44 protein-coding genes are annotated in these 49,431 nt (G+C 36.4%); 21 read left to right on the top strand and 23 right to left on the bottom strand.

Annotated features, from left to right (window positions below; genetic code table 11):
- A partial coding sequence (locus ACJAT0_RS04150; protein WP_415180647.1) for a VPS10 domain-containing protein occupies nt 1-1,391 on the top strand: 1,391 nt, incomplete at its 5' end.
- Between the two features lie 408 nt (nt 1,392-1,799).
- On the opposite strand, the gene ACJAT0_RS04145 is transcribed toward ACJAT0_RS04150, so the two are convergent.
- Entirely contained in the window at nt 1,800-2,048 is a 249-nt protein-coding gene (locus ACJAT0_RS04145) for a VF530 family DNA-binding protein (protein ID WP_374004642.1), read from the bottom strand.
- An 842-nt stretch (nt 2,049-2,890) separates the two neighbouring features.
- A complete protein-coding gene (locus ACJAT0_RS04140) occupies nt 2,891-3,421 on the bottom strand; it encodes a SixA phosphatase family protein (RefSeq protein ID WP_415180646.1) in 531 nt (176 codons plus the stop codon).
- Nucleotides 3,422-3,547: 126 nt separating this feature from the next.
- On the opposite strand from ACJAT0_RS04140, the gene ACJAT0_RS04135 reads away from it, so the two are divergent.
- The 3 genes from ACJAT0_RS04135 (at nt 3,548) to ACJAT0_RS04125 (ending at nt 5,911) form a co-directional block, all read left to right on the top strand.
- Nucleotides 3,548-4,762, top strand: coding sequence for an alpha/beta fold hydrolase (locus ACJAT0_RS04135; protein ID WP_374004641.1), 1,215 nt, complete (start codon nt 3,548-3,550; stop codon nt 4,760-4,762).
- 147 nt (nt 4,763-4,909) lie between these two features.
- Entirely contained in the window at nt 4,910-5,164 is a 255-nt protein-coding gene (locus ACJAT0_RS04130; RefSeq protein ID WP_415180645.1) for a hypothetical protein, read from the top strand.
- Between the two features lie 135 nt (nt 5,165-5,299).
- Entirely contained in the window at nt 5,300-5,911 is a 612-nt protein-coding gene (locus ACJAT0_RS04125; protein WP_415180644.1) for a superoxide dismutase family protein, read from the top strand.
- Between the two features lie 148 nt (nt 5,912-6,059).
- On the opposite strand, the gene ACJAT0_RS04120 is transcribed toward ACJAT0_RS04125, so the two are convergent.
- From ACJAT0_RS04120 to ACJAT0_RS04105, 4 genes are read right to left on the bottom strand one after another with little or no spacing between them, the layout of a single operon-like run.
- The gene (locus ACJAT0_RS04120; RefSeq protein WP_415180643.1) at nt 6,060-6,830 is read right to left on the bottom strand and encodes a LytR/AlgR family response regulator transcription factor; all 771 of its coding nucleotides are present in this window, start codon (nt 6,828-6,830) and stop codon (nt 6,060-6,062) included.
- A 1-nt stretch (nt 6,831) separates the two neighbouring features.
- Nucleotides 6,832-7,119: a 2TM domain-containing protein gene (locus tag ACJAT0_RS04115; protein WP_415180642.1), complete on the bottom strand. Its 288-nt coding sequence runs from the start codon at nt 7,117-7,119 to the stop codon at nt 6,832-6,834.
- 3 nt (nt 7,120-7,122) lie between these two features.
- Nucleotides 7,123-7,419 (bottom strand): 2TM domain-containing protein, encoded by a 297-nt coding sequence (locus ACJAT0_RS04110; RefSeq protein WP_415180641.1) that lies wholly within the window; start codon nt 7,417-7,419, stop codon nt 7,123-7,125.
- A 1-nt stretch (nt 7,420) separates the two neighbouring features.
- Complete coding sequence (locus ACJAT0_RS04105) at nt 7,421-8,755, bottom strand: histidine kinase (protein WP_415180640.1); 1,335 nt, start codon at nt 8,753-8,755, stop codon at nt 7,421-7,423.
- Nucleotides 8,756-8,937: 182 nt separating this feature from the next.
- Between ACJAT0_RS04105 and ACJAT0_RS04100 the strand changes: the two genes are divergently transcribed.
- Both ACJAT0_RS04100 and ACJAT0_RS04095 read left to right on the top strand, forming a co-directional pair.
- Complete coding sequence (locus tag ACJAT0_RS04100) at nt 8,938-9,699, top strand: zinc-dependent peptidase (RefSeq protein ID WP_415180639.1); 762 nt, start codon at nt 8,938-8,940, stop codon at nt 9,697-9,699.
- Nucleotides 9,700-9,795: 96 nt separating this feature from the next.
- The gene (locus ACJAT0_RS04095; RefSeq protein ID WP_415180638.1) at nt 9,796-10,569 is read left to right on the top strand and encodes a S1/P1 nuclease; all 774 of its coding nucleotides are present in this window, start codon (nt 9,796-9,798) and stop codon (nt 10,567-10,569) included.
- Between the two features lie 569 nt (nt 10,570-11,138).
- On the opposite strand, the gene ACJAT0_RS04090 is transcribed toward ACJAT0_RS04095, so the two are convergent.
- Together ACJAT0_RS04090 and ACJAT0_RS04085 are read right to left on the bottom strand one after the other, a co-directional pair.
- Complete coding sequence (locus tag ACJAT0_RS04090; protein ID WP_415180649.1) at nt 11,139-12,182, bottom strand: flavin-containing monooxygenase; 1,044 nt, start codon at nt 12,180-12,182, stop codon at nt 11,139-11,141.
- Nucleotides 12,183-12,484: 302 nt separating this feature from the next.
- Nucleotides 12,485-13,225: a DUF6503 family protein gene (locus ACJAT0_RS04085; protein ID WP_415180637.1), complete on the bottom strand. Its 741-nt coding sequence runs from the start codon at nt 13,223-13,225 to the stop codon at nt 12,485-12,487.
- Nucleotides 13,226-13,442: 217 nt separating this feature from the next.
- On the opposite strand from ACJAT0_RS04085, the gene smpB reads away from it, so the two are divergent.
- The gene (smpB, locus tag ACJAT0_RS04080; RefSeq protein ID WP_374004567.1) at nt 13,443-13,907 is read left to right on the top strand and encodes an SsrA-binding protein SmpB; all 465 of its coding nucleotides are present in this window, start codon (nt 13,443-13,445) and stop codon (nt 13,905-13,907) included.
- Nucleotides 13,908-14,762: 855 nt separating this feature from the next.
- On the opposite strand, the gene ACJAT0_RS04075 is transcribed toward smpB, so the two are convergent.
- Complete coding sequence (locus ACJAT0_RS04075; protein ID WP_415180636.1) at nt 14,763-14,972, bottom strand: hypothetical protein; 210 nt, start codon at nt 14,970-14,972, stop codon at nt 14,763-14,765.
- 63 nt (nt 14,973-15,035) lie between these two features.
- Here ACJAT0_RS04075 and ACJAT0_RS04070 point away from each other — a divergent pair, with 63 nt between their 5' ends.
- Nucleotides 15,036-15,752 (top strand): hypothetical protein, encoded by a 717-nt coding sequence (locus tag ACJAT0_RS04070; RefSeq protein WP_415180635.1) that lies wholly within the window; start codon nt 15,036-15,038, stop codon nt 15,750-15,752.
- Between the two features lie 312 nt (nt 15,753-16,064).
- On the opposite strand, the gene ACJAT0_RS04065 is transcribed toward ACJAT0_RS04070, so the two are convergent.
- The 3 genes from ACJAT0_RS04065 to ACJAT0_RS04055 are packed head-to-tail and all read right to left on the bottom strand — an operon-like array spanning nt 16,065 to nt 17,145.
- Nucleotides 16,065-16,265, bottom strand: a complete 201-nt coding sequence (locus ACJAT0_RS04065) for a helix-turn-helix transcriptional regulator (protein WP_374004564.1) — start codon at nt 16,263-16,265, stop codon at nt 16,065-16,067.
- Nucleotides 16,265-16,699, bottom strand: a complete 435-nt coding sequence (locus ACJAT0_RS04060) for a hypothetical protein (RefSeq protein WP_415180634.1) — start codon at nt 16,697-16,699, stop codon at nt 16,265-16,267. The genes ACJAT0_RS04065 and ACJAT0_RS04060 overlap by 1 nt, the downstream gene beginning before the upstream one ends.
- Nucleotides 16,699-17,145, bottom strand: coding sequence for a hypothetical protein (locus ACJAT0_RS04055; protein WP_415180633.1), 447 nt, complete (start codon nt 17,143-17,145; stop codon nt 16,699-16,701). Before ACJAT0_RS04055 ends, ACJAT0_RS04060 begins: the two co-directional genes overlap by 1 nt.
- 423 nt (nt 17,146-17,568) lie before the next feature.
- On the opposite strand from ACJAT0_RS04055, the gene uvrA reads away from it, so the two are divergent.
- Nucleotides 17,569-20,400 (top strand): excinuclease ABC subunit UvrA, encoded by a 2,832-nt coding sequence (gene uvrA / locus ACJAT0_RS04050; protein ID WP_415180632.1) that lies wholly within the window; start codon nt 17,569-17,571, stop codon nt 20,398-20,400.
- 787 nt (nt 20,401-21,187) lie between these two features.
- On the opposite strand, the gene yidC is transcribed toward uvrA, so the two are convergent.
- The 4 genes from yidC to glyA form a co-directional block, all read right to left on the bottom strand.
- Complete coding sequence (gene yidC / locus ACJAT0_RS04045) at nt 21,188-23,002, bottom strand: membrane protein insertase YidC (protein WP_415180648.1); 1,815 nt, start codon at nt 23,000-23,002, stop codon at nt 21,188-21,190.
- Nucleotides 23,003-23,120: 118 nt separating this feature from the next.
- Nucleotides 23,121-24,743, bottom strand: coding sequence for a CTP synthase (locus ACJAT0_RS04040; RefSeq protein WP_374003468.1), 1,623 nt, complete (start codon nt 24,741-24,743; stop codon nt 23,121-23,123).
- Nucleotides 24,744-25,081: 338 nt separating this feature from the next.
- Entirely contained in the window at nt 25,082-27,811 is a 2,730-nt protein-coding gene (locus tag ACJAT0_RS04035) for a reprolysin-like metallopeptidase (protein ID WP_415180631.1), read from the bottom strand.
- A gap of 407 nt (nt 27,812-28,218) precedes the next feature.
- Nucleotides 28,219-29,526, bottom strand: coding sequence for a serine hydroxymethyltransferase (glyA, locus tag ACJAT0_RS04030; RefSeq protein WP_415180630.1), 1,308 nt, complete (start codon nt 29,524-29,526; stop codon nt 28,219-28,221).
- A 98-nt stretch (nt 29,527-29,624) separates the two neighbouring features.
- Between glyA and fahA the strand changes: the two genes are divergently transcribed.
- The 7 genes from fahA to ACJAT0_RS03995 all read left to right on the top strand — a co-directional run bounded on the left by fahA (nt 29,625) and on the right by ACJAT0_RS03995 (nt 38,395).
- The gene (gene fahA, locus ACJAT0_RS04025) at nt 29,625-30,914 is read left to right on the top strand and encodes a fumarylacetoacetase (protein ID WP_415180629.1); all 1,290 of its coding nucleotides are present in this window, start codon (nt 29,625-29,627) and stop codon (nt 30,912-30,914) included.
- Nucleotides 30,915-32,099, top strand: coding sequence for a hypothetical protein (locus tag ACJAT0_RS04020; RefSeq protein ID WP_415180628.1), 1,185 nt, complete (start codon nt 30,915-30,917; stop codon nt 32,097-32,099). It begins immediately after the preceding gene.
- Between the two features lie 151 nt (nt 32,100-32,250).
- Nucleotides 32,251-33,849: a bacillithiol biosynthesis cysteine-adding enzyme BshC gene (gene bshC / locus ACJAT0_RS04015; RefSeq protein WP_415180627.1), complete on the top strand. Its 1,599-nt coding sequence runs from the start codon at nt 32,251-32,253 to the stop codon at nt 33,847-33,849.
- Nucleotides 33,850-33,958: 109 nt separating this feature from the next.
- Nucleotides 33,959-35,491: a glutamine-hydrolyzing GMP synthase gene (gene guaA, locus ACJAT0_RS04010; RefSeq protein WP_415180626.1), complete on the top strand. Its 1,533-nt coding sequence runs from the start codon at nt 33,959-33,961 to the stop codon at nt 35,489-35,491.
- Nucleotides 35,492-35,498: 7 nt separating this feature from the next.
- Nucleotides 35,499-37,451, top strand: a complete 1,953-nt coding sequence (locus tag ACJAT0_RS04005) for a LysM peptidoglycan-binding domain-containing protein (protein ID WP_415180625.1) — start codon at nt 35,499-35,501, stop codon at nt 37,449-37,451.
- Nucleotides 37,451-37,852 (top strand): OsmC family protein, encoded by a 402-nt coding sequence (locus ACJAT0_RS04000; RefSeq protein ID WP_415180624.1) that lies wholly within the window; start codon nt 37,451-37,453, stop codon nt 37,850-37,852. Before ACJAT0_RS04005 ends, ACJAT0_RS04000 begins: the two co-directional genes overlap by 1 nt.
- Nucleotides 37,853-38,395, top strand: a complete 543-nt coding sequence (locus tag ACJAT0_RS03995; protein WP_415180623.1) for a DUF922 domain-containing protein — start codon at nt 37,853-37,855, stop codon at nt 38,393-38,395.
- Nucleotides 38,396-40,200: 1,805 nt separating this feature from the next.
- On the opposite strand, the gene trhA is transcribed toward ACJAT0_RS03995, so the two are convergent.
- The 4 genes from trhA to mnmA form a co-directional block, all read right to left on the bottom strand.
- Nucleotides 40,201-40,833: a PAQR family membrane homeostasis protein TrhA gene (gene trhA / locus ACJAT0_RS03990; RefSeq protein ID WP_415180622.1), complete on the bottom strand. Its 633-nt coding sequence runs from the start codon at nt 40,831-40,833 to the stop codon at nt 40,201-40,203.
- Nucleotides 40,826-41,782 (bottom strand): NAD(P)H-dependent flavin oxidoreductase, encoded by a 957-nt coding sequence (locus ACJAT0_RS03985; RefSeq protein ID WP_415180621.1) that lies wholly within the window; start codon nt 41,780-41,782, stop codon nt 40,826-40,828. Before ACJAT0_RS03985 ends, trhA begins: the two co-directional genes overlap by 8 nt.
- 519 nt (nt 41,783-42,301) lie before the next feature.
- Nucleotides 42,302-43,882, bottom strand: a complete 1,581-nt coding sequence (locus ACJAT0_RS03980) for a S8 family serine peptidase (RefSeq protein ID WP_415180620.1) — start codon at nt 43,880-43,882, stop codon at nt 42,302-42,304.
- 152 nt (nt 43,883-44,034) lie between these two features.
- Complete coding sequence (gene mnmA, locus ACJAT0_RS03975; RefSeq protein ID WP_415180619.1) at nt 44,035-45,231, bottom strand: tRNA 2-thiouridine(34) synthase MnmA; 1,197 nt, start codon at nt 45,229-45,231, stop codon at nt 44,035-44,037.
- 164 nt (nt 45,232-45,395) lie between these two features.
- On the opposite strand from mnmA, the gene ACJAT0_RS03970 reads away from it, so the two are divergent.
- Both ACJAT0_RS03970 and ACJAT0_RS03965 read left to right on the top strand, forming a co-directional pair.
- Nucleotides 45,396-46,370 (top strand): fasciclin domain-containing protein, encoded by a 975-nt coding sequence (locus ACJAT0_RS03970; protein WP_415180618.1) that lies wholly within the window; start codon nt 45,396-45,398, stop codon nt 46,368-46,370.
- Nucleotides 46,371-46,649: 279 nt separating this feature from the next.
- Complete coding sequence (locus ACJAT0_RS03965; protein WP_415180617.1) at nt 46,650-46,787, top strand: hypothetical protein; 138 nt, start codon at nt 46,650-46,652, stop codon at nt 46,785-46,787.
- Between the two features lie 82 nt (nt 46,788-46,869).
- On the opposite strand, the gene ACJAT0_RS03960 is transcribed toward ACJAT0_RS03965, so the two are convergent.
- Nucleotides 46,870-47,052: a hypothetical protein gene (locus ACJAT0_RS03960; protein ID WP_415180616.1), complete on the bottom strand. Its 183-nt coding sequence runs from the start codon at nt 47,050-47,052 to the stop codon at nt 46,870-46,872.
- 28 nt (nt 47,053-47,080) lie between these two features.
- Here ACJAT0_RS03960 and ACJAT0_RS03955 point away from each other — a divergent pair, with 28 nt between their 5' ends.
- The 3 genes from ACJAT0_RS03955 to ACJAT0_RS03945 all read left to right on the top strand — a co-directional run bounded on the left by ACJAT0_RS03955 (nt 47,081) and on the right by ACJAT0_RS03945 (nt 48,335).
- Nucleotides 47,081-47,275, top strand: coding sequence for a hypothetical protein (locus ACJAT0_RS03955; protein WP_415180615.1), 195 nt, complete (start codon nt 47,081-47,083; stop codon nt 47,273-47,275).
- 107 nt (nt 47,276-47,382) lie between these two features.
- Nucleotides 47,383-47,850 carry a transcription elongation factor gene (locus ACJAT0_RS03950; RefSeq protein ID WP_374003486.1) on the top strand — a complete coding sequence of 156 codons (468 nt, stop codon included), beginning with the start codon at nt 47,383-47,385 and terminating at the stop codon, nt 47,848-47,850.
- A 44-nt stretch (nt 47,851-47,894) separates the two neighbouring features.
- Nucleotides 47,895-48,335: a hypothetical protein gene (locus ACJAT0_RS03945; RefSeq protein ID WP_415180614.1), complete on the top strand. Its 441-nt coding sequence runs from the start codon at nt 47,895-47,897 to the stop codon at nt 48,333-48,335.
- Between the two features lie 62 nt (nt 48,336-48,397).
- On the opposite strand, the gene ACJAT0_RS03940 is transcribed toward ACJAT0_RS03945, so the two are convergent.
- Both ACJAT0_RS03940 and ACJAT0_RS03935 read right to left on the bottom strand, forming a co-directional pair.
- Nucleotides 48,398-48,763 carry a hypothetical protein gene (locus tag ACJAT0_RS03940; RefSeq protein ID WP_374003488.1) on the bottom strand — a complete coding sequence of 122 codons (366 nt, stop codon included), beginning with the start codon at nt 48,761-48,763 and terminating at the stop codon, nt 48,398-48,400.
- Nucleotides 48,764-48,886: 123 nt separating this feature from the next.
- On the bottom strand, nt 48,887-49,363 hold the full coding sequence (locus ACJAT0_RS03935) for a hypothetical protein (protein WP_415180613.1): 477 nt from the start codon (nt 49,361-49,363) through the stop codon (nt 48,887-48,889).
- Nucleotides 49,364-49,431: the final 68 nt, after the last annotated feature.

Here is a 49,431-nt window from a genome sequence, read left to right as displayed (position 1 = left end):
ATGTTACTAAAAACGGCGGTAGTAGCTGGGATGACATTTCTAAAGGTTTAAAAGGATTGCCCAAAGGCAGTTGGATTACTCAAATAAAGGCTTCTCAAACGAAGAAAGGTCATGCCCTACTCGTTGCAAACGATTACCGCAGGTTCAATTTTGAGCCTTATGCTTACCGCACTACTGACTATGGGAAAAACTGGACACGTATTGTCGATCAGGACGACGTGATCAGTTATGTACTTTGTATAATCGAACATCCAGAAGAGAACAATTTGGTCTTTTTAGGTACTGATGACGGTCTTTATGTAAGCATTGACGCTGGTGATAACTGGACCAAATACACCAACGGTTTCCCTACGGTTTCTGTAAAGGATTTAGTCATCCATCCACGTGAGGACGATTTGATTATTGGAACTTTCGGTAGAGCTGCTTGGGTATTGGATGATTTAGAACCTTTTACCGCTTTCGCGAAAGCGAGACCAGAACAACCTATTGCATTATACGAGCCCCCTACCGCCTACTTTGCCAGCTACCAGCAGCCTACAGGAAGTAGATTTGGAGCTGATGCCATGTTTCATGGAGAAAATCGCAGCAGTCCAATAGGACAATTCAAATACTTCTTTGACAAAGATTTGAAAGCCAAAACCGACACCATCAAGTCAGATTCTCTATTTTTAAAAATATATAAAGGCGACCAATTGATCAGAACCTTGAATCGTAAAATACCTAAAGAAAAAGGTGTTTACAACTGGTCGTGGAGGCTAGACGAAAAAGGAATGCCGTCACCATCGCGCAAAATCAACAATTCTAAAAGAGAGCCTAGTGGTAAAGATGTACTGCCTGGAAGCTATAAAGCGGTATTGTGTTATGGAGAAATAACCAGTGAACAAATGATTGAAGTAAAAGAAGATCCACGTATAGATGAATACACAATGGCCCATCGCAAAGAAATGCGTGCAGCGCAAGATCAGTTGCAGTCTTTAATGAGCGATGTGGAGGCAGTAACTTCTCAACTTTCAAAAAATAAAAAAGTAGCTGATAGCTTTAAAAAGTTACTCACAAGTCAAAACAAAAAAGCTTTTAAAGAACAAATAAAAGCCACTGATTCTATAGTAAAACAACTGGAGAAACTTCAGAATAAATACTTCGGAACACCAGATAAACGTCAGGGAATTACTCGCAATCCTGAAATGACCGTCATGAATCGCATGTATGGTGCTGCAAGCTATATAGGGAGTCGTCAAGGGGCACAAACCGCCACAGAAACACAATTGTACAACCAAGCAAAAGCTCTTGCGTTAGCGGTGAATACAGAGGCTAAGAACTTTCTAAACAAAGAATGGAACGCTTTTGTGAAGGAGATGAAACTGGTGACAGTGGATATGTTTAAGGAGTAGTCTTTGAGTTCGTGAGCTATCAGTTTTGAGCTTTGATCGCACACTTTGATTATGACAATTTGTTTTGTTTTCCCGCGCTCGACGCGGGATACACATAGGCGATTGAATATATATATATGCTTCTAAAAAAAACTGTATGTGACGTACATGTTTAGATTCTTCTTTATCAGAGTTTATAAAAAAGTCAATCCGATAGATTTAGATAAATTTTGAATCCTCGTATTTTTCAAGCACCGTATAGACTAAGTGTCTCAGGCAGAGAAACAAAGTATTATCTAACAGATACTATGAATTACAAAATAAATTTATCAAAAAAATCAAAAGTCATTCAGCATCTTTAGGACGTAATACTCAAAAAATCATCCACTCAAAGCTTAATCCCGATAAGCATCGGGACAAAGCTCACAACTACTCCTCAAAAGTAAATAAATACAAATCCTCTACTTTCTTCCTAGCCCAATCTGTTTTACGTAAAAACTTCAAACTGGATTTGATACCTGGATTGGAGTTAAAAGAATTGATTCTGATGCGATCGCCCAGTTCATCCCAGCCGTAGTGATCGACCAGTTTTTCTAGCATGTAAGATAGTTTCACACCGTGCAACGGGTTGTTTTCTTGCTTCTTGATTTCTTTTTCTTTAATCTCTACCACGATCATCTCGTGATCAGACAGCTGCGCATCCACCGCAAATAATTCTACTTGAGTGGTATTTCCTTTTAAGAAAGATTTACTCAACGTAACATGGTGAGTGGTATTTTCAAAATCAGCAGTGAGGACTGCCATATTTTGATCCTTAAAGAACTCTTGGAACTCATTAACGGTTTTTTCATCAGGTACTAAAGTACCTGTAAAAGAAGTATTCAAATCACCTGCATAACATATCGCGCCTTCTATTCTCACAAGATCCTCTTTTTGCTCTACAAAATCAGATTCAAAAAGCTCCTTTTTTGCACCTACTATTGTTCCATACACATTTAAGTTGCCTAATGGCGTTTCTATCATTTGACAAACGCTGGTGTAATTGTCAAAGGTTTTTACTTTGTTTTTAATAGGATACTTGGTGTAAATACTCACTCTAGTTTCTCCTTCTTTATAGGTGATACCGTCATGTCGCAAAGGTATTCCTGTGGTAGAAATTCTTTTGTACGTGCCTCCTATAAAAAATTTTAGCTTGGTGTTGGTAAGAATCACAATATCGGCATCATGATCCATGATCAATTGCTTGCGAGAGTTGTTGATGTCGCTATCCAGATCTCCTTCTAGATGATGTAGATTCCAGCTTAATATTTTCATTCTGTGATAAGGATTGATTGTTAGTACTCAGCATTAAAAAAAAGATTTAACACCATAAATTATTATTATTAAAATGGAAGGTCTTATAAAAATTAGCAACTAGTTGCAGTCCCATATTTATGCAACAGAGGGTTCTTTGATCTTTTCACCAAGATATAGAAGTTTTAAATCAACCTTATTTTCATCCCTGTCGAACACCCATTAACTTACTCCACAAAATCTGTAGACTCCTTAACAACGTTGGAATTCCCATCTTTGTCTACTCGTGCAATAAAAAAGTGATCGTAATCTGTTTCTTTAAGGTCGTTATAGATAGAATCTGTCTGCAGTGCATTGGCATAAGCATTAATGGTATTGCTATGACCGTATAAAGCAACCGTTTTACCTCTATACGTTTCTAGGAGCGATATTCCGTCTACCGTTTTCACATCATAGATTTCTACTCCTAATTTTTTTGCTTTTGCGAGGGGTGCTGCTGTGGCCTTAGTTCTCTTATAATTAGAAGAGATCACATGATCTACGTCTTTTAAAAAGAAATAATTCACCCAATTCACCGCTCTTTTCACTCCTTTTTCTGTCAGTTCTGGATCGCTACCCTGATCTGCAGCTTTCTCTGCATGACGTATAAAATAAAAGGTAGTCAGTTGTTCTTTTTGTTTTTCTTCAGGCGTTTTATCTGAGTCATTGTTCATGCAAGAAACCAGTGATAGTGCAAGTAGGAAAATTAAGTTTTTCATTTTGAATAGGTCTATTCGTGTAAAAGTATAGAAACTTATAAGAAAGTCTCTACATATTTACCATAATAAGTGAACGCAATACGGCACTGTGATAAAAAGACGTTATTTTTAAAGAAAATCAACGAGATGAATTTTGAGAAAATCCGATTTGAAAATGCAAATGGATATGAATTAAGCGGCAGGCTAGAATTGCCAGTAAATCGGGCACCTCATAATTATGCCATTTTTGCACATTGTTTTACCTGCGGCAAGAATTTCAGCGCCACCAAGAACATATCACGCGCGCTTACTACAGCTGGCTATGGTGTTTTAAGGTTTGATTTTACAGGTTTGGGAGATTCTGACGGTGATTTTGCAGACACTAATTTTTCTGGCAATGTGGAAGATTTATTGGCTGCGGTGGACTATCTGAAAACAAACTACAAAGCGCCTTCTTTATTAATAGGTCATAGTTTAGGAGGTGCTGCTGCTATTTTTGCTTCCGCGAAAGCGAGCTCTATAAAAGCCATCGCCACCATAGGAGCACCTAGTGACACAAAACATGTGCGACACCTATTTGGAGATCAACTCACAGCCATTACCGAAAACGGACAAGCAACTGTTGAACTAAGCGGTAGGTCCTTCCACATCAAAGAACAATTCTTAAAAGATCTCAACGAGCAACAAGTAACCAAAACTTTAAAAGAACTGAGAAAACCTATTCTCATTGCCCATTCTCCACAAGATCAAACCGTAGGAATTGCACATGCCGAAAAATTGTATCATGCTGCCTTACATCCTAAAAGTTTTGTAAGCCTCGATGGAGCAGATCATCTTCTAATGAAAAAAAAGGACTCTGAGTACATAGGTCAATTGATTGCCAGCTGGGCTTCGAGATATGTAGAACAAGATGAGGATAACAAGTTAAAAACTACGAATCAAGTGGCGGCAAGTTTGGATCATGAAGAAGGCTTTGCGACTCAAATAGTAACAGGAAAACATCACTTCACAGCAGATGAGCCAGAAAGTGCTGGTGGTACCAATTATGGACCAACTCCGTATGATTTGCTTTCTAGTGGTCTGGCAGCGTGTACGGTAATGACTGTACAAATGTATGCCAAACGGAAAAAATGGAACATAAAAAATATCGAATGTCATGTAAATTATGATCAACAGCATGCTACAGACGGTAAGAATTGTGAAGAAGACGCGGCAAAAATAGATACGTTTACTAGAGAAATAAAAGTTACAGGAGATCTGGACGATAAACAAATCAACAGAATCCTACAAATAGCAAATAAATGTCCTGTCCATAAAACATTACATTCCGAAACACAGGTAATCACAAAATTAATAACGTAATGGCCTTTGAATTGGACACTTCCATGGGTTCAAACGGTTTTATGGGAATCCTCCTCCTTCCGGAAGATATAGCAGGTTAACTTACACAAGACAAAATCAAAAGAGTCGTTGCCCAAATGAGTTCTCGCAAAAACCAGCTCACATCATATGCTGGAATCACAAAAAGAAATGACTCTTTTGATATTTTCTAAAGCTAACCAACAGATATTAGACCTATCTCAAGGTGAATCTTTGAAGGTGATCCTGCAAAAAGGTACGAGCAAATATCAAACACCTATGACTGAGGAACTAAAAGCAGTTCTTTTAAGTGATTGCGAAGCCTATAAAATTTTTGAAAAGCTACTGCCAAAAAAGCAAAAGAATATTATATTTATAACGCAAAAGACTCCCAAAGAAAGATAGACCTCTTATTAAACGCTATGGAAAACCTAAAAATGGGAAACCACAATCCAATGAAATTTGAGAAACTCTTGTGATACAGTCTTCTTATAAATTCTTATTTTTAACATAAAGTAAGAAATCCAAAATAACCAAATAATGAAAAAATTAGCAATCGGAATAATGGCATTTGCCTTAACAATGAGCGTCACTTCTTGTAAAGAGGGAAAAGAAACTGAAAAGCCAACTGATGAGAAAGAAAAATCTTATGAAGAAGGAATGGATCAGGACAGCCATGATCATGACGAAACTACCTTAATGGTAGATAAAAAAGTAATCGTGACTATGTCTGCAAAAAGCGGTAGTGAGGTAAGCGGTGAAATAACTTTTGTTCAAGGAAAGGAAGAGGTGAAAATGTACGTAGAATTAAATGGGTTAAAAGAAGGTGCCCATGCGATACACATTCACCAAAACGGAGACTGTAGTTCTGACGATGGTAAAAGCGCTGGCGGCCATTGGGATCCTACTATGGAAGACCATGGGAAATGGGGAGAAAACATGCACCACTCTGGTGATATAGGAAACTTAGAAGTAGCAGCCGATGGTAAAGCAAAACTAGAATTCTCTACCGATAAGTGGTGTATCGGATGTGATGATGAGAAGAGAAATATTTTAGGTAAAGGAGTTATCGTACATGCCAGTGCAGACGATTTTAAATCTCAACCTAGCGGAGCAGCTGGAGCTCGGGAAGCTTGTGGAGTAATTGAGTAATTTAAGCACCTTATAAGAGTTGGAACATTAGATGCTGAATGGTGTCTCGTTGTTGTAAAACTTAAATTGGTCTGATGATATAAAGTCTGCAAGATTATTTCTTGCAGACTTTTATTATGTCAATTTTTGTCTTTTATGAGTAAACAGACTACTTCTCCAGCCAAGCTCTAAACTCCTTAACTCTTTCTCTACTTACGATTAAATCAAATTCTTTAAAAGAATTAATTTTAATCTGTATTCTTGAATTTGTATAAGAAATCATGTCGTCAATCGCCTTTATATGAATGATCGCTTGTCTAGAAATACGGAAAAACTGTTTTGGATCCAATTCCTCTAATAAGGACTCTAATTTTGTATCGATCAAATAATTCCTCCCATTTTCAATACTTAAATAGGTTCCCTTATTCTCTGAATAGAATAACTGCACATCATCTGTATGAAATAATTTAAGGTGCTCCCCTACTCTAGCCGTGTATCGTTTTTTATAATTACGCTCGATGGGATTTCCCAGTAGTTTTGCGATCTCTTCAAAATTAATAATTGCAGCTTTGTTGCTGTTCTGGCTTTGGCGAAAGCGCAATCTAAATTGATCAACTGCTGCCATCAATTCTTCTTCATCAATAGGCTTCAACAAATAGTCTATACTATTGAGTTTAAAAGCCTGCAATGCATATTCATCATAAGCAGTGGTAAAAATAATGGCACTTTTGATCTCCACTTGATCAAAAATCTCAAAAGAAAGACCGTCACTCAATTGAATATCTAAAAATATCAAATCTGGCGCTGGATTATTGAGTAAATACTCTACAGACTCGTGTACTGAATGTAACATAAGATCTGGTGTAATATTCAACACCTCTAACATGCGATTAAGTCGTCTAGCGCTGGGCTTTTCGTCTTCTATTATAATGGTTTTCATCCTAGTCTTGTTCTTTTAAAAATTCTTGAACCTTCGGTTTCTCGGAGTCTCTGCTCAAAAAAGGGTTCCAATGGTGTATCTTTTTAGCAAAAACAAACCACCCTATTCCCCAACCCAAAACACTTATGATTAGTAGCGGTTTTAAATTTCCAAAGTAGGTCAACAGAGCCATAAAAATAAAAAAATAAACTACAATAAACAAAAAAAAATGGTTGTAGAAACTAATGATCTTCTTTACTTTTTGCTTGGCAATTTCAAAAGATTTATTTTTTCTATTTATAATTTCCATAATCTAATTTGTGTTTTTTTCTTTCTTTATTAATTCTTGAATCTTGCGCTCTTCCCAATCTTTTCCAGTAAACGGATTTGCACCAAAAGTCCCTAAAGCATGACTTACAAGACCTATTCCCCAACCACCTAGCGTAAATAAAAACCATGCTGTTTCCCATTCATTTTGATAATAATTGAGTGATGCGATACCTATATTTACAACGATGTAAATTAAAACATGGCTGTAAAAATCTCTTATATCTTCTACACGAGCTTTTGCCCTTGTGTAGCGTTCTTGATATGTTTCTTCTGTTTCCATGTTAAAAGCTTTTATCATTCATAAATTCACTGATCTTGCGTTCTTCCCAACCTTTCCCTAGAAAAGCACTTTTTTCAAAAGTGTGTAAATATTTAAAAAGAAGTCCTATACCCATCCCTATTGCTGGAAAAATAGCCCAAGGGAAGTCTGACGTGAAATAGTTAATCGCAGCTAGAAATATTACAATTCCAAACGTCTTTACTACATCATCATAAAAACCTTTAATGCTTTTTACACGTTGTTTTGCTTTGACCAACTTGGTATCTTCAACCGTTACCATGTCGTTGTTATTTGAGGTTACTATTTCTGGTGTATTAGTTAAAATGGGTATGTGTACTTTGAAGTGTGTTTTATTTTCAGCAATACTCATTTTTCGGTCTGTAAGCAATTGATAACGAGATGCGATATTTTGAAGGCCTACTCCAGTACTGCTCTGTGCTACTTGTTTTTTTTGCAAGTTATTTTCTATGATCAGTTGATTTCCTTCCTCATAAATACGCAATTTCAAAGGTTTGCTATCGCTTACTATGTTATGTTTAACGGCATTTTCAAGCAACAACTGTAGTGATAATGGCACTACTTGAGCATCTGGAATATGGCTCTTTTCTGGAATATCTATTTGAATACTGTCCTCAAATCTTGTTTTGAGCAACCCAACATAAGCGCGAGCAAAACTGAGTTCTTCATCCACAGAAACAAGTTCCTTATTACGTTGTTCTAATACATATCTGTATACTTTAGAAAGTGACGTGGTAAATTTTGTAGCTGCTTTGGGATTCTCTTCTATAAGAGAAACGAGGACATTTAAACTATTGAACAAAAAATGTGGATCCAGCTGGTTTTTCAACGCATCAAATTGTGCTGTGGCTGACCTTGCAATTACTTTTTGGTCGTTTACTTTTTTTGCCTGAGATAATTTGAAAAAATAGACCGCATGATAAATAAGTGTTATTACAAGAGTTAAGACAAGACCAAACACATACCAGCCCAAGCTTTGATTACTGATATACCCTTTCCAAGTAACCTTATAAATAACTACTGATGTAAATAAATTGAGTAAAAAAAGTGAAATCATAGTGATTATAACACCACCTAAAGCTCCCCAAATCACACGTTTTAAAGTGTGCTCCTGCCAGGAGTACTTTTTAGTCATAAATTCAAACCACGCTTGATTGCTGACACTTAATACCACAGCAAACAATAGATTGATGCCAAATGTTTCTAATTCTTGTTCCCATGTCAAGAAAGAACCTCTACTATAGGCATTTATCAGATTGACCCCTATAGAGATCGCAATACTCGCTAATATGAATTTTATAAAACTCTTAAAAGTCATGTTTCCTATTTTACGGACTAAAAATACTTCATTCTTTTAGAATACCATAAATATGCTAAAAGGAAGGGGCTCGGAAAAACTAAAACTACTCAATTGTAGCATAGGACATCTGAGTTGTACTTTTGTAAAAAAATACGGTTGATCATAAAATTACATCTACTTTATTTCCACAAAAAACTTTAATGATTTATTTGATCATTCCGCTTATTGCGGCTTGCATTCTCTACTTTCTACTCTTTCACAATTCCAGACCACACCCTATTACGGACCAAGCGTCTTGGCATGAACCGCTTCTTAAACAGGTGTCGTTTTACCAAAAATTAAATGAGAAAGAACAGCAAATATTCCGTCAGAGAATGGCGGCTTTTCTTGAAGAAACCTATGTGGATTCCGTGGGTTTTGAACTAGAAGAATTGGACGAGATTCTTGTTGCAGCCAGCGCTGTTATTCCTGTTTTTAAATTCAAAGAGTGGCGTTATAATAACCTCACTGGTGTTGTAATTTATCCCGATAACTTTAATGAAAATTTAGGGTATAAAAATAAAGATCCCAACCGCATGATAGGTGGACTGGAAGGCACAGGACGTTTTGAAAAACAAATGATTCTTTCTAGAAAGGCTTTACACCACGGAATTAAAAACGATACGGATCAACTTAATAGAGGGATTCACGAATTTGTGCATCTCTTAGACAAAATAGATGGAGCGGTGGATGGACTTCCAGATGCTTTATTAGATAACTCTTGTATCATTCCATGGCTCCATGTAATGCCTCAAGAAATGGAAGCCATCCGTCGGGATGAGTCCGACATAAGATCCTATGCAGCAACAAATCAAGCCGAATTCTTTGCAGTGAGCTCAGAATATTTTTTCTCCAGACCTCAATTAATGAGGAGAAAACATCCAGAAATATACAAAATGCTGAACCTGTGTTTTAATCCCTAGAAGAAGAAAAAACTTAAATCATAAAAGCTCTAGATTTTTAACACCTGCGTAACCTAAAAATGGGAGTTGCCACTTACCTTCGTTTAAAAAATACCGATGCGCAACTTCTTATTACTTCTACTTATTATCTGTTCTTCATTTAATGCTCATGCAGGCGATTGGGGAAAAACAGGTCACCGCACTACAGGTGCAATTGCTGAACAATACCTTACTAAAAAAGCTAGAAAAGCTATTGCAATATTACTTGATGGAGAATCATTAGCCTTCGTTTCAACTTTTGCAGACGATATTAAAAGTGACACACTTTATAGAATGTATGGACCTAAGCATTATGTAAATATTCCCTTTGAAACTGATTATGAAAACCATCCTAAAAGTGAACGTGGTGATATTATTGAAGCCATCGACACTTGTATAGCAACCTTGAAATCAAAAACTGCCACTAAAGAAGAAAAGGCTTTTCAATTGCGCCTGCTGATACATTTTATAGGAGACCTTCACCAGCCTATGCACACAGGATTAAGTGACGATAAAGGTGGTAACGACTTTCAAGTACAATGGTTTAGAGACGGAACTAACTTACACCGCGTCTGGGACAGCCAAATGATAGAGAGCTATGGCATGTCGTATTCAGAACTGGCAACTAATATGCCAGAGCTCACTAAGAAAGAGCGCAAAACTATGGGAAGCGGTACGCATAGAGACTGGCTAGCAGACAGCCGTGTGCTCGTAAAAGATATTTATGCCAATACGAAGGAAGATGAAAAATTAAGCTACCGCTACATGTATCAATATTTTGATACGTTACGTGGTCAGTTACAAAAAGGTGGCGTGAGACTTGCTGCTTTATTGAATGAAGTTCTGGGATAAAAGATATTATTTGTATCGCTTTTGTGAAAATAAAAATAAAAAAAGCTCTAGAATTATTCTAGAGCTTTTTACTTCTTTTTACACGCCATGTCACATTTTTTACAAAGTTACCAGACGTGGTACAACAATTCATGTTTGCATTTTGTGCTTTTTCTGATGGTTTGTAAAGCTTACCAATAGTTCTATCTCCTATTTCTTCCAATCCCGATAGAGCGATCGGAAGAAAGAGCGCCTCAACAAACATCGAAATAACTCTAGCAAATCCTTGATAAATTTGGGACTCCAACAAGGTTCCCTAAATCAAGTAGTATGTCTGTAGAAATACCAGATACATATGGAACAAGATGAAGATTTGTAAAATCACTGAGAATGATGATAAAGATCCCATATACAGAAAGAACAAGATTGAGATTCAATAGATCGTTGAGGAAAAACAAGTCGATCCCTGATAAATTTGTGCAAGCTTTTCCCCAAGGTTAGCGATTTTAGGCCCAAATCTTCTAGGATACTGAGATTCTGTAAGGGCAGACTTTGTCAAATAAATTTTGAGAGAATTCTAAAGATTACTTTTAACTCACGGCACACATTCTATCTACCAAATAACTAGCGTCTTTCGAAACGCCACCTAAAGTTGCAGACCCACGAGTGTGCATCCATGGCAAACCTATAAAATAGAGGCCTTGTATATTACTTAAACCTCTATAGTTTTTAGGATAACTATCTGCATCGAGTTCTAATCCTTCTATCCATTTAAAATTAGGACGGTAGCCTGTGGCCCAAACCACATTTTTAATCGCAGACGTTTTTTGATTTTCAAAAATAATCTCATTATTTAACGCATCATTTGTTCTCCCCACAGAGATCACATTGTTTCTAGAAAGAATCTCTTTAACATCAGTTCCTATGACTGGTTGTTTAAAAGAGTTTATTTTCTTCCCTAACCAACTGTACTTGTTAAAGCTCAAAAAACCGGTCAATGTAAACCACCACCATATGGTTTTACCTAAAAATATTTGCGGCATAGACTTCACCGCAGTATCGCCAGAAAAATAAACCGTTCTAGAGCCATCTTTAGAAATTTCATTTAAAATTTGGTAGCCAGAGTCTCCACCACCTACCACTAGTGCGTCACCATTTTCTAATTGATGTGTACCTTTATAGAAGTTGCTATGCATTTGAAGAATCTCCTCTGAAATCTTAGTATGACAAGGCGGCGTATAAGGAGTATGGAATGGTCCAGTAGCGACGATAACATTTTCAGCCTCCATAACACCATCTGTATGCGTTACTTGAAAGCCCACATCTTTTTTACATACGGATGTCACTAATGTGTTCAGCTTTACAGGAATTTCTAATTCTTCTACGTATGATTTAAAATAGTTTGCGACCTCAAATTTAGTTGGATAATGTCCTTTGGGAGCATTAAATTTTAAACCAGGTAAATGATTGTATTGAGTTGGTGTAAAGAGCTTTAAAGAATCCCAGCGATTTAACCAGGAGGCACCTATTTCTTTTCCCCCATCAATAACTATAAACTTTTTACCCTTCCTTTTTAAGTGATAAGCCATAGATAACCCTGCCTGTGCACCACCAATTACAACATAATCCAACATCTCTTTTTTCATTAGAATCCATTACAGATAAGGCTTCAAAAGTAATCAAACTTAAGCTGATTTAAAAAAAGGCGTAAACCATGTAATTCCAGCTTTTATCAGAATGGCTAGAGCTGATTAATACTGTTTAGCAGTCAGTACCTAAAAACAAAAAGCTGCTTCAGATAAGATAAACTTACTATTGTATTTAAGAAATACATTCCTAGATTGCCTAACGCACTTCCAGACGCCTATCCAAAAAAAAGAGAAACGTTCTTTCTTCCACGGGTTTTACAGGAGGTGTAAAGCACTAATATAAAGCGCTACTTTTTTTCAAAAATAGCTCGCTTTGAATCTACATCACTCAATTTCAAAAGCTTTCCCTCCTCAAATAGATCATCCATTTTAGAGAGATCTGGATCCCCCTTTTTCGATTTATAATTATTGTAATCTTGTAAAATCACCCCGTTGAAGTTTCTACGGTTCTCACTTTCGCGAAAGCGGTAACCACATTCTTCTTCACAATAGGAATAAGCTAAATAATCGATCCTGCTGTCTTTTACGTTTATCCAATACACAAAAACATCCTCATGATCCTCACCGCCGCCTTCTTCCTTAAAAGTGACTTCAATTTCATGATACGCTTTTCCTTTGACGGTATCTTGAGAAAGATAGCGCAAATCAATAGCATCACCATCTAGACTATAAGGCAACTGGGCAAAATAGATCACAGAATTTAAACTGGCCTTGTAGCGAGTTGCCATAGAGTCTGCTAATTGTAATTTAATCCCATTACTGAACCGATAAAAACCGTCGTTGTCTAAGCGGTCAACAATCGTGTCTGTTCCTATCATTAAATGACGCTCATAAGTATAGGTTCCTTTATCGCGTTCTACAGAATAATTGATGCCTCTAAAATCAAATGATAAAATCCCTTGCGCAGCGACATCAGTACCATGGGCTTTCATTGCCTTATTCATGATAGAACGAGCGTCTGGCTCTTTAGAAACACAGGAAACTAAAATAATAGTACTAATTAATAGGAGTAAAACATTCTTTCTCATTTCACAAAGATATAAGAGAAACGGCCATCGATTCAATTATATTTGCTACTTATACCTATTGTAGTTTAAAATAATCGATTACCTCCGATTCTGTCTTCTTTTTATTTTACTATAACCTGTAACCTCAGCCATTGCTGTGCTTATATTTTCTCTCTCCTTAAAAGAAAATATAAGACCTATTTATTATCAATCATTATAAAGTACATTTGGCATTATTATGGATTTTAAAAACAAAATAGAAATCAAGAATCGCAAAGCTCGCTTTGAATATGAGATTCTCGATACATATACCGCCGGAATTGTCCTTGCAGGAACGGAGATAAAGGCAATTCGTTTAGGCAAAGCGAGCATCGCTGAAGGTTTTTGCGAGTTTAAGAACAATGAGCTGTTTATCATTAACATGACCGTACAGATCTATTCACATGCTACCTATTTTAACCATGCACCAAAAGCAGAGCGAAAATTACTCCTCAATCGCAAAGAACTTAGAAAGCTAGAAAAAGCGGTTATGAATTCTGGAAATACCATTATTCCGCTAAAATTATTCATCAACAACAAAGGTTTTGCAAAAGTAAATATAGCTCTTGCAAAAGGTAAAAAGCTATTTGATAAACGGGAGACCATGAAGGATCGTGATAATAAAAAGAGACTGGACCAGATTAAAAAGGAACACCGTACGTAATTTTAGCAGGTGGTAGGTACAACCTTTAGTACTTCGGTTTATTTTCGCTTGCGGCTGACCATTAACTAGTTGTCCTCTGCACATAACAGAGTCGGCAAGCTTCACACGAGCAAACTTTACGCAGCTCCTACCTTTGAATACTTGAATTAGATATCTAAATCATTGACACAGGTTCCAAACGCCCTTTGATGCCTTGTGGTAAAATGATATTAATTTGTAACAAAACACTCTAACTATCACACTCAAATAAGTCCTGCTTTCCCTACCACTTAAACAATCCTGTCCTATGTTTAATAAATTGCGATGCGACTAAAGACTGCACCATGAATTCTCAACGTACAGATTAAAGAAGTGCCAAAGAACCTGCCACATTAGGATTAGACTAAATTTTTGCTATGCAGTAATTCACACAGATTTTAACTTACCGATACCACTAGTCTGTCACTTATCCTCTACTTGTTAAATTTATTAGGATAAGAGTTACTGCATCCTCGCATCTCGAACGCAGTTCCTGATCAACCTGCCCAATGCCTCCCTTCTTCACTTCCCACTACCATTAAACTGTTGGTTTTAAATCGCATAAAGCACATTTAACGCGGTCAAGCAGCCATACCTACGTGTGATATATTGCTGTAAATCTATTTTAAGCTGATCTTCTAATTCTGAAGAGCTATTGATTTTCTATTCCATAACCCTTAATCAATCGCGCAATAGGACTGTTTTATGCCAGAATGTGTTGATAGGTATTTCTTTATCTGATAGATTAGGATCTGCTGGTCTGAGGATCATGCTTCCATTTTTATATCTATCAGATAAAGTAACTACTTTAGTAACATCACTAAACCCCTCTAGAATCTAACGTAGTGACTTTTCCACATCATAAAAACTCACCGCCTCCACGTCATCTTCACAAGCTTCGATAAGCTTAAATTCTAAATCTAATTCAATGGTCTCTAGTCCCTCTTTTTGAAATATCCCCCAATACATTTTTGCACTCACATTAGTTACTACCCCAAAACCATACTCCGCATGATTAATTCTCGATCCTATTCCTAATAATTCCATATATCTGTTTGTGTAAGTTCTTCTAAGTTTATCTTTACCATAAATTGATAAATTTCAACGACTTTGAAAAAAATATTTCGCTTTTTATTTAAAGGTATTTTAGGATTTTTAGGGCTCCTTCTTATAGCCTTTGTAGTTTTAAAGCTCTTTTATAACGAAGATATTCCTCAAGGAACATCAGGAAAACCTGCAGATGAATTGGCTTCAAAGATATTAGACGCTATACATCATAAGGAATTTACAGAGGCTAATGAAATCCATTGGACCTTTAGAGGTGTAAATCACTATGAATGGAAGCTAGAACAAAATATAGTAAATGTCTATTGGGATAATTACCGCGTTTCTTACCAGACAGAATATCCCCAAACCAGTTTTGCTTTTAAAGAAGGTAAACAAATAGAAGGAGAGGAAAAACAAAATGCCATAGACTATGCTGCAGTAAACTTTAATAACGATAGTTTTTGGGTAGTGGCTCCGCATAAAATTATGGATATAGGCACCACCCGACAATTAATTAATGAAGACGGAAAAGAAAAACTTCTAGTAACCTATAATTCTGGCGGCAGCACACCCGGCGATTCTTACCTCTGGGAAGTGAATGAGATGCACCAACCTATTGCGTTTAAAATGTGGGTGAGTATTATTCCATTAGATGGAATTGAAGCAACATGGAGCAATTGGAAAATGACCGATGGAGGTTTTATGCTTCCTCAAAATCGCAGCTTTTTCGGACTAGAAATACCTGTTACAAATTTGAAGGTGCTGCCCAGCGCGAATTAAAATGAGCTTGACATAATTTGATTTATGGTTTGTTTAAATAAAGCAGACCATTAAATCGTAACGTGTATTGCGATTTTAATTGACACTAAAATACGAGATGCATAGACACAAAATATACTCAAAGCATTTAGGTTTTCGGAGAATTTAGCGGATTTTTTCTTTCTTTTGTTAAGGCATACATTTTCAAGCATAGCTTATGTTACGGCTTGTAAATTTTAACGCAGAGAAAAGGAAAAAGAAAGAACAGAAAATTTGGAAACCTAGGTGTTTTGGGGATATAAGGGCTCCTTGCGGTGCTAATTGGTCTATAACCTAATCTCCTTCTTCTAATTCAAAGATATGTTCAACTGGAGTTTTAAAATGCTGTGCAATTTTTAAAGCCAGCACGGTAGAAGGAACATACCTGTTTTTTTCTATAGAATTAATGGTCTGTCGGGATACACCTATCACCTCAGACAGATCTGCTTGCGTCATTTTATGAATAGCACGCTGAACATGAACGGTATTTTTCATTATAGATCTCGTTTAAAACGCCAGTAGTTGATCAAATAAACCATTTGAAAAATGAATACTGAAAAAACACCAAAATCCATAAAATAGGTGACCATCTTTACATTCAATAAGCTGGCAGCAAAATAGTTCAAAAAAGGAAGAACTATTACTAAAGTCATTCCATGCATAAATGCAAAAGCCATCGCTTTGTGACGGATATTAAGTAAGCGCTCATCAGGGAATTTTTCTTTACTTAAAATAATTAGTAAAAACCCAAGTAGAACTAAATTACCCCTTATACCTACTAAAACTTCTCCCTTAAAAATGCTTTGGTAACCTTGAGTAAAGAATAGTGTCACACCTAATAAAACAGGGATGATCCCCACCCATTTCATATAATGTGGTAGTAGAAGAAAATCACCTTTTCTGACCTTTTCTAATTGTTTATCGTTCATTATAATTGTCTTTTAAAAATCTGAAAATACATCAAATAATAAAATAAGAAAGAAGACATGATAAAAAAGATACTTTGATCTTGTTCCCACTCTAAAGGCAATCTATGCGCTATAGCATCTAAGGCTATGGCTGCAAGAGGCATAAACAATATCATAACCGTTCCCAATACAAAAGCAAAAGCTCGATATCGCAATTTAAGAATACGCTCGTCTTCATTTTTCTCTTTAGCAATTACAAAAAGAAATAAACCTATTAATATCACATGCATCAAGAGTTGTTTGTAAAACTCTCCCTGTGGTAAATCAACTATTTTAACTGCCAAAAGAATCCCTGCTGCTGCCATAGCAATTATAACTCCAATCCATTTGAACGTATAAGGTATAAGTGGAAAAACGCCACCCTTCTTTTCATATTCACATAAATTATTTAAAAAATCGATCTTCATAACGTAAAGTATTTTTATTATAATGACAAATATACTTTACTTTTAGGAAAGTAAAGTAGTTTTTAATCATTAAATTCTAATTCAGGGTTAATTTCACATAGGACGTTGATAGATGGCTGCCCTAATAAAAGTTTTCACACCTTTGTAAACAGCCTTTGTCCAACAACATTATGCAATTCTCAAGCTATTCTAGTCAGATCTAGAAGGAGAAAAACGTTTTTAATCTGTATCGTTAGCATCGAGAAACACATCGATTACCGTCTTGCTTTGAGGCGCTATACAGGGTGTAAATAAGTTTAAAATCAACCTTATGTGTTTGCTATACTGCTACGATCAAATACCCCAAGTCTCCACAGCATTTTAAGCAAGCTTTAATTCTATTTCTAAGGCTTTAGAAGTAACTTTGCGATCTTGTAAAAAGCTATGGCATATTCTGACGAACTTATTGAAGTAAAGGGCGCTCGCGTTCATAATTTAAAGAACATTGATGTAAATATTCCGCGTGAGAAACTGGTTGTAATTACTGGTCTTTCAGGTTCTGGAAAATCTTCACTTGCTTTTGATACTATATATGCCGAGGGACAACGCCGCTATATAGAAACCTTCAGCGCTTATGCGAGACAGTTTCTAGGCGGTATGGAACGTCCTGATGTAGACAAAATAGACGGCCTTTCTCCTGTGATTGCCATAGAACAAAAAACTACCAGCAAGAGTCCGCGTAGTACAGTAGGAACCATCACCGAGATCTATGATTTCTTAAGGTTGCTTTATGCTCGTGCCAGCGATGCCTATTCCTACAACACGGGTAAGAAAATGGTAAGTTATAGCGATGAGCAAATACGTGATTTGATCATTGAAGAATACAAGGGTCAGCGCATCAACATTTTGGCACCAGTTATAAGAGGTAGAAAAGGGCATTACCGGGAGCTTTTTGAACAAATTGCCAAACAAGGTTTTGTCAAGGTACGTTGTGATAACGTGATTGTCGATATCATGAAAGGCATGAAACTGGATCGTTATAAAGTACATGATATTGAAATAGTAATCGATAGAATACAGGTAGGCGATACAGAAGAAGACGTCAAAAGACTGGATGAGTCTATAAAAACGGCGATGTACCACGGTAATGACATCACGATGATTGTGCCACAGGGTGAAAAAGAGGGTCGCTTTTTTTCCCGTACGTTGATGTGTCCAGAAACAGGAATCTCGTATCCAGAACCAGAACCTAACAACTTTTCCTTTAACAGCCCTAAAGGTGCCTGTCCTAAATGCAATGGATTAGGTGCTTTGTATCAGGTAAACGAGCACAAGATCATTCCAGATCGCAGTCTTTCTATTTCTAAAGGTGGACTGGCTCCTTATCCAGACAACAAGAAAAATTGGATTTATAAACAACTAGAGCTCATTGCTCAAAAGTTTGATTTTAAATTGACAGATCCATTAGAAAAGGTTCCCACTGCGGCCATCGAAATGATTCTTTACGGCGGTAAGGAAAGTCTGGAAGTAGACAGCAAGGACTTAGGGGTGAAACGCAGCTATAAAATCGATTTTGAAGGACTGGCTAACTTTATCGAACAAACCTACAAGAACAACGATAGCACTAGTTTGCAACGTTGGGCTAAAGAATTTATGGATAACGTCATCTGTCCAGATTGTGAAGGATCGAGATTGCGCAAAGAATCTATGTATTTCCGAGTGAATGAGAAGAATATTGCCGAATTAGCAAACATGGATATCGTGCAGCTGGTAGAATGGTTTGATCATTTAAATGTGACGCTTTCGCGAAAGCAACAACAAATAGCCACGGAGCTATTAAAAGAAATTAGAGAACGATTACAATTTTTACTGGACGTAGGATTGGACTATTTATCGATTAACAGAAGCGCCAAATCACTTTCTGGTGGGGAAGCACAACGCATACGACTCGCCACGCAAATAGGATCGCAGTTAGTTGGGGTATTGTACATCCTTGACGAACCCAGTATCGGATTACACCAACGAGACAACGAAAAATTGATCAACTCGCTTATTTCTTTGAGAGACACTGGTAATTCTGTCATTGTTGTGGAACATGATAAGGATATGATCGAGCGTGCAGATCACGTGATTGATATCGGGCCTAGAGCAGGAAAATTTGGTGGAGAAATCATCAGTGAAGGAACACCTCAAGAAATTTTAAAACACGACACCCTTACTGCTCAATATTTGAACGGTAAAAGAGAAATAGCGGTTCCTAAAAAACGTCGCAAAGGAAACGGAATGAAAATCTCCCTGAAGGGTTGTACGGGAAACAACCTAAAAGAGGTATCTATAGATCTTCCTTTAGGACAAATGATAGGCGTTACTGGAGTTTCTGGAAGTGGTAAGTCTACTTTGATCAACGAGACACTCTACCCTATTATGAACGCGCACTTCTTTAATGGTGTAAAAATACCCATGCCTTATAAAAGTATCAAAGGACTAGATAACTGTGATAAAGTAATAGATATCAATCAAAGTCCGATAGGTAGAACGCCGCGATCTAATCCTGCGACTTACACCAAGACCTTTGACGAAGTACGGGCCTTATTTGCCAAAACCCCAGAATCATTGATACGCGGCTATAAAGCAGGACGTTTTAGCTTTAATGTAACTGGTGGCCGTTGTGAAACCTGCAAGGGAGGCGGACTTAAAGTCATAGAAATGAGTTTCCTTCCTGATGTGTACGTGACTTGTGAGACTTGCCAAGGAAAACGATTCAATCGAGAAACACTAGAAATACGGTACAAAGGGAAATCTATTAGCGATGTACTCAATATGACCATCAATGAAGCTACCTCATTCTTTGAAGCTATACCTAAGATTTTCCGAAAAGTAGAAATGATCAAAGAAGTTGGTCTAGGTTATATTACTCTGGGGCAACAATCTACCACGCTTTCTGGTGGAGAAGCCCAACGCATCAAACTAGCTACGGAGCTTTCTAAAAAAGATACGGGTAACACCTTCTATATACTAGATGAGCCTACTACAGGACTTCATTTTGAAGACGTTAGAGTTCTTATGGATGTATTGAATAAACTCGTGGATAAAGGGAATACAGTTCTAGTTATAGAGCACAACATGGACGTTATAAAAATAGCTGACTACATCATAGACGTTGGTCCAGAGGGTGGACGTGGAGGCGGAACTATAGTTGCCAAAGGAACACCTGAACAGGTAGCTAGGCATAAGACCAGTCATACAGCGCGTTTTTTGAAAAAGGAATTGTCTTAGTTTTTAAAATAAAAATATTATGTGCTTCTCAGGTAAGTTTAAAACTGAGTAGGTTTTCATTTTACGACTCATTTTTTTTATGAACATAAGCAATAACTGAAGTTTCCAACCTTATAGAATGAGATCAACATGCCAAGTAGACCAAGCCACATTCTGGTCTCCTTACATCTTATCAAAGCTGCTGATTTTTGAGATTCCAATTATTTGTAATGGCATTATCCATATATGACAGAGAAGTTTATATTTAATTATGTAATCTATTCGTTCTAGTCTTTAATACCAGATTAATTTTTGAATATCGTACTAATAAATGAAATTGTCTTTTAGTGTATAGAGTAGAAAAGTCATCTCATAGCAAGTGCTAGAAGAGGTCTTTTTAGCGATTAAAAACGGAAAACAAAGGATTTATATGCGTCATTTGGAAGCTAAAATGGTATGCGATAGAACCTGCATTTTTCACCCTTTCCTGTCCCATAAATTTGCCTTTACAAGTTATCAGTTACACAGAAAAGAACCTTAAAAATTGGAAGCACAAAGACTCCTAACCTAAGGAATCTGCAGCTACCGATTTTTTTTGAGAAAGCAAGGCAAATGAATAAAGGCTCCTCTCCTAGGAATACATTAGGACAGATTTGCCTCGTCGCATTAACCATAAGGCAGTCAGGAGTAGTTGAAACAGTGTTGGAATAACATAAAAGAACCTGCTATATCCTAAGACTATTCCAAATAGAGAAAAATCCTCAAACGCCAGACGTTTGAGGATTTTGTAATTATAAATAATATTAATCTATTTGATTTTCTTTTTCTCTTCTTGCTGCACTTGTGCTTGCTCCATAATTTGAGACATTTTGCTTGCAAAACGACCTTTCTTCTTCTTAGGTTTTGCTTTTGCTTTCTCGATTTTTGCAAGAACTTTATCTTTATCAATAATCACATATTTAATGACCAACATAATACCTATTGTAATTAAGTTAGAGACAAAATAGTACAGTGATAATCCACTCGCATAATTATTAAAGAATACCAACATAAATACGGGAGACAAGTACATGATGAATTTCATATTAGGCATACCTGGCTGCTGCGCGGCCTGCATATTCTGACCCGTTGTCATTTTCATATAGAAGAATATGGAAATAGAGGCTAAAATAGGAAACAAACTAACGTGATCTCCATAGAAAGGAATTTTATATGGTAAACTGAAAACCTCATCGTAACTGGATAAATCATCTGCCCAAAGGAAACTTTTTTGCCGCAATTCAAATGCGGTTGGGAAAAATTTAAATAGGGCAAAGAACACCGGCATTTGTAACAATGCCGGCAAACAACCACTGAGTGGGCTAGCGCCTGCCTCATTTTGAATCTTCATGGTTTCCTGCTGCTTTTTCACCGCATTATCCTTATACTTTTCTGAAATTTTATTGATTTCTGGCTTCAATATTTTCATCTTTGCCTGAGTCAAATAACTCTTATACAATACAGGTGATAACACCAATCGCACACAAACAGTCAATAAAATAATCGCTATTCCATAAGGAATACCTAATCCTTTAATAGGATCGGTTAAAAAAGAAAACAAAGGACGTATCGCCCACTCATTAACAAATCCAAATATCCCCCATCCTAAATCTACCACCTCATCAAGATTTCGGTCATAACCTTCTAGAATATCATAATCTGTAGGACCAAAATACCAGTCCATATTATATGCCAACTCTCCACCGTTGTAGTCCAGCAGTACTTTAGAAGTAAACTTTTTAGTAAGTACATCCTGCTCACCATTTGCTGAAAAATTGTTGAATGACTCTATCAAACCACTTTTAAAAGGCGTATCTGTTAAAAGGATGGAAGAGAAAAAATGTTGCTTGTAGGCTATGTAGGTAATTTTCTCTGCTTCTTCTTCCGCGTTTTCTCCTTGACCGGTATAGTCGTCGCTACCACCATCATACTCAAACTTTACTTCTGTATAACGATTTTCATTATCCATGCCTTTGGAACGGCGGTATCCTTGAAGTTCCCAATTCAAGGCCACTTCTTCAGAAGTATTTGCCGCTTGAGCTAGACCCTGAGAACGAATATTGAAGTCCATCATGTAATCGTCTGGCTGCAGCTCGTAACGAAATTCAATAAAACCACCATTCCCTAAATCTGTCTTTAGACTTAACACTTGGTTGCCTGCATTTTGAGATGTTGTAGGGGTAAAAATCATGTCTTTAGTATGTACTTTACGCCCATCCTTAGTCATGAATTCTAGGTCAAATTGATGGTCACCGCCTTTTACCAAGTAAACTGGTAATGAATCATACGTTTTGAAACTTTTTAACAAGGCTTCATTTATCAATGCTCCTCTAGTATTAATTTTAAAAGCCACCAACTTATTGCTAAATAAAAGGACTTCACCTTGAGATGCAACAGGTGTGTTTGAGAGGGCCTCTTTCACAGATATTACAGGAGATAAAATTTCATCAGCAACTTCTGTGCCTTCTGTACTTTGCTCGACTACTCTATTTTCTTCTTGATTTCTTATAAGCATAAACCCGACAATCCCTAAAATTAGGGCAAATCCTAGCATACTTTTCCAATCCGTCTTTTTCTCTTCCATACTTCTGCCCACTGGGGCGATTAATTTACTTAGTACTAATTCTATATTGTTTTAAATCTGGTAGCGCAACAAGTGCTGTGTAATCTTCTTTTCTCCAAAAGATAGAAGAAATCACCTCTTATGTCGTATTCTTTTTCAATTTATAGGCAGCTGCTGCTTTTACAAAAGAGGTAAATAATGGATGTGGTGTGGCCACGGTACTTTTATATTCTGGATGGTATTGAACCCCTATAAACCAAGGATGATCTTCTACTTCAATAGTTTCTACCAAATTGGATTCCGGATTAATTCCAGTCGTTTTTAAACCAGATCCTTCTAATTGTTCCCTGTATTCATTGTTATATTCATAACGATGTCTGTGACGCTCGCTAATCTTATTACTACCGTAAATCTCTTTGATCTTTCCACCCACTAATTCACAATCCCAAGCACCGAGGCGCATAGTTCCTCCCATATTCATAAGGTTCTTTTGATCTTCCATTAAAGAAATCACGGGATTCAACGTCTTCTGATCCATTTCTATGGAGTTAGAGTCTGCAATACCTAAAACGTTACGAGAATATTCAATTACTGCCATTTGCATTCCTAAACAGATACCAAAAAACGGTAATTTATTCTCTCTAGCGTAGCGCACTGCCTCTATTTTCCCTTCTATCCCGCGTTCTCCAAAACCTGGTGCAACAAGAACCGCATCAAGATGAGATAATTTTTTCTTTACATTTTCAATCTCTAAATATTCACTGTGTATAGATTCAATCTTTACTTTAACTTCATTTGCAGCTCCTGAGTGAATAAAGGCTTCGAGTATGGATTTGTAAGAGTCCTGCAACTCGACATATTTCCCTATTAACCCAATGGTTACAGTACTTTTAGGATTTTTATGTCTTTGTACAAATTCATTCCAGGTCCTTAAATCTGGTTGATCTTTTGTATCAATTTTAAGGTTTTTAATAACCACACGATCTAATCCTTCTAACAGCATTTTGTTGGGAACATCGTAGATAGTTTCTACATCAATAGATTGAATAACTGCTTCTTGCTTAACATTGCAAAAACGCGCCAGCTTTGTGCGTATCTCATCAGAGAGTTCGTACTCTGTACGGCACACCAATATATCTGCCTGCACGCCACTTTCCATAAGCGTTTTTACGCTATGCTGTGTAGGCTTGGTCTTCAGCTCCCCCGCAGCTCTTAAATAAGGGATTAAAGTTAAATGAATCACCAGAGAATTGTATTCTCCTAATTCCCACTGAAGCTGTCTCACACTTTCTATATAAGGTAAGGATTCAATATCACCTACTGTTCCACCTATCTCTGTAATCACAACATCATAATCCCCAGATTTACCAAGGATCTGAATTCTTTCTTTGATCTCGTCGGTAATATGAGGTATTACTTGTACTGTTTTACCCAAAAACTCACCACGTCTTTCCTTCTGAATAACACTCTGATAGATTCTTCCTGTAGTCACATTATTAGCTTGAGAAGTATTTACGTTCAAAAAACGCTCGTAATGTCCTAAATCTAAATCGGTCTCTGCACCATCTTCTGTTACATAGCATTCTCCATGCTCGTAAGGATTGAGTGTCCCTGGATCAACATTTATGTAAGGATCTAGTTTTTGGATAGTTACTCTTAAGCCTCTGGCTTGAAGTAACTTTGCAAGGGAAGCTGCGATAATTCCTTTCCCTAAGGAAGAGGTAACTCCACCAGTTACAAATATGTACTTTGCATGTGCCATAGTTCTGTTTTAAGTGTTTTAAAAACAGATGCAAAAGTAGGTATTTTGCATAAGAGAAACGATAGTTTTCTAATCGAAAAAAGAAATGAACGTTTGTGAACCCAATCAATGTTCGTTTTCTAGGACTTTAGAAATATATTTTTTCTTAATAATGGCGAAAATTTAATCCCAATCACGTCTTGATGGGCAAAATTTAATTGAAAGAAAAGGAAAAAGAAAGATTAAAAATTCCAAAAGTTATATGTTTTGGATATAAAAAAGCCAGTAACGAACTACTGGCTTTTAAAACTTTATAAATCGCTACTTTAACTACCCATCAATATTCCAATTTAATAGCATTATTTAACAATTATCTTTTGAGTAATCATTCGATTTCCGTCAACTATGCGAACTAAGTATACCCCTTGAGAGACAGCGTTTAAATTAATATTTTGATTGAACACTGAAGAGACTTCAAAAGAATTTGTATAAACAGATCTACCACCGAGATCAAAAACGCTTATGGCTACTTTATCACTAACGGCATTGTCAAACACGATGTTAAAATTACCGTTATTAGGATTTGGATAAATAGAAAGGTTATCTATTTCAAATGAATCATTACTTAAAGGAGTTATTACATTTACACAAACTTCCATATACCAACTATTTATCACTCCTGAATCTAGAGCTGCGTTATCTGAAACACTTAAAGTCCAATTGCCATTTGCTGGCAAATTTTCAAAAACTGAAAAAGTAGATGAAGGATTAAAATTACCAACTGTAGGCTGCCTACACAATACGGTCCCAGCTCCATCCTCAAAGCTTGCATCTAGATCATTCTGATTGGCACATAACCTATTCCAAGCTAGTGCAAAGTTATTAGATGATGGATCTGAAATACCTATAATCATATCCTGGATATAATTATGTGATATATCTACGCCTAGTTTAATACTTGCGATATTTTCAGTTAATGGCACATTAATAGAAGAGGTTATACCAGCGCTATTGTTATCTGGAATATTAAGTGCCAATACCCCGGACTGGTAGGTGTTACATACTGTTTGGATATTTGCGTTTATATTAAAAACCATACTGTTGACCGCATAAAATATATTTCCAGACCCTTCTACCATTAATCTACAGTTAGGAGATACTATCCCAGCCGGAACAGTTAAAGCATAATTACCAGTATTGGGTACATTTGAAGCTAATATCGCGTCAAAGTTAAGCCCACCATCTGTGGATAATAAAATATTCACATTACTGGAGTTGACAGAATTACCATCTGTTCCTGCAACATCCCAGATGATATTTTCTATCGTATTAGGTAACCATACCGTTCCAGTATTGCTTTGAGATGTAACTCGAAATGGACCCGCATTTTCATTTACTTGAACGATCATCTGGTCAAAATTGGTTTGTCCGCCTCTAGGGTCATTATCTCGCACGGTTAGCCTGAAACTTTGAGAACGACTTACAGAAGAAAGTTTTTCCCAAGGTGTAGAGTTCCCACCACTGTTAAGAACGTCCTCTAATCTAGGAATGTATCTGACCTTACTTGAAGTTCCTTCAAAAGACCTTACCATCGGTCCAGAAGCATTATTTTCTTGTGGAAACCCAGTTATAGTACTCAGATCGTATTGCTCCCAAGTATAGGTATGAGTTGATGTCCCATCTGGATCTGTTGAATTACCTCTTAATCGATAAGGGGTATTTCTAGGTATGGTATAATTTGAATCTGCTATTGCTACTGGTGCAGTATTACCAGTGGTGACTTGCTGTGCACATGTGCTCACTCCTGCCGAAATATTATTGAATATATCAACAAGACTTCCTACATGAAAATAGGAATCACTATTATTCTGTATGTTTTGCGGTGGACAAATCCCTGCATAAGCCATAATAGTTGAGCCGCTACCGGGTTCAAAGGCATTGTTTGCAGATCTATTACCACCAGCACAGTTTGAGGCATCTCCATTGAAAGTGTGTGGTGCACCAAATTGGTGACCTAGTTCATGTGCCACAAAGTCAATATCAAAAGGATCCCCTACGGGTGCCGCTCTTCCCGTTACTCCTTGCGCTTTTCTACTAGAACAGGGTGAAGATAAAGATGCTAAACCACCACCTCCTGTAGAAAAAATATGCCCTATATCATAACTACCAAAACCTATTGTCCCATCTATAAAAGATTGATTCTCTCCTAAAATTAATCCAGGATTAGTATTTGAAAAATTGTCAGTACCTATAGAAATGAGCAAATCGCTATTTGCTACAAAGATCATGGTAATACCTAAATCACGTTCATAGATAAAATTATTTCTAGTTATGGTAATGATCATAGCAGCCATGACAGCCATTTTCTTATCGGCATCTGAAGCAGTTGCCGCAACGCCAGCTCTATTCCAATGAAAGTCTGAATATTCTACCGTAGTAGAAACAGCCAGTCTAAAATTTCTTAAAACACCATCATTGGCATTTTTCAATTCCGTAAATGATACGGGACCTATAAATCGTTGATCTAACTCCAGAACGTCTTCTAAATGACACTCCCATCGTTCACCATAATCTATAAGATCATCTTTCTTATACACGATCACTGATGAGTTATCCAGTGTATAAGAATCAACAAACTGCATTCCTAATTTTGAGGAAAACATCATTCCGTGAAATCCTTGAGACGTGAGAGAAAACCTAATTTGATTTGTAGGATCGCTGACGCTCTGACCTACATAGGATCTAAAATCAGAATATGTAGCTTGTAATTCAGTAGCCATTACACTAGCTTCTTTTACTCTAAAAAACTCGATACCATTAGAAGTTGGGTATTCTATAATTGTGGTAGATAATCCAGAAATTAAGCCTCTTTGAGGTGCATTTGTCAATTGACTTTTCAATAAATTGAGATCAACTCTGTAAAACGAAGCTATGGATGCTTCCGTTTTTCTAGACCATAATGGATCACTTTGTAACTGGGATGCAGCTATCGATGTCCATGAAGATTTGTTTTTCTGTGCTATTAATGGTGTTACTGTACTTAAACTAAATAGAAGCACAGCGATCCATAACCGATAATTATGATACATGTTTTAAAATTTTCTGACGTAATGATAAGATAAAAAGGTGATAACTCTATGTTATTCTTTAAAGAACCTATTTGACCTTAAAATTTTTATATACGTTAAAATTATGCGTCAATAATTTACATATTACGCTTTCGCGAAAGCGTGTTGCGTAAAACGCCTCAACATAATTGCTATAAATGTAATAAATTTTACAACGCCTTTTTGTAGATATGTATATAACCACACGAGGAAAGTAACATACTAATGTTTGGGCATTTATGAAATTAAAGCTGTGCCGTTTATACCAACTTGATTTTAAGGCATTTTTTTAAGCAATTGCTTTTGTTTATATACTAGAATTTATTGAAAAACCAAAATTGGGTAAAACGAGAAAACTTTTAAAGTGATCTCGCTTTTAAAATATTTAATCAGACAGTGACGTGCTCTTCGTTCATTTTTTTGCTTACCTGAAACAACGGATAACCTTTTGTTAGTTGAACAACTTCTTTAGTCAATACTTCTAGATTTGATTGATCCCTGTTATTAATGCATCTATCGATGATATCTACTATCTTGATCATGTGATGCTCTTTAAACCCTCTTGTCGTAATAGCTGCCGTGCCTATTCTAATACCACTAGTAACAAAAGGAGATTCTGTATCAAAAGGGACCATGTTTTTGTTTACGGTAACTTGTATTTCACCCAACAGCTCTTCAGCTTCTTTTCCCGTAATATTTTTATTCCTAAGGTCTATGAGCATCATGTGATTATCAGTTCCACCTGAAATAATATGATAATCTCTCTTTACCAGTTCCTCTGCCATTACTTGTGCGTTCTTTTTAACTTGCACTATATAATGTAAAAAATCGTCAGATAGAGCTTCCTTAAATGCAATCGCCTTAGCGGCAATTATGTGTTCTAGTGGTCCTCCTTGATTACCAGGAAACACCCCACTGTTTAACAAGCTTGACATCTTTTTTAGCTTGCCATTTTTTAATTTTTGTCCAAAAGGGTTATCAAAATCCTTGCCCATGATAATTAATCCTCCTCTAGGTCCTCTAAGTGTTTTGTGAGTAGTGGTGGTACAGACATGTGCATGAGGTATCGCGTCCATCAATATACCTTTAGATATGAGACCTGATGGATGTGCAATGTCTGCCAATAAGATAGCATTCACCTTATCTGCAATTTCTCGAAATCTTTTGTAGTCTATTTCACGGCTGTAAGCCGATGCTCCTGCGATAATTAATTTAGGTTGCTCTCTTAAAGCAATTTCTTCAATATTATCATAATTCAAACGACCCGTTTCTTTTTCAACACCGTAAAACGAATTTTTATAAATTTTTCCAGAAAAATTGACTGGTGACCCATGAGTTAAATGACCTCCATGGGATAAATCAAATCCCAATATTTTATCTCCAGGATTTAAACAGGCATGATATACAGCTGTATTGGCTTGACTTCCGGAGTGAGGTTGCACATTTACATACTCGGCATTAAATAGCTCTTTACCTCTTTCAATAGCTATGTTCTCAATTTGATCAACAATTTCACAGCCTCCATAGTATCTTTTTCCTGGATAACCTTCTGCATATTTGTTAGTAAGGATAGAGCCAGCAGCTGCCAAAACATCATCACTTACATAATTTTCACTAGCAATTAATTCTATGCCTTGTGTTTGACGAATCCTCTCTTTTTCAATTAGATCGAATATTTCTTGGTCTGTGTGAGTCATGGATTAGAGTTTAGATCACAAAAGTAAGCTACACATGCCAGCATCCAATTCTTATATGATATATTTGGCTATATTTTTTAACAAGAAATCAATTAGAGATGCCCAATAAAACAAATGACCCCAAAAGAAGCTCATGGATAGGATACAATAATGATACTCATTTCCCTATTCAAAACATACCCTTCGGTGTTTTCTTAACCAGAGATAATGTGATTACGATCGGTACAAGGATAGGTGATTACGCCATTGATTTAGGGGCACTTCAAGAAATGGGTTACTTCAGCATGGTGCCATTAACCGATGATATGTTCATGCAAAATACCTTAAATGATTTTATCTCTGATGGCAACAAAACCTGGCGACTGGTTAGAAACAGAATAGGAGACATTTTCAATAAAAGTAATCCAGAATTAAGAGATCATAAAGAACATAGAGACAGAATTATTTTTGCAATGGACGAGGTAGAAATGCAATTACCTGTTTTAATAGGTGACTATACTGACTTTTATAGCAGTAAGGAACATGCTACAAACGTGGGAACCATGTTCAGAGATCCAGATAATGCACTTCTCCCAAACTGGTTGCATATGCCCGTAGCGTATCACGGTAGGTCCAGTTCTATTATACCATCTCATATACCTATTCATAGGCCACAAGGACAAACCTTACCAGCAGGTGCAGATCAGCCTGTTTTTGGACCGTCCAAACTTGTCGATTTTGAGTTAGAAATGGCCTTTATAACAACGGATGCCAATAATTTAGGCCATCCTATCCCCGTAGATGAAGCAGAAAAATACATTTTTGGTATGGTCATGCTGAATGACTGGAGTGCAAGAGATATACAGAAATGGGAATATGTACCACTAGGTCCTTTTTTAGCCAAGAGTTTTGCAAGCTCAATATCACCTTGGATAGTAACCTTAGAAGCCTTAGAGCCGTTTAGAACAGAAAGTCCAAAAAGAGAAAAGCCAGTACTCGATTATCTAGACTCAAAAAAGAATAGCAGTTTTGACATCCATCTAGAGGTGGATATTACACCACAACAAGGGAGGCCTACTACCGTGTGTAAATCAAATTTTAAACATCTTTACTGGAATATCTCTCAGCAGCTGGCACACCACACAGTTAACGGTTGCCCAGTTAATAGCGGAGATTTAATGGGCAGTGGCACAATTTCTGGTCCTACGCCAGATTCTTATGGTTCTATGTTAGAATTAAGTTGGAGAGGTGAAAAGCCCGTAAAGCTTAATGATGGTTCAGAGCGTAAGTTTATTGAAGATTATGATACCGTAACAATGAGAGGATATTGTCATAAAGGAGAGATAAGAATAGGCTTTGGTGAGGTTTCTAATAAAATTTTACCGTATTATAAACCTAAGACCAAATAAATGAAACAGTTATCAATTGCTCTGTTCGCTTTTATTTTATTTACCTCTTGTGGAAGTATTAAAAAAACAGAAACTGCAATCAATCAAGGTTCATATGATCAAGCCATTAATATTTCAGTAGAGGAGTTAGTAGACGGCAAGAACTCTAAACGAAACCAAGAGTATATTCCTCTTTTGGAACAGGCTTATAAAAAAGCAGTAGCACAAGATCAAGTAGCATTGAAAAGATGGCAATTAGATCCCAACCCTTCCGTCTTAGAATCTATTTATGAGTGTTATTTAAGGATGGATAGACGTCAAAATAAAATACGTCCATTGTTGCCGCTTAAATTGCAAAAAGAAAATCGAGAAGCAAGTTTTACGTTCCAAGATTATAATGCGAAAATCATAGATTCAAGAACTACTCTGAGTGATTACTTGCTCAGTACTTCAACGGCAATGCTGGCAACAGCCAACACTTTGGAGTCTAGAAATGTGTATGACGATTTAAAATACTTAGATAAAATAAACCCTAATTTTAAGGATACTCGTGTTTTACTGCAAAAAGCCTTAGAAAAAGGTACCCATTATATTCTTGTTGACCTAGATAATCAATCGGAAAAGGTTTTACCTAAAAGACTCGAAGAAGAATTACTTAAATTTTCTACCTATGGAATCAACGTTCCATGGACACAGTTTCATAATAAAAAAATCTACAGCCTGGTTTACGACTATGATCTAAATATAATAATCGATGGAATATTTATTTCTCCAGAACAAGTTGCTCAAAAAGAATTAATCAAAGAAAAACAAATCAAGGACGGTTTTATCTATGAATACGATTCAAATAACAACGTAAAAAAAGATAGCTTAGGAAATGATATTAAGACAGATAAATTAGTAACTATAAAAGCAAATGTAATTCAAAACACACAATTAAAAGAAGCTAATATTAGTGCAGTAGTACAATTAACCGATAACAGAACACTTCAAATAGGAGATCGCTTTCCTGTGAGTAGTAATTATGTATTTTCCTATATTTACGGTGCAGTTTATGGAGATAAAAGGGCTCTTGATGATTCCTATTTAGAGACAATAAATCCCCAAGCGGTTATTTTCCCATCTAATGAGCAAATGATTTATGATACAGGAGAAGACCTTAAAACCAAGATAAAACAGATTTTAAATAATTTGAACTACCAATAGACGAAGCGTCTTGCTTTCCACGTTATCATAAATGGAAGCTTTTCTGGAATAGCTCTGGGCCAAAGCGGAACCCATACCACCATATACCTTACTTAAAACATTAGGATATACTTTACAATTCAACTCCTATCTTTAATCAGATCATAAATCAATGAGTTCGAACCATCAACCTTATCAGCACATCAGGTATTTTACTGAATTAATGTCAAACTACCTTGATGAAAAAGATCATTTGAAATCAATGTACCATAGGTTCCCTAGATTGGAGAATTTTGAGGCACAGATTTTAGAGAAACAATTAGAATGGAAAGACAGTCCCATTAAAAGAACCGTATTAACTGATGTACTTCAAAGACAGTATGAAAATATTGCCGATAATGAAACCAGTTTAAAAAATATAAATTTACTTAAAGACCAAAACACATTTACGGTAACAACCGGGCACCAGCTCAATTTATTTACCGGTCCCTTGTACTTTTTATATAAAATTATTTCTACCATTAATTTATGTAGAAAACTTCAGCAGACTTATCCTGATTACAATTTTGTTCCCATTTATTGGATGGCAACAGAAGATCATGACTTTGAAGAAATACAATATTTTAATTATGGAAATAAGAAAGTAGTTTATAATCGAGATTCTAGCGGTGGCGTTGGTAGACTATCCACTAAAGGTCTCGAAGAAGTTTTAAACGTTTTTAGAGGTCTTTTAGGAAAACATGATCATGCTGTAAAGGTCATTGAGCTTTTTGAAAAAGGATATTTAAAAAACGCAAATCTGGCTGATGCTACAAGAGTAATCGCTCATGAACTATTTAAAAATGATGGCCTAGTTATTCTAGATGCAGATGACAAGCAATTAAAGTCCCTAGCTATTCCTTATTTTAAAGAGGAATTAGTTTTACAGAGCAGTTTTAACGCGGTTAGTAGAACACTAGAGTCCTGGCCAGCGAGATACAAGGTACAGGTGAACCCTAGAGAGATCAATTTATTTTACCTCACAGATGCCTACCGCAAACGCATTATAGAAAAGGATGGCGTCTATCACATAGATCAGGAAGAAACTTCTTTTACCCCAGAAGAAATCTGTCAAGAGCTGGAAAATCATCCAGAGCGTTTCTCGCCCAATGTGATCATGAGACCTCTTTATCAAGAAGTCATTTTACCTAATCTTTGCTACATAGGTGGCGGCGGCGAGATGGCGTATTGGTTAGAATTAAAAGACTATTTTGACTCTCAAAAAGTAACTTTCCCGATGCTTCTACTGCGCAATTCGGCATTGTTAGTTACTTCAAAACAGTTAGAAAAAGTAGAAAAGCTACAATTGTCTATTTGGGATTTCTTTAAAAAAGACCATGAACTCACCAGTTTACTCACCTATAAAATAAGTGAGATAAAAATTGATTTTTCTGATGAAAAAGAACATTTGAAAAAACAATTTGAAAATCTTTATGAGATTGCTCAAAAAACAGACCCTTCTTTTGAAAACGCGGTTAATGCTCAAGAACACAAACAAATTAAAGGACTAGCACATCTTGAAAAAAGACTTTTAAAAGCACAAAAACGCAAGTTAGAAGATCATTTAGAGAGAGTATTAAAATTAAAAAAAGAGCTTTTCCCTAACGATAGCCTACAAGAAAGACACCTCAACTTTTCTTATTTCTATCAGGAATATGGCTCTGAATTTATAGACAAGATTAAAGAAAATATCGATCCATTGGATTTAAGATTTACAATTGTTACGCTTTAAAAAAAAGTGCTTTTCGATACAGTTCATGATTTAAATTTTTATTTGAAAACACGTTAACAAAAGTGTTTTATATATCTATTCTTTAGTTTTTAAAAAAGTAAATTTGTCCATGCAACATGACAAGATATTAATATTAGATTTTGGATCACAATACACGCAATTAATCGCGCGCAGAGTAAGAGAATTAAACATCTATTCTGAAATCCATCCCTTCAATAAAGTTCCAGCTAACTTAGATTCTTATAAAGCAATAATTCTTTCAGGAAGTCCTATGTCAGTTCGCTCTGAGAAAGCTTTTCATATAGACTTAAAAGGAATAAGAGGTAAAACGCCGCTTTTAGGTGTTTGTTACGGTGCCCAATATCTAGCTCATTTTGACGGTGGAGAAGTAGGAGCTTCCAGCACAAGAGAATATGGACGTGCACATCTTTCCTTTGTTAAGGAAGATCCTTTCTTAGAAGGTATACAAAGAGGAAGTCAAGTGTGGATGAGTCACAGTGATACCATCAAGAAATTACCTACACATGGGAAACTTCTTGCCAGCACACATGATGTTGAAAATGCGGCTTATAAAATAGAGGGTGAAAAAACTTATGCCATCCAGTTCCATCCAGAAGTGTATCACACTAAAGACGGAAAAAAATTATTAGAAAATTTTCTTGTCAAGATTGCAAAAGTAACGGCAGACTGGACTCCAGACAGTTTTGTAGAAGAAAGCGTAGATACTCTAAAAAACCAAATAGGTAGTGACCGTGTAGTTTTAGGTCTTTCTGGCGGCGTAGATTCTTCTGTTGCGGCTATGTTATTACACAAAGCAATCGGTAAAAACTTGTATTGCATATTTGTAAATAACGGCCTATTGCGTAAAGATGAATATACTCAAGTACTCCAACAGTATGAAGGTATGGGTCTAAATGTAAAAGGAGTTGATGCTTCGGCACGGTTTATGGATGCCCTCGCTGGAGAAAGCGATCCAGAATTGAAACGTAAAGCAATAGGTCGTGTATTCATTGAAGTATTTGATGATGAGGCACATGAGGTTAAAAATGTAACTTGGCTCGCCCAAGGGACTATTTATCCTGATGTTATAGAAAGTGTAAGTGCGACTGGTGGTCCTAGCGCAACTATTAAATCACACCATAATGTAGGTGGTTTACCAGATTTCATGAAGCTCAAAATTGTAGAGCCTCTCAAAGCATTATTCAAAGATGAAGTACGTAGAGTAGGAAAGTCTATGGGAATGGCTGCCGAGCTATTAGGAAGGCACCCTTTTCCTGGTCCTGGGCTTGCGATACGTATACTAGGAGATATTACTCCAGAAAAAGTGAGTATGCTACAAGAAGTAGACGCTGTATTTATCAATAACCTAAAAAAATGGGACTTATACGATAAGGTATGGCAAGCGGGTGCGATTTTGTTACCTGTAAATAGTGTAGGAGTAATGGGAGATGAACGTACATACGAAAAATGTGTCGCCCTAAGAGCTGTAGAAAGTACCGATGGAATGACAGCAGACTGGGTAAATTTACCTTATGAATTCTTGCAGGCAACAAGTAATGAGATAATAAACAAAGTAAAAGGCGTTAATAGAGTGGTATATGACATCAGTTCAAAACCACCAGCAACAATAGAATGGGAATAATAACAGTATGAAAAATATATTATTTATAGTTTGTATGTGTTTCGCTTTCGCGAAAGCAGAAGCCACATTCATACAAAATTACAAACAACACATAGTAGAACAAGGAGAAACTATTTATACTCTTTCAAATAAGTATAAAGTCACTTCTCAACAATTGTTAGAACTCAATCCAGATTTAAAATCAGGGTTGAAATATGGTCAGGTACTTTTGATACCGGCACAAAGTGAAGTTCTTACGCAGCGTAGGATAAAGAAATATAATAAACATCGAGTACGCCGAAAAGAAACACTTTACAGCCTTTCTAAAAAGTATGCCATTACAGAGCTTGACATAAAGGAAGCCAATAAAGAATTGTATTCTAATCCATTGAAAAAAGGAGACCGAATTAAAATTCCTGTTTTTGAAGAACTTATAACAGCTGTTAAAGAAGTCGAAACTAAAGAATCTCTCCCAGTCCTTAGTAAATTACCGAATGGTACATACTTGGTTCAACCTTCTGAGGGAATGTATCGCATAGCCCTAAAATATGGTATTAAAACCGATTCTCTTCAAAAACTCAATCCAAATGTAAAGGATTTAAAACCTGGAATGATATTGAATGTTCCAAAAAAAATAAACACGGTTAAACCAAATGATGTAGTAAGTGCGCCGATAGATAATAATCAGTTTATAGAATATGTAATTCCTAAAAAGATGGGCATGTATTCTCTTAAAAAAATAGCTCGTATGAGCGAAGATTCCTTGCTGTCAATGAATCCAGAATTAAAGAACGGACTCAAAAAGGGAATGACAATCGTGATTCCTAATCCGAATTATAGGGAGCTAATAGCAGTAAAAACAAAGATCTCTGTCACCGCAAATTTAGTAGATAGTTTGAGGAACTTTAAAAGACAACGTCTTGCAATTATGCTCCCTTTTTCATTGCAAAAAATAGACGAGATCAACATCGATAAGGATAACTTAAAATCGGATAAAACCATGCGTATTGCTTTGGACTTTTACAGTGGTTTAAAGATTGCTATCGATAGTGCAAATACAATAGGGATTCCTGTAGATTATGACATTTTTGACACTCAAAAGAGCCTCCAAACTACTAAAAGTATTCTCGATGCAACCGACTTTTCAGATTACAATGTAGTTATAGGTCCATTAGTGTCTAATAATGTTGTCGAGACCGCTAAAAAACTAAAAGGTAGTAACGTTCCTGTTATTTCACCGCTGACTAATACAAATGTAAGATTATACCGCAACTTGTTCCAAGCGAGACCTGATGACGCTATTCTTAAAACTCAACTCAAAGAGTATCTAGTTGCCTATGCCGCTGGTAAACATGTGATCCTTATAACTGATAATGACAACTTAGAACTTAAAAACGAGTTTGCCACGCTCTTACCTAAGGCAACTATTTTGATTCCTGATGATAAGAAAAATTACATTACCAACATTGAATGCATAAATTTATTAAAGTCAGATATTGAAAATGTAGTAATACTGGCGACAAATAATGAGGGTCTCATTAAAGTCGCAGTTTCAAGCTATTCTGCTAAGGTGACGACGCATAGGATAACTATGTTTGGATTAGAGAATTATGAAAAGATGGAATTATCTAATACGAAGCTAGCGAGACTTAATTATATATTTCCACGCATGTTTAAAGAAAGTGACCATAAAAACTCTTTTATAGACACCTATTATTCTATTCATAACATAACTCCTAATGCATTTGCGACCAGAGGATTTGATGTTACTCTGGATATAATTCTAAGACAAGCTAGCGCATCTGATTTATATGAAAGTGCCATGAAAAATGGGCAGACAGTAATGACAGAAAATAAATTTGATTATTCGAAAGAATTTCTATCCGGATTTTATAATGATGCTGTATATATTTTACAGTATCAAAAAGATTTGACCATTAAAGAGCTAGATCTCACAATGCTAAATGAAAAACTTAAATAATGACATCAATTGTAACCTATCAAGGTAATTTAAGATGCGAATCAACGCATTTAAAAAGTAATGATTCGTTTATTACAGATGCTCCTTTAGATAATAATGGAAAAGGAGAAGCTTTTTCTCCTACCGATACAGTGGCAACTGCGGTGGCTAGTTGTATGCTTACCGTAATGGCAATAAAAGCTACAGAAATGCAGAATGACCTTACTGGTAGTACCGCAAAAGTAACTAAACACATGACAGTAGACCCAAGACGTATTTCTCAAATAGATATACAATTAAACATTCAGGGTAATTGCGATCAAAGAACTCAACTAATTTTAGAACGTGTGGCAAATACTTGCCCTGTTCTCAATAGCTTACACCCAACAATTGTAAAGAATATCATCTTTAACTGGGAGTAAATGAAACTGTTCCTTTTTTGTATATTATCACTTTTATTTATAAATAAAGATCCAGTAGAACGATTCACCTATCAAGAACGTTCTCAATTATCTTGGAAAGACTTTAAAAGTGTCCCACCTAAGAATATACAGAACTCTGCTAGTGTAAATAGTGGTATAGGGTATACCTTTTCAAGCGAAACAATAAATAGTAAGCGAGTATTTAATATTCAAGTGGAGAGTTACTTTTATCCACAATTGAGCTGGAAAAAAAACATAAATGAAAATAATCCTAATCTTTTACAACATGAGCAGCTGCATTGGGATATATCAGAATTGTATGCCCGTAAATTAAGAGCCGCTTATAAGAGATATGTACCGCAGAAAAACCCTAAAAAAGAAATTGACTTTATATTTAAGAGGTTTGAAAAACAACGTAAGCAAACTCAAAATGCTTATGATCTAGAGACCAAGCACGGTTTAATAAGAAAATTACAGATAAAATGGAATGATGAAGTTAAAGAAGAACTTTTTAAGAACAGCCAGCACGCAAAGAACTTTTAAAAGATAGTAGACTATTTGATATAAGTGATGATTTGTGACACTTCGTCTAATGAAAAATAAAGAATCAGTGGCGGTTCCTTTTAGTCTTCGAAATCATTAACTCCGTTTTTTCATTATACAGTCCTATCATTCTCCCACGGAAACATATTTTTCAAAAACAACTTTTGCATTGCCCAACAATTGACCCTTTAATCCTCATTCGATCAAATTTAGATCAAACTCTAAAATGGCCGCTAAGGAGTAATATGAATCTGTTATCTCAAGTCTTATTTACTCTTGTATCCAAATGTCAACATCAGCGTTCATAAAGAATAATTGATTTTACGATTCCAGTTCATAAACATATTCCGCACAATTAAACTGTATGATTTTTAAGTATTTTAAAAAAAGAAGTTAAGTCACTAAACAGAATTGCTGATAACTGGTTTTTTCGATCATTTTGCTCTCGTCTTACCATATGTGTTTGAGGTAAATTTCAAAAGAAAATCAGAAAAGGTTTAAAATCAAAAGGTATTTTGAACTTATGGAATAAAACTTTTGATCCTAATCTAATGTATTCCATAATAACTATCCTAAAGGTGGATTATTAAGAGGATTTGAAAAATTTTACAAAATAAAATTATATTTATGAGCCTCTTGAAATGTCAAATAAAACTTGTTGATAAAGTTTAATTTTAAAAACAGTGACAAAAACATGATCCATATTTCTTTCTGATTCTCTGTTAAATCAATTGGACTCATTAAGAGTTATCGAGTTGGGAAAAGTCCTTAGTTAAAAAATGGTTTACCCTATTGAATTAGCAGAAAAGAATGATCTACCCCTAAGTTATAAAAAGATTAATTACGAGTCTAAAAGGTTCTATCCAATAAAGACAATTTTAAGATTTTCACATACGCGGTACATCCGTTTATATGTTGATAAAACTATGTAGATGGCGAGATAAAAAGTCACTTAAAGATTGAAAGTGATTATTCATGTTTTACCGAAGGTTCAAAATTTGTATACATCATATGTAAAGCGGTGTGAATTTTATTTCTGGTCAAAAAAGCATCATTAAAAAGTCACCAAATTGATTTAACAAGCACAAAACACCATGTCATCTGTAATTAAAAAGATGCTCTATATCAATAAAAAAATCGGTGATCAGATAACCTATAATTTTGTTTGTAAAGTTTGCTGTGGATTTACATTTCTAGTCCGTCATATGTTCTCTTAAGCATAGGGTTTTTAAAAGATAAATTCCAATCATTAACATTTTCGTTTAACATTTATGGGCTAAGTGTATTTGTTATTAAGCCTAAAAACTTGTTAAGAGACTGCGCTTTTGCGATACCCTTATAAATTCATTCATACTCCAGTATTCATAGCTGCTGCAATTCGATTGACATGATGCTTGTGTTTTAAAGGCATACGTATAAAACTAACAATTCCTGTTGGATAACAAGTCAGAAAGTCTTTACGGTTATTATAAGTAGTTGAGATACCCGTAGGTATTTTAACACACCATCTTCGATAAGAGTTTTTAGAAACTCAAGCCCGTTAATATTCGGCATATTGAGATCTAAAAAGATAATACCTGGAAGAATAATATTATCCTTTAATAATGATAACTCTTCTCCTCCATTGTTAGCCTCAATGAGTTAGTGAGCTAATTAGAACTTGCTGATAGCTCGCCTTAATTTCATAACTTCTATCGTGTCATCTGCTATAAGAAATACTTTCAACTTTAATTTATTCCATGTCTTTTTAAGTAAAAACATCAAACCTATCTTAGATGTCGATAGATGGAAAGGTGATCATAAAACTATGGTGTTACCACAAACCAAACCATTGCAGCATGGCTCAAACTGCCCCCTAAAACAAATAGGTGCCAAATAACATGGTTGAAATAAAGTTTGTTCCAAGCGTAAAATATGATTCCTACAGTAAAGAAGATACCGCCAGTAATCAAGAGGTTCAGCTGAAAGTAGCTGAATACGACTTTTAAAGTATCGAAATCAAAAACTACAAGCCAACCCATAACCAGATAAAGAATACTAGAGAAAGCTTCAAACTTACCCGTAAAAAACAACTTCCATATGGTTCCAAATAAAGCAATTCCCCAGACAGATGCAAGAATATACCAACCGCTTGACTGTTCTAAGCTAATCAAACAAACTGGGGTGTAGGTTCCTGCGATAGAGCCATAAATTGAAATATGGTCTACCTTTCTGAGTTTAAACTTTAAAGCACCTTCCTTTACTCTGTGATAAGCGGTTGAGGAGAAATATAAGGAAAGCTGCGATGTGCAATACACCAATAATGATGGTAACATATAATCTAATGACCAGTCTGCCTTCAAGAATAATGCTATAGCAATTGCTATAAAAAGTAAAAAACCAAAAGCGTGAGTCATCACATTCCATAACTCTTCTCTGTCTGTTTGCCGTCTAGCCATGAAGCGATTTATTTAGAAGGTCTTTTCTAGCCTCCTCATATTCGGCAACCATATCCTCTATTACTTGAGCAGCAGGAATAATAGCATCTATTAAGCCACAAATTTGACCTATTTCTAACTCCCCTTCATACATATCTCCTTCAAACATTCCTTTTTTGGCTCTCGCTCTACCTAAAAGCACTTTTAAGTCTTCTGGTGATGGTGCTGTTTTATATAGTTCTTGAACATCATTCCAGAATTTATTGCGCATCATTCTCACAGGTGCAAGCTCTTTCAAAGTCAAATGCGTTGCTCCTTCTCCAGATTCTACAACCGCATTTTTAAAATTGATATGACTGCTCGCTTCATGGGTTGCAACAAATCTACTTCCCACTTGCACTCCATCTGCGCCTAATGTCATCGCTGCAAGCATTGCTCGACCAGAAGCAATTCCTCCTGCAGCAATTAATGGAATATCAATAGCTTTTGCTACTTGTGGTAGTAGCGTGAGCGTAGTCGATTCTTCTCTACCATTATGTCCTCCAGCTTCAAAACCTTCAGCAACGACGGCGTCTACTCCAGCCTCTTGTGACTTCAGCGCAAACTTTACAGAACTCACCACATGCACGACAGTAATTCCAGCATTTTTTAATCTTTGAGTATAGGTTTTAGGATTTCCTGCACTAGTGAAAACGATAGGTACTTTTTCTTCTATAATAATTTCTAAAATTTCTTCTAGATCGGTATACAGCAATGGAACGTTTACTCCATAAGGCTTATCTGTTCCCGCTTTTGTTTTTTGAATATGTGCTCTCAACACTTCTGGATACATGGATCCAGCGCCTAATAGGCCCAAACCACCAGCGTTGCTTACTGCAGTTACCAGTTTATGTCCACTTGCCCAAATCATTCCGCCTTGAATAATGGGGTATCTAATGTTGAATAATTTCGTGATGGAGTTTTGGTACATGAAAGTTCTTGCTTGAATTTAAACTTGCCGCAAATTTAAGAATAATCAGTGGGTAAAAGTACCGAGTCCATCCCTTTTGGTCCATACCAAACTACCCTGCTTTCGCTTAGGCTGAAAGGCAAAGAAAGTGACAAAAAAGTTTTTTAATAATTTATTAAATTTGACAAGCCACCTATTTGTCTCGGTATCATCTAAATCTCATCAATTTGCTAAAAATTTATAGAGGCATATATTTTGCGTCAGGAAGTTAAAATCAATTGCTGTAAACTCGACTTCTTTAGGTGCTGCAAAACAAAACTTCAGGATCTATGTCTGTTTGAATCACTTTTCCACTAGTAGGTTCCTCCATTACCCTTTACTCCTCTCGTCAGCTGCTGGTTCTAAGGAGCTGTTGAATTGATATGACAAATGAGTATAGCGCCACCGAATTAAAGGAGACAGAGTGCAGCCTAAGCAAACTTGATACTTATCTTAACAGAACAGCAACAAATTGCTACCGAAAGATCTACTATAAGTTTTTTATCGAAGCACAACCTTATAAGTAGTCTCCCCCTGATCCATCCTAAAAAGATACAATCCACTCGATACTTGGTTGAGGTCTATAAAGCCTCCTTGAGTTTCAGCTTGAACAAAAACGAGTTGACCTTGTAAGTTGTAGAGTTGGAAGGATGTTAGGTTTTCGCCTAGAGCGGTATTGAAAAACAAATTTTTATGCTGGACATAGTAATTAAAATCTTGCTCTGCAAATGTTGTGGAACTTAAAGTTTGTTGTGCTGCGCCAAAATCCGGAATTCCGTAACCCAATAAATTATCTGGTGTCGCGGCTTGGCTTGAACTGGCCCGCACGGCATCGATAATTTGCTGTGGTGTAAGATTAGGAAATGCTTGCATTAAACAGGCCATCGCACCACTTATAATGGGCGCGCTGAAGGAGGTTCCACTAGAACCAACGAGGTTTCCTAACTCGTTAATAGAAGCCGTAGCACTCCCTTGAGCTGCAATATCTGGACGTATGCGACCATCTACAGTTGGACCGATACTGGAAAAGCTAGATTGTACCTCAGTAGCAGTAACTGAGCCAATCGAAAACGCCCCAAACGCATCTGCTGGAGCGGCATTGTAAGGATGAACTGTGGTGTTACCAGAGTTTCCCGCACTAGTTACTACTATAATTCCTTTTTCAAAAGCGACATTTGTACCTTGGGAAATAAAGGCCGTTATACCGTTCATGTCTTGGTAATCTAAGTTCTCTGCCGGGTTATCAAATCCTAAATAGCCTAGAGAAACATTGATGACATCAACACCAAGAGAATCTGCGCGCTCTGCAGCTTGGACCCAATAAGACATTTCGGCTGGAGTTTCTCGCGAGGCTTCCTCTGTGCGGAATAAATAATACTGAGCATCTGGAGCAGTTCCTTCAAAATTACCTGGATCATTTCCTGCCATCACACTCAATACTCTAGCGCCGTGATAATGATCTTCATAAATAGTTGCATCGCGGTCTACAAAATCCCAACCACCTGCGATTCCGTTATTAGCACGCAACTGCGCAAAACCAGAATTTACATCAACATTAGGAAAACCAGAGTCTGTCACTGCTATTAACATTCCTAAACCAGCATTTCCTGTATTGTGTAAGTCATGGAGACCTATCATTTCTATTTGGTTTCTAGCTGTACCGTACACCAGCGGTGTCGTTACTGTACTAGTAAATTTATCTTGATGACTTCTTGAGGCACTTTTAGTAGGGTCTGTGTAATCGATACTGGAAACAAATGAAAGATTTGCTAGTGCGTCAATGTCGGTTGTTCCTCCTACCACATGCACGCAATTGAACCATTTAGATTGTGCTTTATAACTGATGCCCGATTGTGATTTTATCTGTGCCACATAGGATTGATTGATAGGCATGTCCCTATCATCGATAGGAATGTTATGTCTCGCTTTGCGATCTATCGCTCGTTGAGTTAAAATGGTCTGTAAGTTCGTTAATGAAGCAACTGTATTGGGTTTATCGGTAAAGTAAACTAGCGCATGAAAATCTTGTGCATTTGCCCATATACTTAGAAAGCAAATCAATACTATTAGTAAATTTTTCATGAACACTAAATTACATTTAATCCAACACAAAACTGTTAAAACTTTGTTCCAGCATCACAGTCTTTCCTAAATTCATTTCAACGTAAATACCTCTTTTATCTTTTTAACAAGCTTTCAGATAGTAATTAGGTTTCGGCTTATTTTTGATTCTACTAAGCAATCACTCCAGAACCCAAACACTCATTATCTCGATACCACGCCACAAATTGTCCCGGGGAAATAGCACTTTGCTCCTCATCAAAAATGACATATAATCCGTCTTCTACACGGTGTAAAGTAGCTTTTTCTAATGCCTGTCGGTATCGAATGCGCGCCATTACTTCCAGTGTCGCTCCAATTTCTATTTCTAGATCTTCTCTAATCCAGTGGACCTCTGCGGCAGTTACAAAAAGCCCATGACGGTAAAGTCCGGGATGTTTTTTTCCCTGACCTACGTATATGGTATTGGTATCCACGTCTGTTTCAATCACAAAAAGCGGCTCTGGTGTTCCACCTACAGCAAGTCCTTTGCGTTGTCCTCGAGTAAAATAATGTGCTCCTTGATGTTGCCCTACTATTTTTCCTTCTGCTGGTTGGTATTTCCGCTTTCGCGAAAGCGTAACCAAGTCATTTCCCTTGCCCGCAGAGTCTACAGGAACAAGTTCCAACATCTTCTCGCGACTGGTTTGTGCTGCTATCTCTACGATATCGCCAACCTTAGGTTGCAACTGCTGTTGTAAAAAATCTGGCAAGCGCACCTTACCTATAAAACACAATCCTTGAGAGTCCTTCTTTCCTGCGGTAATCAAATCTTGGGCAGCAGCTATTTCTCTCACTTTAGGTTTGAGAAGATGACCTATCGGGAAAAGTGTTTTGGCAAGTTGCTTTTGTGATACTTGACAAAGAAAATAACTTTGATCCTTATTTCCATCTGTTCCTCCTATCAAATGATGGATTTCATCACCGTTTTCTATGCTGATTGTTTTCTGGCAATAATGACCTGTTGCGACAAAATCAGCACCTAATTCTAACGCAATATCCATAAACACATCAAACTTGATCTCGCGATTGCACAACACATCTGGATTAGGTGTGCGTCCACGAGCATACTCGTCAAACATGTAATCTACGATGCGTTCTTTATATTGATTGCTCAAATCTACTGTCTGGAAAGGAATCCCCAACTTATCTGCGACCAGCATCGCATCGTTAGAATCTTCTAACCACGGACACTCATCGCTTATAGTAACGGTATCATCGTGCCAGTTTTTCATAAACAAACCGATCACTTCATGCCCTTGCTCTTTTAATAAATATGCGGCAACGCTAGAGTCCACGCCGCCAGAAAGTCCTACTACTACTTTTGCCATACTGCAAAAATACGATAAGAGCAGTCGATACGAGTTGGTAACAGATTAGATTTTTCTTATGGCTTTAAGTTCTTTGTCTATCATTATCACAAAGTTTTTTAGCGCTTTTCAAGCAACATAAATGCTATGTTTTCGTTATTTTGCAGGTTAAAAAATAAAAAGAAATGAATACTACTCTTAAAAAATGGGCCATTGCTTTATTGTCAATAGTTGCGGTTCTTTTTACCTCTTGTGTAGATGACGATGATAATGGAAATATTATACCCGGAAACAACTCTATACTAGATCGTACAGTTGCAAATTCTGACTTGAGTATTCTAGAGACTGCTTTAATTAGAACTGGATTGAATGATACTTTTGGAAATCCAGGGGATTACACTTTTTTTGCTCCTAATGATGCGGCCTTTGACCTATACCTTACCAATAACGCATTCACAAGTATTGAAGCTATACCGATAACTGACTTAAGAGCGCTTTTACTCTATCACGCTCTTAATACCAAAGTGACTTTGGAGTTAATAAGCAACGGATATGTAAAAACTTTAGGGAAAGACGAAGAAGTGGAGTCTCTGGACTTATTTATAGAGGCTGCAACTCCTGTTTTATTAAATGGTACCGCAGGGGTTATAGACGCAGACATAGAGGTCGATAACGGTGTTATGCATATTATAGATCGTGTTTTAGAGTTACCCACTATAACCACTCTTATCGCTGCAAATCCTGATTTTGATGATTTACAAACCGCTCTTGAACTCACCAATTTAGACGGCTTGTTATCTAGTGAAGTTGGAACCATGCAAGCTCCGTTTACCTTTTTTGCTCCCAATAATGAAGGGTTTCAAAATTTGATAAATCTCAATCCTGCAGACGGATTTAATGTAGTTCAAGATATTCTTGATATATCGAACCTAGATGAGGTTCTATCCTACCACATTGTAGGAAACGATCGCATACGTTCTGGAGATATTAGCAATGGTCTTATGATTTCTCCTTTATTTGGCGGTAATTATTTGATTAATACGACATCAGGAATTCAGTTTGTAGATGGTACGATGACAACAGCTACCATTACCCCTGCAAATATTACCGCTATAAACGGTATCATTCATACTTTAGATATCGTCATACGACCTATGTAATCAATATTTGCTTTTTAGATGTTGTTAAAAAATCTGAATTATTTTTCGCTCTCTTGATCAAAAAACCAAAACATAGCTGGACTTCGTTTCTATTTTTAGGGGAAATGCGTTTCGATAGTTATCAAAAGAAAAATTGACTGATTATAGGCGCTATTGGAAGAGTAAAGTCCTGTAATCCTATTTTATTAAAAGTACCACCTCAAGCATCTTTAACGAGATGCTTTATTGTATCATGTTTTAGTCAGCGAAGTAAGAAATACAGGTCTTACTCAGACTTATGTGAAAACCGCTACCACAAATGCTGGGGGCTTTGCTTATGATGCTTTTATCACTTTAGTAACAGCCATTTTTATCAATGATGCAGAAATTGACCTAACATGGGTAGATTTAGATGTGGATAATGGTGTTGTCTTGTAATCGAAGACGTTCTGACACTACTTAACATGGTTGATCTCGCTGTTTACAACCCAGCTCTTTCAAGTCTTGTTGCCGCTTAAAGTCAAGAAGGTCTTATTGATATAGGGAACGACGAAGATGCAACACTTACTGTTTTTGCGCCGCTTAATTCTTCTTTTGACGCATTCATCACTGAGAATCCGCTAAGTGCAGGGTAGAGCACTATAGGCAATATACTGGCCATAGGTGATGGAGATACTTCAACAGCTAGTTCGTTAGATGCCATACTCACTTACGACGTACTTATTACAAAAGTGGTTAGAGCAGCGGACATTACAGGTGGTACAGCGCCAACTTCAGCTAAAGGAACCACATTTACCATCAATACAACTGGTGAAGTAACTATTACCGATGCTAATGGAAGAGTTATTCCAGTATTTGTAACAAATATCACTGCTGTTAAAGGTGTTGTGCATGTCAAAGGCAATGTTACTTCCTTTATTATATAAAAATGAGTTCATAAAAAGCCTCTTATCAAAAATAGTCAAAGGCTTTTCTAATTTAATATCGATTAGTTTCAATACCAGTACCTTTACTGTTTACATCCATTTAAAGAATGAGCACCATCAATTACGCTGAATTTAAAAAAGCATACAACACACACTGTCTTGAAACAGTGGGGAAACGATTGACCACTATTGAGGAAAATCTAGATTCTTTAATGGATGCCAAACGCAATGAAACTAAAAGCAGTGCCGGCGACAAGTACGAAACAGGTAGAGCCATGATTCAAAATGAGGAGGAGCTCTATAAAAGACAGCGAGCTGAAACTTCTAAAATACTGGATCAATTACTACGTATCGATCCTGATAAAGTCTGTAATTATGTGGAACCCGGAGCACTAGTTATTTTACCTTCTGGTTTATTTTATGTGGGAGCTGGCATGGGTAAACTTGTCGTTAATAAAATTGATTGCTTTGCCATTTCCCTTTCTTCTCCAATAGGACAAGCCTTAAAAGCTAAAAAAGCAGGCGAAACCATAAAGTTTCAAGAACAAGACGTACTGATTTTAAAAGTGTACTAATAATTCAGTAACTTTCGATGATGTTTTTCGAAATGAACCAACAAATGGCCAAATTAGAATCCTTTATCAACAAAGGAGATATGGTTTATAGTGCTGTCTCTAATAAAGGCGCTTACTGGCATATAGCTCACAGTTTAAAAGTTTTGAATGGAATTTCAGAAGTTTTAAAAAATTCAAAACCCTCAGATTACCACCCTAAATTTTCCTGGACTAAATTCATCATTATGAACACGGGCTATATTCCTAGAGGAAAAGGTTGCGCTCCTCAACATACCCTACCACAAGATAAAATCACCAAAGAAGAATTGCTTGTACATCTAAAGAAAGTAAAATACGCCAGTACAAAGCTCAAGGACTTACCTACAGGAAAAACATTCAGACACCCGCTATTTGGATGGTTGAATCTTAAGGATACTTTAACGTTTATGAAGATCCACACCCACCTCCATTTGAAAATTATAAAAGATATTAATAGGTCCTATTAAAATAAAAAAATCCAGCCTTTAGAGCTGGATATATATATATATATATATTAGGTATGCGGCGTTTATTCCTCCTCGTCGTACTTCTTCTTGACCTTAGGTACAAAGAGTGCCGCACGCTGCAACAGCTTTTCCGATACTTTGAACTCACCGCTAAACTCATAGCTGGCGTCTTCTCTAGCAAATTTAAAATAAGCTGTCTTTGCCCATCTTAAATCGGTCGCTTTCTTAAGGAATTGCTCATGAGTTAGAATTTCTTCTACCTCGTCATTTTTCCAGACGAGCACGCGATAGATTCCTACACCGTTTTTCATACTTCTCTCAATGACCTCCCTAAAAGCGTCTGATGAGAATACCTGCACTCCTTCTTCAGTAACCTTGTAGTCTAGGTCTTTAAATAAGATATCAGTTAAGAATTGTTCTAAAGTCATTATCAATTTTATTTCAGAATGCAAAGGTACTGCTATCCTCTTTTAAATGTATCAATCGCTCTTGTAATTATGTTACAAGAGTATGGAGTAAGCATTCGCGAAAACTGCACTTAATTGTTTACCTCACTGACCAAAAGGATATTGTGGGTCGTAACCCGGTTCAAATTGCGCTTTTACATGAGGTTTATTTAAATCTATAATCGTGAAAATACCCAATATGATTCCCAACACACCTATCAAACAATTCAGAATAGAGATGGCAAAAATAAAATTATAATTGCGTCGCTCCTTGATATACTTACCCGCTAATATGGTCAGTATTCCAATGGTAACTGTAATTAAAAACCCTACCGCACCAATTATTACTACAAAACTAGCGACGTTAAAGGGCATGTGTGCATGATTATCCACAGGCGTAAATGATAGCACAGACCCTATAAATATATAAAATAAGAAGAATAACGAGAATAAAATAGTTAGAATCCCCTTTACCACATGCAAGGTTACAAAAGTGCTTAAATTATCAGTAGGCATATACTGGTAATAGGCCTTCTGGAATGGCTGTTGCTGGTTTTTCTCATTATTTTGGTTCACTTCCATCATCCTACTTTTACCTATAGGTAGACTTAAATCTGTATTAGTTACAAATGAAATTTAAATCTTTGCGC

Source organism: Nonlabens sp., from assembly GCF_047636915.1.
Classification (GTDB): Bacteria; Bacteroidota; Bacteroidia; order Flavobacteriales; family Flavobacteriaceae; genus Nonlabens.
This window is presented reverse-complemented; position numbering and strand designations above follow the sequence as displayed.

What these genes read in the sequence shown, in the direction of transcription:
- ACJAT0_RS03940 (WP_374003488.1), bottom strand. Translation starts at nt 48,763, where the DNA reads ATGACTTTAGAACAATTCTTAACTGATATCTTATTTAAAGACCTAGAC.
- ACJAT0_RS04000 (WP_415180624.1), top strand. Translation starts at nt 37,451, where the DNA reads ATGACATCAATTGTAACCTATCAAGGTAATTTAAGATGCGAATCAACG.
- smpB (WP_374004567.1), top strand. Translation starts at nt 13,443, where the DNA reads ATGGATTTTAAAAACAAAATAGAAATCAAGAATCGCAAAGCTCGCTTT.
- ACJAT0_RS04105 (WP_415180640.1), bottom strand. Translation starts at nt 8,755, where the DNA reads ATGACTTTTAAGAGTTTTATAAAATTCATATTAGCGAGTATTGCGATC.
- mnmA (WP_415180619.1), bottom strand. Translation starts at nt 45,231, where the DNA reads ATGGCAAAAGTAGTAGTAGGACTTTCTGGCGGCGTGGACTCTAGCGTT.
- ACJAT0_RS03970 (WP_415180618.1), top strand. Translation starts at nt 45,396, where the DNA reads ATGAATACTACTCTTAAAAAATGGGCCATTGCTTTATTGTCAATAGTT.
- ACJAT0_RS03995 (WP_415180623.1), top strand. Translation starts at nt 37,853, where the DNA reads ATGAAACTGTTCCTTTTTTGTATATTATCACTTTTATTTATAAATAAA.
- ACJAT0_RS04095 (WP_415180638.1), top strand. Translation starts at nt 9,796, where the DNA reads ATGCGCAACTTCTTATTACTTCTACTTATTATCTGTTCTTCATTTAAT.
- ACJAT0_RS04065 (WP_374004564.1), bottom strand. Translation starts at nt 16,265, where the DNA reads ATGAAAAATACCGTTCATGTTCAGCGTGCTATTCATAAAATGACGCAA.
- ACJAT0_RS03980 (WP_415180620.1), bottom strand. Translation starts at nt 43,882, where the DNA reads ATGAAAAATTTACTAATAGTATTGATTTGCTTTCTAAGTATATGGGCA.
- ACJAT0_RS03935 (WP_415180613.1), bottom strand. Translation starts at nt 49,363, where the DNA reads ATGGAAGTGAACCAAAATAATGAGAAAAACCAGCAACAGCCATTCCAG.
- ACJAT0_RS04075 (WP_415180636.1), bottom strand. Translation starts at nt 14,972, where the DNA reads ATGGAATTATTAGGAATAGGATCGAGAATTAATCATGCGGAGTATGGT.
- ACJAT0_RS04140 (WP_415180646.1), bottom strand. Translation starts at nt 3,421, where the DNA reads ATGAAAAACTTAATTTTCCTACTTGCACTATCACTGGTTTCTTGCATG.
- guaA (WP_415180626.1), top strand. Translation starts at nt 33,959, where the DNA reads ATGCAACATGACAAGATATTAATATTAGATTTTGGATCACAATACACG.
- ACJAT0_RS04020 (WP_415180628.1), top strand. Translation starts at nt 30,915, where the DNA reads ATGAAACAGTTATCAATTGCTCTGTTCGCTTTTATTTTATTTACCTCT.
- ACJAT0_RS03945 (WP_415180614.1), top strand. Translation starts at nt 47,895, where the DNA reads ATGGCCAAATTAGAATCCTTTATCAACAAAGGAGATATGGTTTATAGT.
- trhA (WP_415180622.1), bottom strand. Translation starts at nt 40,833, where the DNA reads ATGGCTAGACGGCAAACAGACAGAGAAGAGTTATGGAATGTGATGACT.
- ACJAT0_RS03985 (WP_415180621.1), bottom strand. Translation starts at nt 41,782, where the DNA reads ATGTACCAAAACTCCATCACGAAATTATTCAACATTAGATACCCCATT.
- ACJAT0_RS04135 (WP_374004641.1), top strand. Translation starts at nt 3,548, where the DNA reads ATGAATTTTGAGAAAATCCGATTTGAAAATGCAAATGGATATGAATTA.
- ACJAT0_RS03950 (WP_374003486.1), top strand. Translation starts at nt 47,383, where the DNA reads ATGAGCACCATCAATTACGCTGAATTTAAAAAAGCATACAACACACAC.
- ACJAT0_RS04055 (WP_415180633.1), bottom strand. Translation starts at nt 17,145, where the DNA reads ATGAAGATCGATTTTTTAAATAATTTATGTGAATATGAAAAGAAGGGT.
- ACJAT0_RS04110 (WP_415180641.1), bottom strand. Translation starts at nt 7,419, where the DNA reads ATGGAAACAGAAGAAACATATCAAGAACGCTACACAAGGGCAAAAGCT.
- ACJAT0_RS04090 (WP_415180649.1), bottom strand. Translation starts at nt 12,182, where the DNA reads ATGTTGGATTATGTTGTAATTGGTGGTGCACAGGCAGGGTTATCTATG.
- ACJAT0_RS04145 (WP_374004642.1), bottom strand. Translation starts at nt 2,048, where the DNA reads ATGATCGTGGTAGAGATTAAAGAAAAAGAAATCAAGAAGCAAGAAAAC.
- ACJAT0_RS04125 (WP_415180644.1), top strand. Translation starts at nt 5,300, where the DNA reads ATGAAAAAATTAGCAATCGGAATAATGGCATTTGCCTTAACAATGAGC.
- ACJAT0_RS04060 (WP_415180634.1), bottom strand. Translation starts at nt 16,699, where the DNA reads ATGAACGATAAACAATTAGAAAAGGTCAGAAAAGGTGATTTTCTTCTA.
- bshC (WP_415180627.1), top strand. Translation starts at nt 32,251, where the DNA reads ATGAGTTCGAACCATCAACCTTATCAGCACATCAGGTATTTTACTGAA.
- yidC (WP_415180648.1), bottom strand. Translation starts at nt 23,002, where the DNA reads ATGGAAGAGAAAAAGACGGATTGGAAAAGTATGCTAGGATTTGCCCTA.
- ACJAT0_RS04115 (WP_415180642.1), bottom strand. Translation starts at nt 7,119, where the DNA reads ATGGAAATTATAAATAGAAAAAATAAATCTTTTGAAATTGCCAAGCAA.
- uvrA (WP_415180632.1), top strand. Translation starts at nt 17,569, where the DNA reads ATGGCATATTCTGACGAACTTATTGAAGTAAAGGGCGCTCGCGTTCAT.
- ACJAT0_RS04035 (WP_415180631.1), bottom strand. Translation starts at nt 27,811, where the DNA reads ATGTATCATAATTATCGGTTATGGATCGCTGTGCTTCTATTTAGTTTA.
- ACJAT0_RS04005 (WP_415180625.1), top strand. Translation starts at nt 35,499, where the DNA reads ATGAAAAATATATTATTTATAGTTTGTATGTGTTTCGCTTTCGCGAAA.
- ACJAT0_RS04100 (WP_415180639.1), top strand. Translation starts at nt 8,938, where the DNA reads ATGATTTATTTGATCATTCCGCTTATTGCGGCTTGCATTCTCTACTTT.
- ACJAT0_RS04085 (WP_415180637.1), bottom strand. Translation starts at nt 13,225, where the DNA reads ATGAGAAAGAATGTTTTACTCCTATTAATTAGTACTATTATTTTAGTT.
- glyA (WP_415180630.1), bottom strand. Translation starts at nt 29,526, where the DNA reads ATGACTCACACAGACCAAGAAATATTCGATCTAATTGAAAAAGAGAGG.
- ACJAT0_RS03960 (WP_415180616.1), bottom strand. Translation starts at nt 47,052, where the DNA reads ATGGCATCTAACGAACTAGCTGTTGAAGTATCTCCATCACCTATGGCC.
- fahA (WP_415180629.1), top strand. Translation starts at nt 29,625, where the DNA reads ATGCCCAATAAAACAAATGACCCCAAAAGAAGCTCATGGATAGGATAC.
- ACJAT0_RS04120 (WP_415180643.1), bottom strand. Translation starts at nt 6,830, where the DNA reads ATGAAAACCATTATAATAGAAGACGAAAAGCCCAGCGCTAGACGACTT.
- ACJAT0_RS04040 (WP_374003468.1), bottom strand. Translation starts at nt 24,743, where the DNA reads ATGGCACATGCAAAGTACATATTTGTAACTGGTGGAGTTACCTCTTCC.
- ACJAT0_RS04130 (WP_415180645.1), top strand. Translation starts at nt 4,910, where the DNA reads ATGCTGGAATCACAAAAAGAAATGACTCTTTTGATATTTTCTAAAGCT.